General features: G+C 56.7%; 52 protein-coding genes and 1 tRNA gene (1 of these 53 running past the window's edge). 29 read left to right on the forward strand and 24 right to left on the reverse strand.

Going from position 1 to position 57,671, the window contains the following annotated elements:
• The 15 genes from VFU50_13255 to VFU50_13325 all read left to right on the forward strand — a co-directional run.
• A partial coding sequence (locus VFU50_13255) for a cytochrome c3 family protein (GenBank protein ID HEU5233825.1) occupies positions 1-473 on the forward strand: 473 nt, incomplete at its 5' end.
• A gap of 37 nt (positions 474-510) precedes the next feature.
• Positions 511-3,774, forward strand: coding sequence for a TAT-variant-translocated molybdopterin oxidoreductase (locus VFU50_13260; protein HEU5233826.1), 3,264 nt, complete (start codon positions 511-513; stop codon positions 3,772-3,774).
• Positions 3,774-5,189, forward strand: a complete 1,416-nt coding sequence (gene nrfD, locus VFU50_13265) for an NrfD/PsrC family molybdoenzyme membrane anchor subunit (GenBank protein HEU5233827.1) — start codon at positions 3,774-3,776, stop codon at positions 5,187-5,189. The genes VFU50_13260 and nrfD overlap by 1 nt, the downstream gene beginning before the upstream one ends.
• Positions 5,186-5,722, forward strand: a complete 537-nt coding sequence (locus tag VFU50_13270; GenBank protein HEU5233828.1) for a DUF3341 domain-containing protein — start codon at positions 5,186-5,188, stop codon at positions 5,720-5,722. The genes nrfD and VFU50_13270 overlap by 4 nt, the downstream gene beginning before the upstream one ends.
• Before the next feature lie 29 nt (positions 5,723-5,751).
• The gene (locus VFU50_13275; protein HEU5233829.1) at positions 5,752-6,516 is read left to right on the forward strand and encodes a cytochrome c; all 765 of its coding nucleotides are present in this window, start codon (positions 5,752-5,754) and stop codon (positions 6,514-6,516) included.
• A 2-nt stretch (positions 6,517-6,518) separates the two neighbouring features.
• Positions 6,519-7,760, forward strand: a complete 1,242-nt coding sequence (locus tag VFU50_13280; GenBank protein ID HEU5233830.1) for a hypothetical protein — start codon at positions 6,519-6,521, stop codon at positions 7,758-7,760.
• Positions 7,747-8,376 (forward strand): hypothetical protein, encoded by a 630-nt coding sequence (locus VFU50_13285; protein ID HEU5233831.1) that lies wholly within the window; start codon positions 7,747-7,749, stop codon positions 8,374-8,376. The genes VFU50_13280 and VFU50_13285 overlap by 14 nt, the downstream gene beginning before the upstream one ends.
• A 237-nt stretch (positions 8,377-8,613) precedes the next feature.
• The gene (locus VFU50_13290; GenBank protein HEU5233832.1) at positions 8,614-9,498 is read left to right on the forward strand and encodes an SCO family protein; all 885 of its coding nucleotides are present in this window, start codon (positions 8,614-8,616) and stop codon (positions 9,496-9,498) included.
• Between the two features lie 3 nt (positions 9,499-9,501).
• Complete coding sequence (coxB, locus tag VFU50_13295) at positions 9,502-10,698, forward strand: cytochrome c oxidase subunit II (GenBank protein ID HEU5233833.1); 1,197 nt, start codon at positions 9,502-9,504, stop codon at positions 10,696-10,698.
• Positions 10,695-12,338, forward strand: a complete 1,644-nt coding sequence (gene ctaD / locus VFU50_13300; GenBank protein HEU5233834.1) for a cytochrome c oxidase subunit I — start codon at positions 10,695-10,697, stop codon at positions 12,336-12,338. The genes coxB and ctaD overlap by 4 nt, the downstream gene beginning before the upstream one ends.
• Complete coding sequence (locus VFU50_13305) at positions 12,328-13,050, forward strand: cytochrome c oxidase subunit 3 family protein (GenBank protein ID HEU5233835.1); 723 nt, start codon at positions 12,328-12,330, stop codon at positions 13,048-13,050. The genes ctaD and VFU50_13305 overlap by 11 nt, the downstream gene beginning before the upstream one ends.
• A 152-nt stretch (positions 13,051-13,202) precedes the next feature.
• Positions 13,203-13,499 carry a cytochrome C oxidase subunit IV family protein gene (locus VFU50_13310; protein ID HEU5233836.1) on the forward strand — a complete coding sequence of 99 codons (297 nt, stop codon included), beginning with the start codon at positions 13,203-13,205 and terminating at the stop codon, positions 13,497-13,499.
• A 360-nt stretch (positions 13,500-13,859) separates the two neighbouring features.
• Positions 13,860-17,387, forward strand: a complete 3,528-nt coding sequence (locus VFU50_13315; GenBank protein ID HEU5233837.1) for a carboxypeptidase-like regulatory domain-containing protein — start codon at positions 13,860-13,862, stop codon at positions 17,385-17,387.
• Between the two features lie 312 nt (positions 17,388-17,699).
• A complete protein-coding gene (locus VFU50_13320) occupies positions 17,700-21,056 on the forward strand; it encodes a carboxypeptidase regulatory-like domain-containing protein (GenBank protein ID HEU5233838.1) in 3,357 nt (1,118 codons plus the stop codon).
• 540 nt (positions 21,057-21,596) lie between these two features.
• A complete protein-coding gene (locus tag VFU50_13325; GenBank protein HEU5233839.1) occupies positions 21,597-22,103 on the forward strand; it encodes a hypothetical protein in 507 nt (168 codons plus the stop codon).
• Between the two features lie 248 nt (positions 22,104-22,351).
• Here VFU50_13325 and VFU50_13330 read toward each other — a convergent pair whose 3' ends face one another.
• The 3 genes from VFU50_13330 to VFU50_13340 form a co-directional block, all read right to left on the reverse strand.
• Positions 22,352-22,993 (reverse strand): YceH family protein, encoded by a 642-nt coding sequence (locus VFU50_13330; GenBank protein ID HEU5233840.1) that lies wholly within the window; start codon positions 22,991-22,993, stop codon positions 22,352-22,354.
• Positions 22,994-23,140: 147 nt separating this feature from the next.
• The gene (locus tag VFU50_13335; GenBank protein ID HEU5233841.1) at positions 23,141-25,081 is read right to left on the reverse strand and encodes a PAS domain S-box protein; all 1,941 of its coding nucleotides are present in this window, start codon (positions 25,079-25,081) and stop codon (positions 23,141-23,143) included.
• Between the two features lie 126 nt (positions 25,082-25,207).
• Positions 25,208-26,635 (reverse strand): M20/M25/M40 family metallo-hydrolase, encoded by a 1,428-nt coding sequence (locus VFU50_13340; protein HEU5233842.1) that lies wholly within the window; start codon positions 26,633-26,635, stop codon positions 25,208-25,210.
• 317 nt (positions 26,636-26,952) lie between these two features.
• Between VFU50_13340 and VFU50_13345 the strand changes: the two genes are divergently transcribed.
• Together VFU50_13345 and VFU50_13350 are read left to right on the forward strand one after the other, a co-directional pair.
• Complete coding sequence (locus tag VFU50_13345) at positions 26,953-27,990, forward strand: hypothetical protein (GenBank protein ID HEU5233843.1); 1,038 nt, start codon at positions 26,953-26,955, stop codon at positions 27,988-27,990.
• 93 nt (positions 27,991-28,083) lie between these two features.
• Positions 28,084-28,683, forward strand: coding sequence for a Maf family protein (locus VFU50_13350; GenBank protein HEU5233844.1), 600 nt, complete (start codon positions 28,084-28,086; stop codon positions 28,681-28,683).
• A gap of 24 nt (positions 28,684-28,707) precedes the next feature.
• On the opposite strand, the gene tatA is transcribed toward VFU50_13350, so the two are convergent.
• Positions 28,708-28,887 carry a twin-arginine translocase TatA/TatE family subunit gene (tatA, locus tag VFU50_13355; protein HEU5233845.1) on the reverse strand — a complete coding sequence of 60 codons (180 nt, stop codon included), beginning with the start codon at positions 28,885-28,887 and terminating at the stop codon, positions 28,708-28,710.
• Positions 28,888-29,175: 288 nt separating this feature from the next.
• On the reverse strand, positions 29,176-30,306 hold the full coding sequence (locus tag VFU50_13360) for a M20 family metallopeptidase (GenBank protein HEU5233846.1): 1,131 nt from the start codon (positions 30,304-30,306) through the stop codon (positions 29,176-29,178).
• Positions 30,307-30,526: 220 nt separating this feature from the next.
• Here VFU50_13360 and fabZ point away from each other — a divergent pair, with 220 nt between their 5' ends.
• The 3 genes from fabZ to lpxI all read left to right on the forward strand — a co-directional run bounded on the left by fabZ (position 30,527) and on the right by lpxI (position 32,857).
• Positions 30,527-31,030 (forward strand): 3-hydroxyacyl-ACP dehydratase FabZ, encoded by a 504-nt coding sequence (gene fabZ / locus VFU50_13365; GenBank protein HEU5233847.1) that lies wholly within the window; start codon positions 30,527-30,529, stop codon positions 31,028-31,030.
• A complete protein-coding gene (gene lpxA, locus VFU50_13370; protein HEU5233848.1) occupies positions 31,027-31,809 on the forward strand; it encodes an acyl-ACP--UDP-N-acetylglucosamine O-acyltransferase in 783 nt (260 codons plus the stop codon). The genes fabZ and lpxA overlap by 4 nt, the downstream gene beginning before the upstream one ends.
• Before the next feature lie 139 nt (positions 31,810-31,948).
• The gene (gene lpxI, locus VFU50_13375; protein HEU5233849.1) at positions 31,949-32,857 is read left to right on the forward strand and encodes a UDP-2,3-diacylglucosamine diphosphatase LpxI; all 909 of its coding nucleotides are present in this window, start codon (positions 31,949-31,951) and stop codon (positions 32,855-32,857) included.
• Between the two features lie 151 nt (positions 32,858-33,008).
• On the opposite strand, the gene VFU50_13380 is transcribed toward lpxI, so the two are convergent.
• The 9 genes from VFU50_13380 to VFU50_13420 all read right to left on the reverse strand — a co-directional run bounded on the left by VFU50_13380 (position 33,009) and on the right by VFU50_13420 (position 39,362).
• On the reverse strand, positions 33,009-33,422 hold the full coding sequence (locus tag VFU50_13380) for a hypothetical protein (protein ID HEU5233850.1): 414 nt from the start codon (positions 33,420-33,422) through the stop codon (positions 33,009-33,011).
• A gap of 216 nt (positions 33,423-33,638) precedes the next feature.
• Positions 33,639-34,100 carry a 50S ribosomal protein L9 gene (rplI, locus tag VFU50_13385; protein HEU5233851.1) on the reverse strand — a complete coding sequence of 154 codons (462 nt, stop codon included), beginning with the start codon at positions 34,098-34,100 and terminating at the stop codon, positions 33,639-33,641.
• A gap of 177 nt (positions 34,101-34,277) precedes the next feature.
• On the reverse strand, positions 34,278-34,598 hold the full coding sequence (rpsR, locus tag VFU50_13390) for a 30S ribosomal protein S18 (protein HEU5233852.1): 321 nt from the start codon (positions 34,596-34,598) through the stop codon (positions 34,278-34,280).
• A gap of 182 nt (positions 34,599-34,780) precedes the next feature.
• A complete protein-coding gene (rpsF, locus tag VFU50_13395) occupies positions 34,781-35,185 on the reverse strand; it encodes a 30S ribosomal protein S6 (GenBank protein HEU5233853.1) in 405 nt (134 codons plus the stop codon).
• Positions 35,186-35,437: 252 nt separating this feature from the next.
• Positions 35,438-36,010, reverse strand: coding sequence for an aminoacyl-tRNA hydrolase (pth, locus tag VFU50_13400; protein ID HEU5233854.1), 573 nt, complete (start codon positions 36,008-36,010; stop codon positions 35,438-35,440).
• A gap of 2 nt (positions 36,011-36,012) precedes the next feature.
• Positions 36,013-36,738: a 50S ribosomal protein L25 gene (locus VFU50_13405; protein ID HEU5233855.1), complete on the reverse strand. Its 726-nt coding sequence runs from the start codon at positions 36,736-36,738 to the stop codon at positions 36,013-36,015.
• Positions 36,739-36,854: 116 nt separating this feature from the next.
• The gene (locus tag VFU50_13410; protein ID HEU5233856.1) at positions 36,855-37,904 is read right to left on the reverse strand and encodes a ribose-phosphate pyrophosphokinase; all 1,050 of its coding nucleotides are present in this window, start codon (positions 37,902-37,904) and stop codon (positions 36,855-36,857) included.
• A 213-nt stretch (positions 37,905-38,117) separates the two neighbouring features.
• A tRNA-Gln gene (locus VFU50_13415) sits at positions 38,118-38,191 on the reverse strand.
• A 136-nt stretch (positions 38,192-38,327) separates the two neighbouring features.
• Positions 38,328-39,362, reverse strand: coding sequence for a 4-(cytidine 5'-diphospho)-2-C-methyl-D-erythritol kinase (locus VFU50_13420; protein ID HEU5233857.1), 1,035 nt, complete (start codon positions 39,360-39,362; stop codon positions 38,328-38,330).
• Between the two features lie 300 nt (positions 39,363-39,662).
• Here VFU50_13420 and VFU50_13425 point away from each other — a divergent pair, with 300 nt between their 5' ends.
• Complete coding sequence (locus tag VFU50_13425) at positions 39,663-40,109, forward strand: hypothetical protein (GenBank protein HEU5233858.1); 447 nt, start codon at positions 39,663-39,665, stop codon at positions 40,107-40,109.
• Between the two features lie 93 nt (positions 40,110-40,202).
• Positions 40,203-40,586, forward strand: coding sequence for a hypothetical protein (locus VFU50_13430; GenBank protein HEU5233859.1), 384 nt, complete (start codon positions 40,203-40,205; stop codon positions 40,584-40,586).
• A gap of 67 nt (positions 40,587-40,653) precedes the next feature.
• Here VFU50_13430 and VFU50_13435 read toward each other — a convergent pair whose 3' ends face one another.
• A complete protein-coding gene (locus tag VFU50_13435; protein ID HEU5233860.1) occupies positions 40,654-42,879 on the reverse strand; it encodes a bifunctional (p)ppGpp synthetase/guanosine-3',5'-bis(diphosphate) 3'-pyrophosphohydrolase in 2,226 nt (741 codons plus the stop codon).
• Between the two features lie 206 nt (positions 42,880-43,085).
• On the opposite strand from VFU50_13435, the gene VFU50_13440 reads away from it, so the two are divergent.
• The gene (locus VFU50_13440) at positions 43,086-43,613 is read left to right on the forward strand and encodes a hypothetical protein (GenBank protein ID HEU5233861.1); all 528 of its coding nucleotides are present in this window, start codon (positions 43,086-43,088) and stop codon (positions 43,611-43,613) included.
• Positions 43,614-43,674: 61 nt separating this feature from the next.
• Here the strand turns inward: VFU50_13440 and VFU50_13445 are convergent, their stop codons facing one another.
• Complete coding sequence (locus tag VFU50_13445) at positions 43,675-44,361, reverse strand: PEP-CTERM sorting domain-containing protein (GenBank protein HEU5233862.1); 687 nt, start codon at positions 44,359-44,361, stop codon at positions 43,675-43,677.
• A gap of 283 nt (positions 44,362-44,644) precedes the next feature.
• Between VFU50_13445 and VFU50_13450 the strand changes: the two genes are divergently transcribed.
• Positions 44,645-45,616: a response regulator gene (locus VFU50_13450; protein ID HEU5233863.1), complete on the forward strand. Its 972-nt coding sequence runs from the start codon at positions 44,645-44,647 to the stop codon at positions 45,614-45,616.
• Between the two features lie 270 nt (positions 45,617-45,886).
• Positions 45,887-46,555 carry a PEP-CTERM sorting domain-containing protein gene (locus tag VFU50_13455; GenBank protein HEU5233864.1) on the forward strand — a complete coding sequence of 223 codons (669 nt, stop codon included), beginning with the start codon at positions 45,887-45,889 and terminating at the stop codon, positions 46,553-46,555.
• Between the two features lie 53 nt (positions 46,556-46,608).
• Here VFU50_13455 and VFU50_13460 read toward each other — a convergent pair whose 3' ends face one another.
• Positions 46,609-47,466, reverse strand: a complete 858-nt coding sequence (locus tag VFU50_13460; protein ID HEU5233865.1) for a purine-nucleoside phosphorylase — start codon at positions 47,464-47,466, stop codon at positions 46,609-46,611.
• 115 nt (positions 47,467-47,581) lie between these two features.
• Between VFU50_13460 and VFU50_13465 the strand changes: the two genes are divergently transcribed.
• The 3 genes from VFU50_13465 to VFU50_13475 are packed head-to-tail and all read left to right on the forward strand — an operon-like array spanning position 47,582 to position 50,464.
• Positions 47,582-47,866: an antibiotic biosynthesis monooxygenase family protein gene (locus VFU50_13465; GenBank protein HEU5233866.1), complete on the forward strand. Its 285-nt coding sequence runs from the start codon at positions 47,582-47,584 to the stop codon at positions 47,864-47,866.
• Positions 47,863-49,107 (forward strand): tyrosine--tRNA ligase, encoded by a 1,245-nt coding sequence (gene tyrS / locus VFU50_13470; GenBank protein ID HEU5233867.1) that lies wholly within the window; start codon positions 47,863-47,865, stop codon positions 49,105-49,107. Before VFU50_13465 ends, tyrS begins: the two co-directional genes overlap by 4 nt.
• A gap of 13 nt (positions 49,108-49,120) precedes the next feature.
• Positions 49,121-50,464, forward strand: coding sequence for an alpha-L-fucosidase (locus VFU50_13475; GenBank protein HEU5233868.1), 1,344 nt, complete (start codon positions 49,121-49,123; stop codon positions 50,462-50,464).
• A 67-nt stretch (positions 50,465-50,531) separates the two neighbouring features.
• Here the strand turns inward: VFU50_13475 and VFU50_13480 are convergent, their stop codons facing one another.
• From VFU50_13480 to VFU50_13510, 7 genes are all read right to left on the reverse strand, one after another.
• The gene (locus tag VFU50_13480; protein ID HEU5233869.1) at positions 50,532-51,533 is read right to left on the reverse strand and encodes a radical SAM protein; all 1,002 of its coding nucleotides are present in this window, start codon (positions 51,531-51,533) and stop codon (positions 50,532-50,534) included.
• Between the two features lie 456 nt (positions 51,534-51,989).
• Complete coding sequence (gene fabF / locus VFU50_13485) at positions 51,990-53,234, reverse strand: beta-ketoacyl-ACP synthase II (GenBank protein ID HEU5233870.1); 1,245 nt, start codon at positions 53,232-53,234, stop codon at positions 51,990-51,992.
• 3 nt (positions 53,235-53,237) lie between these two features.
• Entirely contained in the window at positions 53,238-53,483 is a 246-nt protein-coding gene (acpP, locus tag VFU50_13490; protein ID HEU5233871.1) for an acyl carrier protein, read from the reverse strand.
• 94 nt (positions 53,484-53,577) lie between these two features.
• Positions 53,578-53,826 carry an acyl carrier protein gene (gene acpP / locus VFU50_13495; GenBank protein ID HEU5233872.1) on the reverse strand — a complete coding sequence of 83 codons (249 nt, stop codon included), beginning with the start codon at positions 53,824-53,826 and terminating at the stop codon, positions 53,578-53,580.
• A 141-nt stretch (positions 53,827-53,967) separates the two neighbouring features.
• Complete coding sequence (locus VFU50_13500) at positions 53,968-54,378, reverse strand: GxxExxY protein (GenBank protein ID HEU5233873.1); 411 nt, start codon at positions 54,376-54,378, stop codon at positions 53,968-53,970.
• 53 nt (positions 54,379-54,431) lie between these two features.
• Entirely contained in the window at positions 54,432-55,808 is a 1,377-nt protein-coding gene (locus VFU50_13505) for an amidohydrolase family protein (GenBank protein ID HEU5233874.1), read from the reverse strand.
• Positions 55,808-57,175, reverse strand: coding sequence for an amidohydrolase family protein (locus tag VFU50_13510; protein HEU5233875.1), 1,368 nt, complete (start codon positions 57,173-57,175; stop codon positions 55,808-55,810). Before VFU50_13510 ends, VFU50_13505 begins: the two co-directional genes overlap by 1 nt.
• 266 nt (positions 57,176-57,441) lie before the next feature.
• Between VFU50_13510 and dtd the strand changes: the two genes are divergently transcribed.
• Positions 57,442-57,671, forward strand: partial view of a D-aminoacyl-tRNA deacylase gene (gene dtd / locus VFU50_13515; protein ID HEU5233876.1) — the 5' portion only. Its footprint extends 220 nt past the window's final position; the window shows 230 of its 450 coding nt (coding positions 1-230); its start codon is at positions 57,442-57,444; the stop codon falls past the right edge of the window.

A 57,671-nucleotide genomic window follows, 5' to 3' on the forward strand; every position in this document is an offset into this window, starting at 1 on the left:
ACATCCTCGAACCTGTGCGCGCCAGCTATCGCAACGGCACTCCGATCTGGTGGACGAAGCTGCACGATTTGCCCGATTACGTTTATTTCAATCACGAGATTCACATCAATAAGGGAATCGGCTGCGCCTCGTGCCATGGCCCGATCGACGAGATGCCGCTCACCTATCAGCATGCCAGTTTGCAGATGGAGTGGTGCCTCGATTGCCATCGCAATCCGGCGAAGAACATTCGTCCGGTAGGCGATCCGATTTTCAATATGGGCTGGAAGGGGCCGAGCACAGCGAGTCCGGTGTACTGCGAGGACGGCACAGGGAATTGTTCCCTGAATGGTCCTTATTACCAGACCACCGGCCAGCCAATGCAGCACTGGAAGAAGTTTGAAGATCAGATGTCGATGGGCAAATACCTGGTGGCGCAGTATCACGTGCGCACTCCAAACGAAATTCAAAGTTGCGATACCTGCCACAGATAACAGAACCGCCTGCGGTAGCGGGCGGCGCAGTTGAGACGTGAGATCAGAACCACCTGCGGCAGCGGTGGAGCAGTTGGACGACGACAGCACGACGAGCATGACGGCCTATGGGCTGGAAATTGGTTTAGAGAGAGACATGGAGAATCACCCCGAGTTGGTGCAGATCAAAACCTCACCAGCGCATAAAACCAAGTTGACGCTCCAGCAGGTGCGCGAGCGGCTCTCCGCCGCAACCGGCAAGGCATATTGGCGGAGCCTCGAAGAGCTGATCGATGAACCTGGCTTTGAAGAGCTCCTCGAAAACGAGTTTCCCGAGGGCGTTGCCGAGCTGAATCGAGCAGAGGACGGCGTCTCGCGGCGCAACTTCCTGAAGCTCGCCGGCGCGTCGATGGCGCTCGCCGGACTTTCGGCCTGCACGCGGCAGCCAGCCGAAGCGATCGTTCCTTACATTCGCCAGCCCGAAGATCTGATTCCGGGAATCCCGAAATTTTTCGCCACAACGATGCCATTCCCGACCGGCGGCATTCCGCTGCTGGTAAAAAGCAACGAATTTCGCCCGACGAAGATCGAAGGCAATCCGCAGCATCCCGCATCGAACGGCGCGACCGACGTTTTCGCCCAGGCTTCCGTTCTCGATCTTTATGATCCAGATCGTTCGACGAGTTCGAGCTATCGCGGCGAGCAGCGCAACTGGGGAGATTTTGCCGGGGCAGTCGATGTCTACAAGACCAAAGCCGCCGCTTCGGGCGGCGCGGGCTTGCGCTTTCTGAGCGAGACGGTTGTATCGCCGACGCTCGCATCGCAGATTCAGACGGTTCTGAAGAAGTTCCCCAATGCGAAGTGGTATCAGTGGGATCCAGTCAATCGCGATGCGGCGCGAGCGGCTTCGCAGACGCTCTTTGGGCAATACGCGGAGCCGATTTACAAATTCGAAGCCGCGAATGTCGTGCTCTCGCTCGATGCCGATTTCCTGAACACGTCGGCGTTCCCCGGATTCATTCCTTACTCGCGCGCGTTTACCAGCCGTCGCAAGCTCGCGGAAGATGCGCCGATGAGCCGGTTGTACTCGGTTGAGAGCTTCCACACCACCGCAGGCGCGCTCTCGGATAATCGTCTGCCGCTGCGCGCATCTGACATCGTGCCTTTCGCTGCCGCTCTTGCCAGCGCTCTTGGGGCGGGCGGCGTCTCAGCTCCAGCACAGGAGTGGACGCAGGATCAGCAGAAATTCCTTACCGCGCTCGCGAAAGATCTGAAGGCGAACTCCGGTGCATCCATCGTGCTGCCGGGAGAGCAGCAGCCGCCTGCACTGCACGTTCTTGCTGCGCAAATCAATCAGGCACTCGGGAATGTCGGTAAGACGATCGTCTACACCGATCCAGTCGAACTCGTGCCGACCGACCAACTCGGCGGACTCAAGCAGCTTGTCGCCGACATGAACGCCGGCAAGGTGGATTTGCTGGTCATCCTCGAGGGCAATCCGGCGTACAACACGCCAGTTGATCTCGGCTTCGAGCTGGCGATGCCGAAAGTCAAAGAGATCGCCCACCTCTGCAACTACCGCAATGAAACCACGCGGATGGCGCAGTGGCACATTCACAGCGCGCATTATCTGGAAATGTGGAGCGATGCGCGCGCCTACGACGGGACGTGCTCGATCGTTCAGCCGCTGATCGCTCCTCTTTACGGTGGGCGCAGCGCGCATGAAGTCGTCGCGCTGTTTACCGACACGCCCGAGTTGACGCCCTACGACGCCGTCCGCGCCTATTGGAAGCAAAACGGGAAAGCTGCCGGCGACTTCGAGACCAACTGGCGCAAGTGGCTGCACGACGGCATCATTCCCAATACGGCATCGCCGGTGAAATCTTTGGCTCCGCGCGGCGGAGCGCCACAGGTCAAGACGCTCGACAAGAGCGCCATGGAAGTTGTCTTCCGTCCCGATCCGACGATTTACGACGGACGCTACAACAACAATGCGTGGCTGCAGGAATGTCCCAAGCCGCTGATTCGTCTGGAGTGGGACAACGCCGCGATGATGAGTATCGATACTGCGGCGAAGCACGGCTGGAATCAGGAAGACATCCTGCGCATCACCGTCGATGGCCGCACCATCGAAGCGCCGGTGCTCGTCGTCTACGGCATGCCCGACAACAGCATCACGCTGCATCTGGGCTACGGGCGCTCGTTCTCCGGACGCGTCGGCAATGGATTCGGATTCAACGCCTACGAAATTCGCGGCATGAATGCTCCGCTGATCGCAACCGCGGAAAAAGTCGAGAACAGCGGCGGCACTTACAAGCTGGCGGTGGTGCAGAACTTTACCTTGATCGATCCGCACGGCGACTCCAAGCTGATGAATCGCTCGGTGCAGGGCGCCGAAGCGGTACGACGCGACATTATCCGCGTAGGCTCCTACGACGAGTACAAGAAGAACCCCGACTTCGCCCACGGCGACAGGTTCGAGGAAGCGCCGGAAGAAAACGATTCGCTGTACCCCGGCTACGACTACACCAAGGGATACCAGTGGGGCATGGCGGTCGACATGAACTCCTGTGTTGGCTGCAACTCGTGCGTGATCGCCTGCCAGGCGGAGAATAATTCTCCCGTTGTGGGAAAGGAGCAGGTGAAGATCGGTCGCGACATGAAGTGGCTGCGCATCGACGCCTACTACGCCGGCGATCTGCTCAATCCGCGCGCATTTATGCAGCCGATGATGTGCCAGCACTGCGAGAACGCGCCCTGCGAGCCGGTATGCCCGGTGGGCGCAACTGTGCACTCGCCCGAAGGTCTCAATGTCATGGTTTATAACCGCTGCGTGGGCACTCGCTATTGCTCGAACAACTGCCCATATAAGGTGAGGCGGTTCAATTTCATGCTGTTCGCCGACTACACCACGCCAAGTCTCAAGCCGCTGCGCAATCCCGACGTTACCGTTCGCAGCCGCGGCGTGATGGAGAAGTGCACCTACTGCCTGCAGCGCATCAATGCTGCGCGCATTCAGGCAGAGGTTGAAGAAACGCGGCTGCAGGAGACAGATCCCAAAGCGGAACGCAAGATTCGCGATGGCGAAGTAGTGACGGCATGCCAGCAGGCCTGCCCGACCGATGCCATCGTTTTCGGCAACATCAACGATCCTAATAGCCGCGTGACCAAGATCAAGGCGCAGCCCCGTAATTACGGCGTACTGACGCAGATCAACACGCGGCCGCGAACGTCTTATATCGCGAATGTGGTGAATCCCAATATGGAAATCGGCGATCGTACCGACATGCCGGGCAAGACTTATATCGGAGCCGAATCGTAATGGCAACCAAAGGCCTTACAGATCTGCCTCCATCACAGCGGCCATACCTGGTCGATCCTCCTGTGATTGCGCCGGGGCACACTTTCACCTCGGTGACCGAGAAGGTGATGCGCACCGTGCTCACGCCGCATACGCCGATCGGCTGGATCTTCGGAATTCTGGTGACCTTCGGCATCGTGCAGATTCTGATGGTCGCCGCCGGATACCTCTTCTATCAGGGTGTGGGCATTTGGGGCATCACGATCCCGTCCGCATGGGGATTCGCCATCGTCAACTTCGTGTGGTGGATCGGTATCGGCCACGCCGGAACGCTGATCTCCGCCATTCTGCTATTGCTCAAGCAGAGCTGGCGCACGTCTATCAATCGCGCTGCTGAAGCCATGACGCTCTTCGCCGTCATGTGCGCGGGCATGTTCCCGATTCTGCACACCGGTCGTCCCTGGCTCGCTGCTTACTGGCTCTTCCCGCTGCCGTTGACGATGGGAGTGTGGCCGCAGTTCCGCAGCCCGCTTATCTGGGACGTTTTCGCCGTCTCGACGTACTTCACTGTCTCGCTGCTGTTCTGGTTTACCGGACTTATCCCGGATATCGCCACGCTGCGCGACAACGCCAAGCATCGCGTGACGCGAATCATCTACGGTGTGCTTTGCATGGGGTGGCGCGGATCGGCGCGGCACTGGTCGCGCTATGAGACCGCATACTTGTTGCTGGCTGGTCTTTCCACGCCGCTGGTGCTCTCAGTCCATACGGTGGTGAGCTGGGATTTCGCGATCGCCGTTCTGCCCGGCTGGCACACGACGATCTTCCCGCCATACTTCGTCGCTGGCGCGATCTATTCCGGCTTCGCGATGGTGCTCACGCTGCTGATTCCGATCCGCGCGGCCTACGGCATGAAGGACTTCATCACCACGCGTCACCTGCAGAACATGGCCAAGGTGATGCTCGCGACGGGATTGATCGTCGCCTACGGCTACTTCTTTGAAGCGTTCATGTCGTGGTACAGCGGAGACGTCTTCGAGATGTTCCAGTTCAAGAATCGCGCGACCGGTCCGCTGGGCGCGTTCTACTGGATGCTGATCACGTGCAACATCGTCCTGCCGCAATCGCTATGGTTCCGTAAAGTGCGCAGCTCGCCGGTGCTGCTGTGGATCGTCTCCATCATCGTCAACATCGGCATGTGGCTGGAGCGCTTCGTGATCGTCGTGATCAGTCTCCACCGTGACTTCCTGCCGTCATCGTGGGGAACTTATAAAGCCACGCGCTGGGACTATGCGACTTTCCTCGGCACGCTCGGATTCTTTACCTTTGCATTCCTGATGTTCATTCGCGTGTTGCCGATGATTTCCATTTTTGAACTGCGAGCCTTGCTCCCGCAATCAAGGCTGCAGCCGCTGCTCGAGGAGAACCTGCAATGATCCGCGAGGGCATCTACGGACTAATGGCCGAGTACGACACCGTTCCCGATTTGGTAAATGCCGCCGAGAAGGCCCACGAAATCGGCTATCGGCGCATGGATACGTATTCGCCATTCCCGATCGAACCCGCCGCTGAAGCGATCGGCTTCCATAAGAACCGCGTTGCGCTGGTGGTGTTGATCGGCGGGTTGTTGGGCGGCACTGGAGGATACTCGCTCGCTTACTGGATTTCCGTACTGGCATATCCGATCAACACCGGCGGAAAGCCGTGGCACTCATGGCCGGCCTTCATTCCTCCGACGTTTGAATGCACGGTGTTGGGAGCATCGCTGGCTGCTTTCATCGGCATGCTGGCAATGAACGGATTGCCGATGCCCTATCATCCGGTCTTTAACGCGCCGAATTTCGCGCTGGCCAGCAAGGACAAATTCTTCCTGTGCATCGAAGCCGCAGATCCGCAATTCGATCTTACGAAGACTCGGCAATTCCTGGAGCAAACCAATCCGCGCGTAGTCACGGAGGTGCCGAATTGAACGGCGGCTCCCAGATGCGGAATAAAGACATGCGTACGAAGCTGAAGCTTGCCTCGCGGCTGGCGATCCTGACTGGCGTGGCCCTGGCCACCGGCGCGTGCCGCCAGGACATGCACAATCAGCCTAAGTACATTACCTATCGCAGCAGCGAGTTCTTCCGCGATGGCCTCTCCGAGCGTATGCCCGTTTCGGGAACCGTGGCGCGCGGCGACCTCCACGCCGATACGTACTTCTACACTGGCAAGATGGGCGCCAAGGAAGGCGACCAGTTCCCCTTCCCCATTACGCAGCAGGTCATGGAAAGGGGGCGCGAGCGCTATGACATCTACTGCTCGCCCTGCCACTCGCGTGTAGGTGATGGTAACGGCATGATCGTCAAGCGGGGATATCGCCAGGCGGCCAACTTCCACCTGCCGCGCTATCTCGCGGAGCCGGTCGGACACTACTATGACGTGATCAGCCACGGCTGGGGCGCGATGCCCGATTATGCCGCGCAAATCGAGCCCGCGGACCGCTGGGCGATCGCGGCTTACATTCGCGCTTTGCAGTACTCCCAGGCGGGGACGATGGCCGATGTGCCTGCCGATCAGCGGGGGAATCTGCAGGATGCCTCGCAGATCAGCGTCGAAGGCGTGCCGCTCAACCAGGCGCTGGCTTCAGGAGGAAAAGGCAGCAGCGAAGAGATCTCTCCCGCGGGAGCGAACCCCATTCCGGCAATGAATAAGGAGATCGGAGGCGCGTCGCGTCCCGAGCAGCAAGCTCCGCCGAAGGAAGAAGGGACACAGAAGAAGTGAGTATGGAAGCTCACCTGAAAACAATTCCCCAGGACCGCATGGCGCCGGCGTGGCTGCTCGATCGCTATCAGGCGCGCGCGCTCGTGGTCGGCGCAATCGGCTACATCGCGCTGATCATCGGCAGCTTCATCGGTCCCGACGCGCTCGATCACGCGCTACGCGCATATTTGGCGGGGATCGTCCTGTGGGTTGGCGCCAGCCTGGGATGCATGGCGCTGCTGATGACCAACCATCTCTCGGCGGGAAAGTGGGGACTGATCATCCGGCGCGCGCTCGAAGCCGGCGCAGGACAGTTCCCTCTGCTGTGGATACTCTCCATTCCTATCGTTCTGGGAATGCATCATCTCTTTCCCTGGACGGAGCCGCGTTTCTCGCAGCTTTCCTGGGACGCGCAGAAGATCATCATCCACAAGCACCACCTGATGATGAACGAGCCGTTCTTCGTCATCCGTTGGGCTCTGTACTTCATTATCTGGTGGTGGTTCTCGGCGACGCTGCGTCGCTGGTCGATCCAGCGCGATGAAAATCCTTTAGCTCGCGACTGGCAGCGCATTCTTGAAAATGTGAGCGGTCTGGGCATCGTAGTGTATTCGCTCAGCATGAGCTTCGCCGTGATCGATTGGATCATGTCGCTCGATGCGACCTGGTTCTCGACGATCTTCGGCTTGATCTTCCTCGCCGGTCAGGGACTGACGTCGCTCTCGATCTGCCTGATCACCGTGTTGCTGTTGTCGCAAGAAGAGCCCATGCGCTCCATGTTGCGCAAGACCGAGCTGCACGACCTGGGCAAGCTGATGCTCGCCTTCACCATGCTCTATGCATATCTATCGTTCTCGCAGTGGCTGATTACCTGGTCTGGAAATCTGCCGCAGGAGATCAGCTTCTATCTGAACCGCATGAATGGCGGCTGGCTGAATCTGTCACGCTTCTTGATCTTGTTTGAGTTTGCCGTGCCCTTCGCGCTGCTGCTGTCGCGCCGCCTCAAGAAGCAGCCGGGATTCATGGTACCGCTCTGCGCAGGATTCATCGTGATCCGCATGATCGACCTTTACTGGCACGTTGAGCCGAACTTCCAGGCTCGCCAGTCGCAGTGGACATTTAACTGGATGTACCTGGCGGCGACCGCCGGTATTGGTGGCATCTGGACGTTCTTCTTTATTCGCAGCCTGAAGTCGCGGCCGATTCTGGTCGGTTACGATCCGCAGATGGAAGAGCTATTGGAGCATGAACATGCAACCGCCTAAGCCGATGCAGCCGCAAGGCGTGGAGCGGCACCTCGATGATCCGCGCATTCGTCACGAACGCACCGACATCAGCGTGACCGGCGTGGTGGCATTCATCATTACGCTCATGTTCTCCGGCGCGGTGATCTTCACCGTGCTCTGGGCGGTCTTCCACTTCGCCAATAACTACGCGCAAAATCAGGATCAAAAGGATCTGCGCGATCCCTGGGTGCGCAGCGAAGAAACGCAGGTGGATGCCGCAGCGGCAAAGTTGAGGACGCGCCAGAGCCACTCGCAGGAGCCCGGCTCGATGGAGATGGGCGACTCGGAGTCGCGTGTTCGTATATCCCGCATGCCGCAGCCGCGCCTGCAGACCGATGACGTTCGCGATCTGGCTGTCATGCGCGAAGCTGAAGACGTTTATTTGAACGAGTATTTCGTGATCGACAAGAACTCCGGCAAAGTGAACATTCCGATTCAGGCGGCGATGAACGCCGTCGTGCAAAAGGGATTGCCTGCGATGCAGGCGCAGCCGGGAGTGCCGTTGCCTCCAACTGCGGAGAGTACAGGTATCGTAAGGCCCTCGATTGGCAGCTCGCACGCGAAGCAGCGCGGGTCACCGATTCGGGAACGATAAAGTTTAGAAGGGATGTGGGTTGTGAGTAGTGCAGTCGTTAATTCGGACGAGAAAGGGACGAACGTTTTGAGATCTGTCATCCTGAAGCGCTTCTTTTGCGCGAAGGATCTCCGGGAATTTTTCGGACTGAAACGCCGTGTCTTGGCTCCTTCACGAGGACTCTCGCTGAAGAGCCTGGCTAGTGCATTCAAGTCCGAGACATCGCGGGAGATTCTTCGGCCAAAAGCTGGCCTCAGAATGACAGATCTTAGAGTTGCATTCGAGACAATTGGCATCGCTTTGGCATTTGCCTTCGTCTGCACCCTTCCCCTGCACGCCCAAGGCGCGAACGCCGGATTAGAGCAGTCCGCCGGCCCGACTTCAACCCAGCAACCCTCGATCCTTTCCAAAGTGGGAATCGATCAGCACTTAAACGATCAGCTTCCGCTCGACCTCCGCTTCCGCGATGAGACCGGCAAGGACGTTCGCCTTGGCGACTACTTCGGCAAGCGCCCGGTGATTCTCTCGCTCGTTTATTACACCTGCCCCATGCTGTGCGGCCAGGTGCTGAACGGCATGACCAGCGCGCTCAGTATCGTCAGTTTCGATTTGGGAAAAGACTACGACATCGTTACCGTCAGCATCAACCCGAGCGAGACGCCTGCCGATGCTTCCAAGATCAAGGAGGTTTATCTACGCCGCTATAACCGGCATTCGCCGACCGCGGCGCAGGGATGGCATTTCCTCACCGGGCAGGAAGACCAGATCGAGAAGCTTGCGGCTGCCGTCGGCTTCCGCTACGTTTACGATCCGCGCATCAAGCAGTATGCGCACGCCAGCGGGATTCAGGTCGTCACGCCCGAGGGCAAGCTGTCGCAGTACTACTACGGAATTGAGTACTCCCCCAAAGATCTTCGTCTCGGATTAATTCAGGCTTCACAGAACCATATTGGCACTGTCGTGGACGCCCTGGTTCTCTACTGCTATCACTACGATCCGGCGACGGGCCACTACGGCGCGATCGTGATGCGCATCGTGCGGCTCTCCGGCATCGCGACCGTGCTTTTGCTCGGAGGATTCATTTTCATTATGGTGAGACGCGACGTGCGCGCCGGGAAAATTGACTCAGGAAGGGCCGCCTAGCTCATGCTGCCTCGCTACTTTCCGTTGTTCCCGGAATCGGCATCAACGCTGTCAACGCGGGTAGATCTGCTCTACTTCTTCATCCTCGCCGTGACCATCTTCTTTACTACGCTGGTCGCGCTGCTGATCTGCGTCTTCGCCGTCAAATATCGCAAAGACAAGCACCCGGTTCCGGTACAGATCCATGGCTCCATTCCGCTGGAAATTTTCTGGACGCTCGTGCCACTGGGAATCGCCATGATCATCTTCGCCTGGGGCGCGGTGCTCTTCTTCCAACAGCGACGTCCGCCTAAGGCGGCGATGACCATCTACGGCGTGGGCAAGCAGTGGATGTGGAAGTTCGAGCATCCCGGCGGACAGCGCGAGATCAACAACCTGCATGTGCCCGTCGGCTATCCCGTGCGCATGACGTTGATCTCGCAGGACGTGGTCCATGACTTCTACGTGCCCGTTTTCCGCACGCAAATGGACGTGCTGCCCGGGCGCTACACGCAAGTCTGGTTCCAGGCGACCAAGCCGGGCACCTATCATCTATTCTGCAATCAATATTGCGGGACCAACCACTCGCAGATGGTGGGCGAAGTGACCGCCATGCCCTACGACGATTATCAGCAATGGCTGCGCGGCTCCGGAGCTTTCGGGTCACTTGCAACCGAAGGCCAGAAAGTCTTTGCTTCCATGGGATGCCCCACGTGCCACACCGGCGCGGACAACGCGCGCGGTCCGAACCTCTACAACCTCTACGGACACCTTGCGCGCCTCTCTGACGGCAGCGCAGTCTCGGTCGACGAAGCCTATATTCGCGAGTCGGTGCTGAATCCCAGCGCGAAGATCGTTTACGGATTCCAGAACATCATGCCCACGTTCCAGGGGCAGTTGAACGAAGATGAGATGATTCAGCTCATCGAGTACATAAAGTCGCTGACTTATAACGGACAATTACTACAGCTACAAACCAACACGCAGCAGGAGCCGCCGGTAAACCTCGACAAGATTCAGAAGGGTATCGACGTTACTAAACCCGGAACCAACACGATTCAAATGCCGCGCACCAGCGCTGTGCCACCCGCCGAACCGGCCGTTGAGCCGAGTCCGACAGAGCCGGCGCCGCGAGGCGCAGTCGTGCCCGGACGCAAGAACGCTCCGGCGAAGCCAAATGCCGCAGGTAAGGGTGCGGCGCCCCAAGGGGAGCAGCAATGAGTACCGCAACCGTAGCACCGGCAGCGCTGGAGATGCCGGCCGATACTTATCTAAATTCCAGCTTCGGCATTAAGTCATGGTTTCTGACCAAGGACCACAAGCGTATTGCCATGCTGTACCTGGTGTCGATCACCCTGTTCTTCCTCTTCGGAGGAACCATGGCAATTCTCATGCGTCTCGAATTGCTCACGCCCGCCGGTGACCTGTTCCAGTCTGACACTTACAACAAGCTGTTCAGTATGCACGGCATCGTCATGGTGTTCTTCTTCCTGGTGCCGTCGATTCCGGCGACGATTGGCAATTTCGTATTGCCCATGATGATCGGCGCGCGCGACCTGGCCTTCCCCAAGATCAACCTGGCGAGCTGGTACATCTTCATGATCGGCGCCTGCTTCACCTTCTCCGCGATCATCAGCGGCGGCGTCGATACCGGCTGGACTTTCTATACTCCCCTCAGCACGCAGTACCTGAACACGCATGTGATAGCTGCGGCGCTCGGCATTATGATCGCGGGCTTCGCCTCGATCTTTACCGGGCTGAACTTCATCGTCACTACGCACCGGATGCGCGCGCCGGGCATGACGTGGTTCCGTCTCCCGCTGTTCGTCTGGTCGCAATACGCCGTCAGCGTGGTGATGGTCCTGGCGACTCCGGTGCTGGCGATCACGCTCCTTCTCGTCGCGGTGGAGCGCGGGTTCCATATCGGGATCTTCAATCCGCAGCTTGGCGGAGATCCCGTGCTCTTCCAGCACATGTTCTGGTTCTACTCGCACCCGGCGGTGTACATCATGATCCTGCCCGGGTTCGGCGTGATCAGCGAGATCATCCCCTGCTTCTCGCGCAAGCGCATCTTCGGATACAGCGCAGTGGCCTTCTCCAGCATGGCCATCGGAGTCTTCGGCTTCCTGGTATGGGCGCACCACATGTTCGTCGCTGGAATCTCGACCTACTCCGCTCTGGTCTTCTCGCTGCTCAGCTTTATCGTCGCCATTCCATCGGCCATCAAGGTTTTCAACTGGACCGCTACGATGTACAAAGGATCGATCCACTTTGATACGCCGATGCTCTACGCTATCGCCTTCATCGGCCTGTTCACGATCGGTGGACTCACTGGGCTCTTCCTCGCCAGCCTCGGCGTCGATGTACACGTGACCGCGACTTACTTTGTCGTCGCGCACTTCCATTACGTGATGGTCGGAGGCATGCTTGTTGCGTATCTTGCGGGACTGCATTTCTGGTGGCCGAAGATGACTGGCCGCATGTATCCGGAACCGCCGGCGAAGCTCTCGGCGCTGATCACCTTCATCGGCTTCAATCTGACGTTTTTCCCGCAGTTCGTGCTCGGCTACATGGGCATGCCGCGGCGCTATCACGTCTATCCGCCGGAGTTCCAGGTGTTGAACGTGCTCTCAACCGCAGGGGCGTCGGTGCTCGCCGTCGGTCTGCTGATGCCGATGTTCTACATGCTGTGGTCGCTCAAATATGGCGAGATCGCGGGCAATAATCCGTATCGCGCGACCGGACTCGAGTGGCAGACGACGTCGCCCCCACCGACACACAACTTCCACGAGACGCCGATCGTCACGCAGGAAGCCTACGACTATGAAAGCCTGACCGAGGAGGTCGAAGTTGTCGGATAGCACAATCGCCGCCGACCAGCTCCATCATCATCACGAACCTGAGCTGGTGGAACAGTTCGATACCCTGGAGCAGCAGAAGGACGCTTCCCAATTCGGGATGTGGGTCTTCCTCATCACCGAAATCATGTTCTTCGGCGGACTGTTCGCCGCTTACCTGATCTATCGCAACCTGTACAACCCTGCCTTCGTCATCGCGAGCTCGTCAATCGATGTCACGCTGGGCGCCATCAACACGGCGGTCCTGATCTGCTCCAGCTTGACTATGGCGATGTCGGTCCACAGCGCCGCGGTGGGCGCGCGCAAGCTGCTGATCTTTTTCCTGGTGTTCACGCTGGCGCTGGGCTGCGTGTTCCTGAGCATCAAAGGCGTCGAGTACCACCAGAAGTGGGTGGAGCACCACGTCCCCGGCTCCCATTTTGATTTTAACTATGAGCGCGCGGACAAGGGCGAAGTCCTCGCTCCGCCGGACGTCGCATCGCAGACGTCGATTTTCTTTTCGCTCTATTTCCTGATGACCGGCATGCACGCGCTGCACATGGTAATCGGAGCCGGAATTCTGATCGCGCTCATCTGGAAGTCGTATCGCGGCGCATATCCGCCGCATCATTACACGATGGTCGAAAACTTCGGACTGTACTGGCACTTCGTGGACATCATCTGGATATTCCTGTTCCCGTTGTTGTACCTGATCAGTCGAAGTCCGGTGCATTAGGGAAAAAGCGTTTCAGGTTTCAGGAGAGGCGTTTCAGAGAAACAGATCAGTCAGTACCGTTCGCGGTAGCGAATGGGTGCTTCTTTAGATATCAGATGAACCCATCCGCTACCGCGGACGGTACTGACCTTTTAATCGAAGAGGAATAAGGAATGGCAGAGCACGGCGGCGAGCATATCGTTTCACCCACGATTTACGTCATCATCTGGATTACCCTCCTCTTCTTCACCGGGCTCACCACTTGGGTCGCATTTTACGACTTCGGCATCTGGAACCCTGTCATCGCCCTGCTGATCGCCTTTACCAAAGCCAGCCTGGTCGTGCTCTTCTTTATGCACGTCAAATACTCGAACCGCATGATCGCTCTCGTGGTGGGTTGTGGGTTGTTTTTTCTATCGATTCTCATAACTCTCAGTTGCTCGGACTACATTACGCGACGGTTTAGCTGAAGAATTCGCATCCCACATCGGAACGCGTTTGCCGATTTCGATTCCTCCCCTCTGTTCATCCCTAAAACGGTCCTGACAATCCCAGCCTTTTTGATCTTCAAACGATCAGGCTATGCACTCCGCCCCGCCAGTCTGTGAAAAACCTGGGATGAAGATACAGAATCCCGGTGAATTCTACGGATATTCATAACCGATTGGGCCAAAAGATATGTTATCGCGGATAGAGTGGTGTATCCCATGGATGAACACCCGACTTTTCAGCAGATTACGATGGGACAAACAACGGACACATAGTTGCAAAATGACTCTGTTTTGCAACGAGTCGTTAAGAATTGTTTTTGAGAGGTGAACAGAGTGTTGATGCAAAAGAAGAATCTGTGGGTCGTTCTGACAATCGGCCTGATGATCGCAAGTTTCAGTGCATCGATCTGGGCCGCCGACGTAACTGCGCGCATTCGTGGAACGGTTACAGACCCAAGCGGGGCAGTTGTGCCGGGAGCCGAGTTAACCGCGACCAACGTACAGACTGGAGTCGCGTACACCGCCAAGGCGCAAAGCAATGGAAATTATGAGCTTCTCAATCTCCCGGTTGGAACCTATAACCTCGCCGCGACCGCTCCTGGGTTTCAGGCCTTCTCCGCAAGCGGCATCAAGCTGAATATCGATCAACAGTACGTTCAGGATGTGAAGCTCGCGGTCGGCAGCACCGGTGAGAAAGTCGAAGTTGTTGCCAACCAGGTACAGGTCGACACCACAAGCATCCAGCTGAGTAACGTCGTCGAATCCAAGCAAATCGTCGATCTTCCGCTCATCGGCCGCAATTGGACGCAGCTCGAACTCATCTCACCTGGAGTGCAGGCCGCAAGCGACCGCTTTGGCACCTTCTCGGCAAATGGAAGTCAGGCGCAGCAATCGAGCTATCTGATCAATGGCACCGACACAAACGACCTACCTCTGAATACTGCACTTTACATTCCCAGTCCGGACGCGCTTTCTCAATTTAATCTGGTCAGCAGTTCGCTAAATCCGGAGTATGCGCGCAATTCGGGAGCGATCGTCAGCGCCTCAATCAAGAATGGAACGAACCAATACCACGGCGATGTGTTTGAGTTCTATCGAGACACATTCCTGAACAATCACAATTTCTTTCAATTGACCGCTCCCAAATTCCACCAGAACCTGTTTGGCGGAACCTTTGGTGGCCCCGTTCTCCACGATAAGCTGTTCTTTTTCCTGTCGTACCAGGGCAATCGAGCGTCACAGCCGCAGACGGTCGCTAATAACACCGTGTTCACATCCGCAGAGCTCGCCGGCAATTGGGCATTATCACCTACTGGGTCAGCCGTTAACTTCTGGAACAAGCCTGATCCCAAGACTCCGACTGATTTGAAATCTGGTAAGAGCAATCCAATTCCGGGGAGTTTAGTCGCCAAGGTCGGTTGCGCGCCTGGTTCAACTTGGGGAGATTGCTTTCAGCCCGGAGGCTTCGGAACTCCGATCGTAGCTTCTATTCCGACCTCAGCGTTTAATCCCATCGCAACTGCGCTAGTCCAGAAGTACGTACCGCTCGCCAACGCAGCGAACAATCAGTTCCTGTTCAATCCGACGCAGCAAACGATTCAGGATCAGGGCATCGCGAGAGTGGATGCTAATGTGACCGCGAGCGATCAGCTTCTGGGAATCATGGTCTTCCAGCATGCGCCATCGAGCCGCACTCTTCCCTTTACAGGAGCGACTTTGCCGGGCTTCGGAGACCAGAATAAGTCAGAGGTGCGCCAATACACTGCCTCCTGGACCCATCTGTTCGGTTCGGCAACGCTGAACGAACTCCGCCTGGGATATTCGCGGTTGAATTTTGATGCTGTCGAGCCTCAAAATCCTGTGCTTCCGTCTTCCGTTGGCTTCCAGATCAATCCGCAGAACTCCAAGTCGGCGGGTCTGCCGCTGATGAGCGTGACTGGCATGTTCACGTTGGGATTCAGCAATAACGGGCCTCAACCTCGTGTGGATCAGACCTATCAGGTGACGGACAACTTCTCCAAGATCGTCGGCAATCACTCCTACAAATTCGGATACGAAGGGCGGCGATTCAACGTTGACAATCCTTTCTTCGGCAATAACAACGGGAACTATTCCTTCGGCGGAACGGGCGGATTCAGCACGCTAAACGCAGGGCTCGATTTTCTTCTGGGGAATCCCGATACTTATGGCCAGGGAGCAGGAGGCGTAATCAACGCTAACGCTTACGAGCATTACCTCTATGCTCAGGACCAATGGAAGTTCCGCGACAATTTGACCATAACTTACGGAGCGGGATGGCAGGTCGATACTCCGTTCCACAACCGGCAGTTCAAAGGTGAAGGCACCAACTGCTTTATTCCGGGCCAGACCTCAACCATATTCCCGACTGCTCCCACCGGCCTGAACTATCCCGGAGATAAAGGGTGCAACGATGCCAGCGGAGCAACGACCGCTTGGAAGGACATCGGACCCCGCGTTGGCTTCGCCTATGCTCCGAATTTCGGATTCCTTTCCGGTGGCGACTCGCGAAAGCTCTCAATTCGCGGCGGTTATGGGATCTACTTCAATCGTACGGAAGAGGAAACTTCACTGCAGAACCTGGGAGCTCCTCCTTTCGGATTGGGATCGGCAGGCGCTGCTGACTTCACCGTCGCGCCGAATGTTTCGGGAACGCCATCGTTTGCGAATCCGTACGTGGACATCGACACTGGCCAATCATTTACAAACAAATTCCCATTTACTTTCCCATCACCCGGACAGCCGGTCGATTTCACTCCCTTTGAACCGATCAGTATCAGCCTCTACAGCCCACACTTCCGAATCCCGTATTCGGAAAACTTCAATTTGACCATTGAGCGGCAGTTACCAAGCAACATCGTGGCAAGAATGAGCTATGTTGGTGCGCTTGGTCGTCACGAACAGATCACGTACGAAGGCAATCCGATCACGCAGGCCGGGCACGACGCTTGCCTCGCGAGTTCGACTTGCTCCTCGGCTAAGAACCGCATCAATCAATCGGTCTTGTTCCCGACGCATACGGCTTTTGCCCCCGGGGACCAGATAGCCAGTGTTGGCACTATCGACACGATCGGATCTTCCAATTACCATTCGCTGCAATTGAGCGCCACCAAGGGCTATACACATGGACTGCTGTTCCAGGCAAGCTACACCTGGAGCCACGCAATCGACAACGGATCCAGCTTTGAAAACTCCGGATTCGGTGGCGCAAATCGTGGATACAACCAGTTCGTGCCCGGCTTGAACATCGGTGACTCGGGATTTGACGTTCGTCATCGATTCGTCATTAGCCCGGTATACGACATCCCGAGCTGGAAGAGTCTCCCCGGACTGCACTGGCTCCCCGATGTGGTCGGGAAAGGCTGGGAAATTAGTGGAATCATGACCTTTGCCACTGGCTTCCCGGTGGACATCCGCACAAGCTCTGGATCGCTGTCGTTGTTCTGCACGTCCAACTTCCAGTTCTACGCTTGCCCCGATGTTCCGAACCAGGTCGCGCCGATCCGGTTCGAGGATCCGCGCGTGGGAAAGAATTTCTGGTTCGATCCTACGAGCTTCCAGACCGAAGCAATTGGTACCTTCGGGAACACGCATCGAAATCCGCTGCATGGACCGGGTATCAACAGCACAGATGCAGCGATCTTTAAGAATATTTACTTCTGGCCTGGAAATGAGAGCAGGTACATCCAGCTCCGGTTAGAGAGCTACAACGTGTTTAACCATACCAACTTCTACAATCCTGCTTCGGTAAACAACATCTCGAACTCGATCACGAGCGGAACGTTCGGGCGCGTCACCTCTGCGGCTCCCGGACGCCAAACTCAGCTCGCGGCGAAGATTTACTTCTAGACAGTTCAGTACTCGCTACAAAGGCACCGCTTCGGCGGTGCCTTTTGTTTTGCGCCACAAAGTCACTACCTGTTTTGAGCGAGATTGCTTGAGCAACAACGGAATCGGGCCTGAAAACGCAAATCGCGGGCTGAACCGCGATAATACTGGGACCAACATACAGATTTCTGAATTTATTTGGCGCAACAATCCGCTTTTCTGTACCAACTTCCGAGTTGTTGCTCGTAACATGTTGAAAATCCGAGTGAAAGGGATGGAATTCCAGATGCACTTCACTATCGTTTGGTCTTGAATATGGAGAATTCAAAAGAAATGAAGAGTGTATTGAAGTCGATCATTTTTGCTTTTGCGGTCTCGGCCATGGTGTGGCTTGTTCCGCAATCCGGGGTTGCGCAGGTCACGAGCGGCGATATCGTTGGCGTCGTAACTGACACGACCGGCGCTGTTGTTCCCAATGCCGACGTTCTAACGACGAATATTGATACCGGCGTGCAGGCCAGCACGAAGACAAACGCAAACGGCGAATATCGTCTGCCTAATCTTCTTCCAGGCCGCTACAGAATCAGCGTCAACGGCCAGGGATTAAAGGGCGAAGTTGCGCAGGTGATGGTGCGCCTGAACCAGACGATTACGGCCAACGTGACTGCCGCCGCGGAAGCCACCTCGACGACCGTTGAGGTCTCAGCACAAGCCGCGCCGATTGACACCACGACACCTCAGATCCAGAGCACCTTTGAAGCGAAGCAGATGGCAGACTTGCCGGAGGCAGCCACCGGATCGGGAGTATTGAACCTGTCGCTCCTCAACGCAGGCGTGGCGTCGGCTGGCGGCATTGGTGTTGGTACCGGACCGTCGGTTTCAGGGCAGCGCCCGCGCAACAACAACTTCATGATTGAAGGCGTGGACAACAACTCCAAGTCGGTAACCGGACCTGTTGTGCAGGTTCCCAATGATGCCGTCGAAAACTTCACGGTTCTTCAAAACCAGTTCAATCCGGAATTTGGACATTCCTCCGGTGCGCAGTTCAACCAGACGATTAAGAGCGGCACCAATCACTTCCACGGCATGGCATATGAGTTTTTCCAAAACAGGAATCTCAACGCCATTGACGCGAACGACGCACGCACGCAGCAGCCGGGTCCGTTCATAAATCCGCGCTACGACAACAATCGGTTCGGAGGCAACCTCGGCGGCCCGATCGTAAAAGACAAGCTCTTCTTCTTCACCAACACCGAGTACAACAACATCGGCCACGATACTCGCTATTTTGCATGCGCCCCGACCTCACAGGGCTATGCGGAGATCGCGGCGCTCGGTGGCGGCGCAATCAATGCCAACAACCTGCAGCAGTACCAGAAATACGTTGGCAGCGCTGCCTCTCCTACCGGACCTGATTGCGGATTTTCGGATTCCAGTCTGAATACGCCGTCAAATGAGCTGAACGACTTTTTCGATGCCAGCGGGACTCTCACCGGCACCTATCACGTCGGCGAAATCCCGGTAGGTGCTTCCAACTTCACCAACACACTTACGACTGTAAATAGTGTTGATTTCAATCCTGGCCAGTCTGACCAGATTCGCTTCCGCTACATCTATCAAAAGCAGGACACGCAGGACACCGCCGCGAACATTCCGACCTTCTGGACTCCGATTCCAGTTCGCAACCACATTTTTACCCTAGGCGAATTTCACACATTCTCACCAACTGTGACCAACGAATTTCGGCTGGGATATAACCGGAACTCGCAATTCTTTCCTGTGGGCCCGCAGCAGTTCCCCGGCCTCGACAGCTTCCCGAATTTGAACTTCGATGACCTCGCAACCCAGGTTGGACCCGATCCGAACGCTCCCCAGTTCGGCATCCAGAACGTTTATCAGGCGACCGAGAACATTTCCTGGGTGAAAGGCGCACACAATCTGAAGTTCGGAATCGAAGGTCGAAAGTACATCTCGCCTCAGGGCTTCACGCAGCGTTCGCGGGGCGACTACGAGTGGAGCAACTTCAGCCAGTATCTGCTCGACGTTGTGCCCGATGTATTTGCGCAGCGCTCCACCGGCAATAACACCTACTACGGCGATCAAAGCGCGATTTACGTTTACGGCGCCGACTCGTATCGGGTCAGCCAGAACCTCACCCTCGATCTCGGTCTCCGGTACGAATTTACTTCCGTACCCTTCACCGAGCGTCTGCAGACGCTGAATTCGATCGCCAGCGCGCCTGGAGTCCTCACCTTTAGCGAGCCACAGCCGCAGTACAAGAATTTCGCACCCCGCGTGGGCTTCGCTTACTCGCCCGGAAATTCGGGAACGACCTCTATTCGCGGCGGCTTCGGCATGGCCTATGACGTCCTCTTCGATAACTTCGGACTGCTGACGGTTCCGCCAGAGTTCGGCGGCACCTGCGATGTTCAGCAAAGTGTGAATGGGACTTCCGGTTGCGCCTGGAGCGATACGGGATTCCTTTCCAAGGGCGGATTGCCTCCTGGAAGCGGTAGCGGCTTGAAGACCTTCGCAAGCGCTGCTAAAGCTCGCGCGGCTACCACTGGCTATGTTCCCAACCAGACGCTACCCTACACCGAAACTTGGGACTTCGGTGTTCAGCATAGCTTCGGTGGAAAGTACACTGCCGAGATCCGGTATGTGGGGACACGTGGTATTCACCTGCCGGCACAGATTCAGCTGAACAAGCAGCCAAAGGTGACTCCCACCAATTTCCTGCCCACTTATCTGAGCGCTCCCACGCCAGCGCAACTCGATGCACTCACCACCACCCTCGCGAGCATTCAGGCTCTGAGCAGTACCTTGCCCGCGTACGCTGCGGCAGGATTTACTTCCGGAATCACCTCTTATCAGCCGTTTGGTGCGTCGGTCTACCATGGCCTGCAGACGCAGCTGAATCGGTCATTCACCAATGGTCTTCAATTCCAGGCAGCATGGACGTGGAGCCACGCAGAAGACAACTCAACTGCCGAGGTGTTCAGCACTCAGTTGACGCCGCGTCGAGCTCAGAACTCGCAGAACCTTGCGGCCGATTGGGGCACGTCTGCCCTGGACCGCCGTCATCGCGTGAGCCTCGAACTGATCTACGATCTGCCGTTCTTCAAGAACGCCAATTGGTTTGCGAAGAACCTGGTGGGTAATTGGGAGATTGCTCCCGTTTGGCAGTTCCAAACGCCGGAGTACTTCACTGCTCAGAGTATTACCGATAGCAACCAGAATGGTGATTCCGCTCCCGATCGTACCATCTTCAACCCTGCGGGCGTTCCCGGAACGGGATCAAACGTTACAGCGTTGACGAACTCGGCCGGAGCAACGGTTGCCTATCTGGCTACAAATCCCAGCGCTCAGTACATCAAGGCGGGACTCGGCGCGTTCGCCACCGCGCAGCGAAACACCATTCCGTTGCCTCGAACCAACAACTGGGATCTCACTCTTCTGAAGCGCTTCAACATCACCGAAAGTACTGCGTTCGAGTTCCAGGCCCAGGCCTTCAACGTATTCAATCACTCGCAATACATTCCCGGATACGTGAACGATGTTGCGCCGCTTGGGTACACCTCCATTACCAGCTTCGTCAACGCGGCGAATCCGACTCAGTTCAATCGTCCCGATTTGACGTTCCACAACAACGCCCGAACCATGCAGCTCGTTGCGAAATTCTCGTTCTAAAGATGTAGATAGTGTTGGCGGGAGCTCTGCTCTCGCCAACGCTATCGATATGTTTCTATTGAAAGTCGTTGCTGGTTTAGGGAAACGCAATCCATCACCGATGTTTGTAGCTTGCCCAAGATAATCCGAGGCGGCCCAGGCACACCGTACTAACTCGCCGGGGTAACAGATTCCCCAAAATTTGAGAGCGACGGATAAAATTCCGTCGCTCTTAACTCCTATTGCCGGAAGATGATTTGAGCGCCTTGGGAATGTATTTCCCGTCTCCTGCCTGGGTTTGGCTGCTTACCTGCTCACGATTCCCGAAATGAAACTATACCTGCACCTCTACATTCCTATTGACTTTTCTTTGCTTTCGTCATAGCACAGAAGTAGAGAGTAAGTGAGGAACGAACTGTTATGACGTCAGCAGAACATTCGCAATTGAACTCCGAAATAAGACGCTCTGAGGAAACGGCAATCCAGACTGCCGAAGTTGTTGCGGTAGCTCCCATGTCCGCTCAGCTGCTTCTGCGACAAAGAATCAAGGAGTTAAACGAATTGAACGACAGGCTTGCGCAGCTCGATCCGGACTATGCATCGCGAAGAGGCTCCCGGCGGGCGCTTGCGAAAGCGACCAGGACGTTGCTCCCGATCGAGGACATATGCCAGGGGTTAACGGACGTTGCCGACACCACCGAACAACTCGATCAGCAGGTTATGTTGCTCGAGGAAGGTCGCAAGATGGAACGTAAGGCCAGAAGGCTTGAAGCTCTGCGCGCAGCGCGCCTGGCGCCGCGCTGTGAGCACATCAAGTCCAATGCACAGCGATGTGGATCGCCGGCGGTCGGAGGGCAGAAGTTTTGTTTCTTTCACAACCTCGCGCGCAGTGGAGCGGTCGAGTTTCCAGTGCTGGAAGATCGGCGAGCCTTGCAGATCGCCATTCTGCGCGTTTGTGAGCGCCTGGCCAACGGCACGATCGCTCCGGCGAATGCCAAGGTTCTGCTGGAAGGGCTGACCATGGCTGAGAAGAATGCCGAGCGCATGGCATGTGAGCAAGAAGCATGAGATCGGATGGGATCTCAGGAGATTAAATGAGATCGCGCGATGGGATATCTCGTCGGGGATCGACGAGATATCTGATGGGATTTGACGAGATCAGATGAGATCGGACGAGACCAAACGAACCGCCGGCGGTAGCCGGTGGGGCAGCCGCGGGTTTTGCGGCTGCGCTTCTTCTGGCACTCAGGTTCACTCTTGCTCGGTGCTGGGCGAAGCGCCCAGCACCGACCCACCGCCTATCGGCGGTGGTTCCGTCACTGCTTCTTGAGGTCACTGAACTCCTGACGCAGACTGTGCACTTCCCGCCGGAGTTCCGCTAATTCAGCTTCGAGTCTGCCGATGCGATCGCCATCGACCGAAGTTGCCGCTGGACTGGCAGACGTGATGGCATCCTGCTGAGGTTCGCCCGAGAGCAGATGCGCGTAGCGTGCTTCTTTGGTCCCCGGCTGGCGCTGCAAGATCTTTGCCAGGGGAGGCTCGCGTTCGATGAGGCGATGCAGCGCGGCTTCGACGTCGTCGAGGTGTTCGAAGCGGAACATGCGTTCGGTACGTCCGCGCAGCTCGCCGGGAGTTTGTGGACCGCGCAGCAACAGGACGCACAGTAACGCGGTTTCACCGCGCGTGAGATTAAACACCTCCTGCAGGCGGTGTTCGTACTTGATCACGCGGCTATCGGCGCCACGGGCAGGACCAGCCAGACGCTGATCCTGCAAGCCGGCGAGGGCGTCGCGTACAGCGTTCTCGCCAAGATTCATGACCGGCTCGCGATTGTTCTTCTGGTTGCATGCGTTCACCAGCGCGTTCAGCGACAGCGGATAGTAGTCGGGCGTGGTGATGTCTTTCTCGATCAGCGAGCCGAGAACGCGAGCTTCAACTGGAGTGAGATGAATCTCCATGTAGTCAGACTAAAGCATTCCGCAATCACGAACAGAACCGCCGCCGGTAGACAGTGGGGCAGCCGCGTGTTTTGCGGCTGCGTTAATCGACAGTTCGCGCTTCAACGAGTCTCGGAGCTGGCCATCCGGCCATCTCCGACCCACCGGCTACCGGCGGCGGTTCTGTTCGTGATTGGGCTGATCGAGAATCTGTCGAATACGTTCAGCGAGGTCGCGGAAGCGATAGGGCTTCTGCAGGAACGAAGCGTTCTCGATGGCTTCGACGATTGAGGTAGCGGCATAGCCAGAAGTGAAAAGAACGCGGACTTCCGGATGGAGTTCCTTAACTCGGCGCGCGAGATCGTCGCCGCGCATTTTAGGCATGACTACGTCGGTAATCATGAGGTCGATGGGTCTGGAATGACTCTGGCACAGAGCGAGCGCCTCATTCCCATTTGGGGCTTCGAGCACGTCGTAGCCGCGGGCGACAAGGGCCTCGCGAGTAAGTTCGCGCAAAGCTGCTTCATCCTCCACCAGCAGGATGGTACCGTGGTGCGTTTTTTCGCGCGTTGCCGCATGTTCGTCATGCGTAGACGGCTGCGCAATTCCGGAAGCCTGGGGGAGATACACCTCGAACGTGCTGCCCTGGCCCACTTCGCTTTGCACGGTGATGAAGCCTCCGCTTTGCTGCACGATGCCATAGACGATGGAAAGGCCAAGCCCAGTGCCCTTGCCGAATTCTTTGGTGGTGAAGAATGGTTCAAAAATTCGTTGCTGCGTATTGGCGTCCATTCCCATTCCGGAATCACGGATGGAGAGCAACACATACTCTCCCGCCTGTACGCGATGCGCGCGCGCGGCCGAGTTCTGCGTATCGATAGTTGCATTCGCCGTGCGGATCTCCAGCACGCCGCCTTGAGGCATGGCGTCGCGAGCATTCACCACGATGTTCATGATCAGGTGCTCGAGCTCACCTCGATCCACTTTGATCGGCCGCAGCTGCGAATCGAAGGACGTGTTGAACTCAATCGTCGGACCAATCACGCGCCGGAGCATCTCAGACATTTCTTCAACTACCTGATTCAGGTTCAGCACCGTCGCCTCGAGCAGTTGCTGGCGGCTGAATGCAAGCAGGTGGCGCGTAAGCGAGCCTCCACGCTCCACCGCTTGGCGGATGCCTTGCAGATAGCGGGCGATGGGATCGTCAGCATGGATCCGCATCAGCGAAAGCTCGCCGTAGCCGCCAATCACGTTGAGGAGATTGTTGAAATCATGAGCGATACCGCCGGCGAGACGTCCGACTGCGTCCATCTTCTGCGCATGGCGGAATTGGCGCTCCATCTCGCGGCGCTCGGTCAGATCCTCGCAAATGCTGACCACGCCCAGCACACGGTTCTGAGAATCGCGAATGGGATCACGAGTCACGTAAAACACCTTGGTGCGGCCCGGCTTTGTGCGCAGCGCGACTTCTCCGTGCCACGAAGCGCCGGCTCGATCGGCTGCGCGGATCTGCAGCTGAAGAGCTGGATCGATGATCAAAGCGGGAATACCGCCGATGGGCTTAATGCTTTCTATGTCGTATCCAGTGAGCTTGATGAAAGCAGGATTATGGTAGAGCGAATTTCCCGGCGGATCGGCGATCACGATGCCATCACTCGAGTGTTCGACGGCCGTACTGATTCGCGTGAGATTCTCTTCGGCGCGCTTGCGTTCCGTGATGTCGAGCATCAGCCCGCGCAGCACAGGACGCTCCCCAGGATCGTTGACTACAGTGACGACATCGCGGAGCCACACGACGCGATTATCGGGTCCAACCATTCGGTACTCGAAAACATGATCGACGCCGCGCGCTGTGCAATCGCGGCAAAAGGCTGCGCACCATTCGACGTCGTCGGGATGCGTGTGCTTGCGCCAGAAATCAGGTTCGCTGATCCACTGCTCCGGACGAAACCCGAGGATGCGCTCGGCTTGCGGACTTACGAATCGAAATTGAAAAGTTTTGGCGTCGGCTTCCCAGATGATGGCATCGAGCGAGTTAATGAGCCGCGAGCAGAAGTTCGCGTCGAACGAATCTTCGCGAGGAGGCTCGATGTTCGGCTGACTGCTCATGGCGCCGCACCTCAGCGCGGGGGCCGGTCATACGCTGCTGCGCTGCGTAGGATGCGCGATGCGCCCGTTTCGTTGCGCGCGCAGAATACATTCCAGCGGCACTGGCCGAGTACAAAATTGGAACTGTTATTTGTAGTCCTCCGAAGTAACTTGTTTCAAGTAGCGATAGTAGAAATCCACGCCGTCGTAAAACGACTTGATCGGCAGGCGCTCATCTTTGCCATGCGCACGAATATCGTTGTTTTCCAGCGCCAGGCCGGAGACGCCATAGGTCGGCAGCCCGGCCGGAATCGTGTACACCGCGTCAGAAGCTCCGGTCGCCATCGAGGGCACAACCGGTGTGCCCGGCCACATCTGTTGCGTGATCTGCTCGAGCGGTTTCATAACCTGCGGCAGCAACGGAGGCGGCGGAAACGATTTTCGCTGGGACGGTCCGGTTTCGATCTCACCGTTATTGGCTACGTCATTTACTGTGACCTTTGGATCGTTGAAAACTTTGATCAGCGTCGCGCGCGTCTCGTCGATTCCGTGGCCAGGAAGAATGCGACAGTTCACATTCGCGTGAGCGGTCTGGGGAAGTGCATTGTTGGCATGGCCACCATCGATGCGTGTCGCAACGCAAGTCGTGTGCATCAGTGCGTGGTTGATTGGATCCTGCGAGAGCCGCGCAAGTGCTTGCTGGTCCGGAGGATTGGAGAGGATGGCTTTCATGTCTGCCGCTCGCTGCCCGCTCTCTATCTTCGACATCTCCGCGAAGTACGCGCGCGTGACGTTGTTCAGTTCGAAGGGAAATTGAAATTTCTCGAGTTGCGAGAGCGCGTCAGTGATGTGATAGATGGCGTTGTCGGGAACCGGAAGAGAGCTGTGTCCGCCAGGATTGGTCGCGGTGAGGCGATAGTCGGAATAGAGCTTCTCCGTGGCGTCCATTTCCATCATCAGCGGCTTACCGCCTTCCAGCTGCACTCCGCCGGCATCGGGATTGAGCACGAACTCCGCATCGATCAAGTCGCGATGGTTTTTCACCAGCCATTCGACTCCGTTGGAGCTTCCGCCTTCTTCGTCGGCGGTCAAGGCGAGAATGATGTCGCGATCGGGACGATACCCTTCTTTCTTGAAGCGGATCATCGTGGTGACAAGGACGGCGTCGGCGCCTTTCATGTCCTGCGTGCCGCGTCCGTAGAAATAGCCGTCTTTCTCGACGAACTGAAACGGATCAGTGGTCCAGTCGCTCCGCTTGGCTTCGACGACATCGAGATGTCCGATCAGCAGTACAGGTTTATGTTTGCCGCTTCCGTGCAGACGTGCCACCATGTTTTTCTTGCGATCATTTGGACCGATTACCTGAATGTCCGAATCGGGAAAACCAGCGTCGCGCAGCCGCTGCGCCATGGCTTCAGCGGCCGTGGTCACGTTCCCGACAGAATCGGTTGTGTTGATCTCGATCAGTTGCTTGAAGATGTCGCGTGAGAGTTCGCGAGTAGAGCTATCGATCTGCGCGGTTGAAAGGCTCACCGCAAGCAGCACGAACAGGACTGCGCGTTTTGCGAAGTTCAATCGGCTCTCCTGAAGGAAATTGGGAGTTCAGTGTAAATGAGGCTGGTTCGGAAAACCGCCACGGATCGCACGGATGCTACGGACGATCTCAGGATCAAAGACGAGCTTTGAGCGTGGCCGAATCATTCTCGTGGCCGAATCGTTTTCCCTATCTGATCCGCGCAATCCGTAAAATCCGTGTGATCCGTGGCGGTTTTTGAGTCGGTTACTCCCAAGTACATACCTGGTAATCGACTTTGATCCAAAGCCGCAGGCACTTTCGTTATGCTCGCTTTACGAGATTTCGGCATCAAACTTGGGTTGGATTCAGAGTAGCTATGAAGTCTCTTTTCCTGGTTTTCAATTTGCTGGTCGGATGTGCTCTGTGCGCGCAAGTCTCACCCGAATCAAGCACGAGCGCGCGCAGCGAAAATGATGCGCGCCCGCTAACTTGGCGCGAAGGAGCCGCGATCGTAGAGAATGCGCGGCAGAATAGTTCCCAAATCGATCCGGAAGAGGACTGCTCGCATTTGGTGCACGATATCTACGATCTTGCGGGATTGCACTATACGTACGCGCCTTCCATGGATCTTTATCGTGGCGTGGACACCTTCGAGCGAGTACGGACACCGCAGCCCGGCGATCTGATCGTGTGGCGCGGTCACGTCGGTCTCGTCGTGGATCCCAGCGAGCATTCCTTCTACAGCGCTCTCAGCACTGGGCCCAAAGTGGACATGTACGATTCTCCGGTATGGCGCAGACGGGGCCCGGTGCGGTTCTTTCGTTATCTGCTGCATGCGGGCGAGCGCGTTCGCGCGTTCAGTGCCAATACGTTGCGAGCCGCGGCCGACGAGTCATCCTCTGCGACGCCGGAACTCGATTCGGATGAGCCAAAGTCAGCGGCGAAGGCAGTGCAGGCGCCTCTAAAACCGGAGTACACAGAAGTCATTTTCCTGAATCGGGAACGGCCGACAAAGGCTGCATTCGAGCAAGCCGTTTTGCAGCTCTGGAGCAACCCTTCAGACGAGCGGCAGGATCGATGGGAGGAAGCAAGCGACCTGGTCATCGTCGAGTCGCTCAAAATCGAGCGGCTACATCTGCAGGGAAGCTCAGGAACAGTCGATGCAAAGATTCGAGTAGCCGGTCATCTTACGGCCGATGCCGCGGATGGAAAGTCGTCAACCCAGGCTGTCCGTTTTCATCTGATTCGCTACAAAAACGGATGGCGCATCGATGATCCGTCGGCACGGATGTATTTGAGCGGGAACGCCGCAGTGATTGCCGTCTCCGATCACCTGTCGGGAATCGCGCGAGAAAATGCTTCGCGGAACGAGCAGATACAAACAGCAAATCTGCTGAGAACGATCTTGCGGTGAAGACATTTCCCAACATGTGATTTGAATCACGAAATCGCGAAATCAGGAAAGCGCGAAATATCAGATCTTGCCGCGCCCAATTTAGAGTAGGTCATGCTCATTCTCGCATCTGCGTCTCCGCGTCGACAGCAGCTTTTGCGAAACGCGCTGATTCCTTTTTCGGTACAACCATCCAATGCGCCGGAAGAACATCGGCCAGGGGAGACGCCGGAAGCGTGTGTGCGTCGGCTAGCACGCGAGAAGGCGAGCGCAGTCGCTCAGCATTCGAATGACGATAATGCCATTCTTGCTGCAGACACCGAAGTCGTACTCGATCTCAAAACGGGAACTCCGCTGGGAAAACCGCGCGACGCCGACGATGCCGCACGTATGCTGCAGATGCTGAGCGGCGGCAGTCACTATGTGATTACGGGCGTGTGTCTGATGTGGAAGCAGGGCAGCACATGGCAATCGCACGACGCTGCCGAAATCACAACCGTATTCATGCAGCCGATCAGTAAAGAGGAGATCTACACATACGTCGCGACAACCGAGCCGATGGACAAGGCAGGCGCATACGCGATCCAAGGCATCGCATCGCGATGGATCTCGCGCATCGAAGGTTGCTACTTCAATGTAGTGGGATTGCCGGTGCCGCTGGTGTATCGCATGCTCCGCGAGCATGCACCGGAAGCGCTTGGAGCGCAGCAGTAGAGCGTCAGGAGGGAAAGAGTACGACTAGCTCTTCTTCTCTTCCGTCGTGGTGCTGTGCTCGCCTTCTTTTACCGCGCTCTTGAAATTCTTGATGCCTTCGCCGAGACCTTTGCCGAAGTCGGCCAGCTTGCCCGGTCCAAAAATCAGGAGGGCAATGCCGAGCAGAAGCAGAAGCTCAGGAATGCCTAATTTGCCGCCAAACATGAACTACCCCCAAATGAATGCTGTATAGCTGATGATAGGCGGTTTATGCCGCCTGCGTCAAAGTAAACCCGGGTTCGTCGGAAAAGATGCGAGCAATTGAACGCGGCCCGGAGGCTCTGTTTTGTTATTCCGAACCGCTGGTCTTAGGGTGAGGAATCCCTTTTGACGAGCTATGTGTCCTCATTTAGCTAGCTCAAAGAGACTACCGGAAGCGGTGCCAATTTCCTCAACCTCACGGCTGTGCATAGAGATTCCTCCGCCAAAATCAGGCGTTCGGAATGACAGAGCTTATAGCGAAGCGATCAGTCCCGCCAGCAATGCCGTTCGCGGGGCGATCTGGTCCAGCAGGATCGACTCGTTGGTCGCATGGGCCCCTTCGCCGACTGCTCCGAGCCCGTCTAAGGTAGGGACTCCCAAAGCGGCCGTGAAATTCCCGTCCGAACCGCCTCCAGTCGATTGTTCATCGACTTTGAAGCCGAGCGACTGGGCTACCTGGGCCGCTTTGCGATACAGAGCTACTCCTCTTTCCGTGCGTTCCATGGGCGGTCGGTTGATTTGTCCTGTGACTTCGATCTTGCAGCGCGAGTCTCGTGGACGTAAGGCCTTCATTTTCTGGTCGATGTCTTTGCCGTCGGCGGCGGTCTTGACGCGAACATCGATCTCGGCCCAGGCCTCGGCTGCGATCACATTGCTGCGGGTGCCACCCCGGATCAGGCCTACATTGGCGGTCATTCCACGCTTGATGTCAGTAAACGTAGAGATGGTTTGAATTTGATGAGCGAGTTCGTGAATGGCACTGGCGCCCTGTCCGGGATCAACTCCGGCGTGCGCCGCTTCTCCCGTGACTTTGATCTCGTACACGCCTACACCTTTGCGCGAAGTCTTGAGTGCGCCTTCGAGTCCCTGCCCGGGCTCGAGCACGAGCACGGCTTGAGACTCCAGCGCGAGCCTCTGAGTGATCGTGCGAGACACGTGGCTGCCGATTTCCTCGTCGGAAACAAACAACATGCGAACGGGAGGATGAGGGCTGTGGTGCTCCCGCAGCAGGGCCATCGCATGCAGAGCGATGGCAACGCCGCCTTTCATGTCGAGTACGCCTGGTCCCCAGACACGTCCGTTACTGACTCGAAACGGCATCTGCTTGAGCGTGCCCAAGTCCCACACAGTATCGATGTGACCCAGCAGCAGCACGGGCTTGCCATCCGTCACTCCGGGAAAGTCGGCTTGAACGTGATTGCCGGTTTCGACAGCGGAGTGGATCTGGGCATGGCCTCCATAATGTTCGAGTCTGGAAGCTAGGAATTCAGCGAGATGATCGAGCGCGGCCTTATCGCTGCTGGGAGATTCCATCTCGACCATTGCTTTCAGGTCGGAGAGGAGCTGCTCCTGGCGCGCGCGTGCGTGGGCAAGCGAAATCATGCGCTGTTGAGCTTACCATCCAGCGTCGATTCGCCAACTAGTCCGGCGAGAAACTATAATTCCCCGCTTAGGAAAAGAGCGAACACGGAGGGCACAGAGGAGACGAAGGTTTTCTCTCTGTTCGTGAACTGCCTCGCCGATTCTCAGCTCGACGGGAGCGATTCGGAAACCAGAAGAAGAAGCCTCTGTGTCCTCCGTGACCTCGTGTTCAATCCGTACCATGAATGCAGAAGAACAAGATAGCGTCTCGACGATAGAAGCTGAAGCTCCCGCGATCGAAAAGAAGACGCTCGACATCACGGAAATTCAGGCGATTCTGCCGCATCGCTACCCGTTTCTGCTCATCGATCGCGTGATCGAGATCGAGCGCAAGAAGCGGATTGTCGCCATCAAGAATGTCACGGCGAACGAGCCGCACTTCATGGGACACTTCCCCGGTTATCCCATCATGCCTGGCGTGCTCATCGTCGAAGCGATCGCACAGGCTGGAGGCGCTCTGCTGCTCACCGAGATTCCCGATCGCGATCAGAAGCTGATGGTCTTCACCGGCATTGAGCGTGCGAAGTTCCGCAGGCCGGTTACACCTGGTGATCAGCTTCGCGTCGAAGTTGATGTACTCGCATGGCGTTCCACTGCAGTAAAGATGCAGGGCAACGTTTACGTTGGCGACAAGCTCGCCTGCGAGGCGACGGTCACATGTCAATTGGTGAGCCGGCCTGCGTGAGCGCCAGAATTCATCCGACTGCAATCGTCGATCCCGCTGCGCGCATTCCTGAGAGCTGCACGATTGGCCCCTTCTGCATTGTGGGCGACGATGTCGAGATCGGCGAAAACTGCGAACTACTCTCCCACGTTGTGCTGAAAGGTCCGACTCGCATCGGGCACTCCAATCGCGTGTTCCCGTTCACCACGCTTGGTCTTGAACCGCAGGATTTGAAATTCAAAGGCGAGAAGACCCGCCTTGAAATCGGCGACAACAACACCATTCGTGAGAGTGTGACCATCCATCGCGGCACGCCGGCAGGTGGAGGAGTGACCCGCGTCGGCAGCAATTGTCTGATCATGGCCTATACGCACATTGCGCACGATTGCACGATTGCCGATAACGTGATCATGGCCAACGCAGCAACACTCGCCGGACATGTGACGGTGGAGGAGTACGCGGTAGTCGGCGCGCTCTGCCCGGTGCACCAGTTCGTCCGCATTGGCGCTTACTCGTACATCGGTGGTGGCACGACCATTACTCAAGACGTGCTTCCTTTTTCCCTGACCAGCGCCAAGCGCGATGTTCATGCCTTTGGCATGAACTCAGTGGGACTGCAACGGAAAGGGTTTACAAAAGAGCGTTTGCGCAAGATCCATTCCGCATATCGACACCTGCTCAGTTCCAAAATGAATATCGGTGAGGCCGTGGCAAAACTGAAAGCCGAAGGCGATTTGGGCGAAGATGTTGAGCGGCTGGTGAAATTCGTCGAGGCTTCTGAGCGGGGAATCCTGAAGTGAAATCGGGCAGTCGGCATTCGGCAATCGGCATTCGGCCAACGGCGCCTTTGCGTGAACGAAGCGAGAGTGACACTGCGGTCGCTGGCCGAACGCCGACAGCCGAACGCCAAGAGCCCGATTTCGATGACCCGATCACCCGATGACCCGATCACCCGATTCCTCGACCCGATCACCCGATGCTCCCGGCCCGCTTGGCCTGATTGCCGGCAACGGCCGCTTTCCCTTTTTGGTTCTCGATGCTGCCCGCGCCAGAGGCGAGCGAGTAATCGTTGCGGCAATCAAGGAAGAAACGGAACCGGAGATCAAGGACCGCGCTGCGCATGATTCAGAAATTCGTCTGCACTGGCTTTCGCTTGGGGAGCTATCGAAACTGATTGAGACGTTTCACAAGGAGGGCGTGGCTCGCGCCATCATGGCGGGCCAAGTGAAGCACAAACAGATATTCTCCAGCATTCGTCCTGATTGGAGGCTGGCGAAGTTGCTGCTGTCACTCGGAACTCGCAATACCGATTCGCTGCTCGGGGCCGTGACCAAGGTTCTCGCTGACGAAGGCATTACCATGCTGAGTTCGACTTCTTATCTCGATCCGCTTCTGGCGAGAGAAGGTGTTCTCACGCGTCGCGCACCGAATGAAGCCGAGCAGAGAAATATCGAGTATGGCCGGAAAGTGGCGCGCGAGCTGGCGCAGCACGACATCGGGCAAACCGTAGTGATTGCGGAATCAGCGTGTGTGGCTGTCGAAGCAATGGAGGGAACCGACGCAACTATTCATCGTGCCGGCGAGATCATGCGCACGCTGCACCATGATGAAACTCCGGAATCGTTTTTGAGCCGCGCGCTGACAGTCGTGAAGGTCGCCAAGCCGAATCAGGATTTGCGCTTCGATGTTCCGGTGATTGGAGTGGCAACGATCGATTCGATGCGACAAGCAGGAGCCACATGTCTCGCCGTCGATGCACAACGCTGCCTTTTTCTCGATGGTGACCGCATCATCGAGGCCGCCGATTCGGGAAGCATCGCCATCCTGAGTTCCCCGACTGCAAATTAGGTTAGGGCCTGTTCTCGCCGTGTTTGATGAATGGAATTGCCGAGCCGCACCTCTTCTCGTGGTCGGTCTGAAGGCCTGCACCTGTTTCGACGCAAGGCATCCCAGTCATCAAATCACGTTGAGTGGCCCACCGAATTCGAAAGGTCCAGAGTTAAGCGGCTTCAAGAATTTCCTCTTCGTGTTGTTGGGCAGCTTTGGATTTCAAGCCTGCTAGTGTCGCTAGGGTAAAAGCTTCGAGCGCCATGTTAAGGTCGCGTGCGGCGACATCGAGGTGCTCTGGCTTTGTTAGCAGATTGCCGGTAATGCCTAGTAACCACGCGGAGCACACATATCCTGCTGGCCTTTCATATCCCAGCAACATGCCCGCTCCCACCGCCATTTCGATCACGCCGACGATACGCATGAATGCGCCTGGGCTCATCGGCAGACGCTCCGCTACCATCGGAGACAGATACTTCTCCCAATCGGTAAGCAGGTTAAAAAATTTATCGGCACCGGCGGCGCAGGCAGTCGCTCCCAGGGTGAAGCGTAGAGCTTTGGTTAATCTTTCGAGATCTTCGTGCATGGCTATCGAGTCTCCCCGATAGTGCGATGCGAGATCAGCGGTGCTGGTGGGATGCTGCGACAGCGCTGGAGGAAGGTTCTGTGGGACCGTCGTCCACGGAGGCTCCGGTCCCGAGTTCCTGCTGTTCCGACGATTCGGAGAAAGCTTCGATCTTTTTTAGAGCTTCGAGGCGATGCACTTCGGCTCGCCTCTCCAACTCGTGCAGCGACTGCATCACTAGGCCCCCGCTTCGCCGCCCTCGCGATTCACTGTGACCTTCACATGGGCGGTGACTTCGCGATGCAGCTTAATCGGCACGTGGAATTCGCCCAAGCTCTTAAGCGGATCATCGAGGTGAATCTTGCGACGATCGACGGTGAAGCCCTTAGTCTCGAGGGCAGACGCGACATCCGCCGATGTTACAGAGCCGAAGAGGTGATCCTTCTCGCCGACTTTGCGCTGGAAGGTGAGCTGCACGTCGTTGAGCTGCTGAGCCAGAGCCTCGGCGCCGGTCTTCTCCTTCGCTGATTTGCGGACAGCAGCAGCTTTCATCTGCTCGATGACCGCCTTGTTGGCGCGGCTCGCTTCAATCGCAAGCTTGCGCGGTAGAAGGAAGTTACGGCCATATCCTTCAGCGACTTTGACGATCTCGCCGCGATGGCCGAGCTTTTCGACATCTTCTTTGAGAATGACTTCCATGAAAACTCCTAGGGCTGCTGGCTGTTGGCCACTGGCCACCGGCTAACTTCGCGCAGTTCCAAGCCTCTCATTTGCGCAGCAGCAGATTGGTTTCGAATAGTCACGCAGCCAGCAACGAGTTGGCAAAACTTCCAGACCTAAGCCGGAAGCCAGCAGCCAGTGGCCAGCAGCCTCTTCTCACCTCGCCGCGAACGGCAGCAAGGCGATGTTGCGCGCCTGCTTAATGGCGGCGCTCAATCTGCGCTGATGCGGCGTGCAAACGCCGGTCAACCTGCGAGGGACGATCTTGCCGCGTTCGGCTACGAAGCCCGAGAGCAGGCGAACGTCTTTGTAGTTGATGGCGTCGATCTTTTCGACGCAGAACTTGCAGACTTTTTTGCGGCGGAAGAATTTGCGTCCGCCCTCGCGTCCGCCAGGTCCGCCTGGACGTCCTTCACGACGAGGTCCGCGATCTTGACTTGGGCCGGCTGTGCCGGCTGGTGTTGGTGTGTCTGACATAGATCTCCTAAGAGCTACTAGCGGCTAGCTACTAGCCTCTAGCTCGCTCGGTAAATTCAACGGTGCGCCGGTGGTTATGCTTCTCCTTCGACGCCGAGAACTGCACAACTGCGAATTCGACGCAGCGGTTTGCAACTTGAATGCGCAGGCTAGAAGCTAGCAGCTAGTAGCCAGCAGCTTGTTCACGCCGTTGCCGCCGGTGCCGGTGTCGCTTCCGCCGGTGCTGGCGCTGGTTCTGACGCCGAGCGCTTTACTTTCGTCGCGCGGATTTTAGCGATCTTCTCCAGCCGCTTTTGCTCTTCGTCCACGCGGACGCTGATGAACTTGATCACCGGTTCCGAGACGCGCAGACGGCGCTCAATCTCATGGATCGCTTTGCCATCGGCTTCGACGGTGAGAAGCACGTAAAAACCATCCGTGAACTTGCGCACCAGATACGCGAGGCGTCTTTTGCCCATGCGTTCCACGTTTTTTACAGTTGCTCCAGCGTTAGTCGCCTGCGATTCGAGGTTGGAGATCAGCTTGTCGAGATCTTCCTCCTGCAGGTCGGGCCGGATAATAAACATCACTTCGTATGTACGTTGCATTCTGTTTCGGTCGGTGCCGTCCTGGCTAGCCGGAGTGGGTGATCAACCCTCATCGGCTGACCCATCCGCTACCGCGGACGGTACTGACTCTTCCTTCCTCTCTTTCGAAACTCGTCTACAGAACCGTCGGCGGTAGCCGATGGGGCAGCCGCTTGTTTTGCGGCTGCGCTTCACCTGGATTGCGTGAGCATCGCGTCTCCCGGAGCTGGCCTCCGGCCATGTCCGGCCCACTGGCTACCGCCAGCGGTTCCGTTACTTCAGGCGTTGGTTGAAGCGATTCATCGCTGCAGCCACCCCATCTTTCAAAATCGCTTCAACGGCATCGGCTCCGCGATCGACTAAGTCGCTCGCCGCTTCGAGCTGCGATTTCTTGAACTGACCGAGCACAAACTTCGCGCCGTCGCGCACCGGATGATCGGGCTGAATTCCCAATCTGACCCTGATGAACTCATCAGTTCCCAGCGAGCCGACCAGCGATTCGACGCCGTTATGCCCTGCCGTTCCGCCGCGCTGCTTAATGCGCAGCGTACCGAAAGGCAGATCAAGCTCGTCGTAAACCACGATCAATCCATTTGCCGGCTCGATCTCGAACTCATCGACCAGCTTGCGCACCGAGAGACCGCTCAGGTTCATGAACGTCTCTGGTTTGGCCAGCATGACCTCGTGTCCGGCGATCTTCGTTCGTGCGGTTGCCGCCTGACATCTGCGGCTCGCGACATCGACGTTCGCCCCTTCCGCAAGGCGATCGATAGTCAGAAATCCGAGATTGTGCGGCGTGAACTGGTACTCGATACCCGGATTGCCGAGACCGACAACCAGCTTCACTCCTATTTCTTGCCCTCGGTCTTCTTACCGCCTTCGGCCTTGGCGCCCGCTTCAGGCGCAGCTTCCTCGGTCTCCTGCTTGCCCTTCTTGATGACTTCAGGCTCAGCCGGAGCTGCAGCCGCCGCTTCTGCACCAGCCTCAGCCGGAGCTGCCTCGACGACTTCTTTCACCGAGGTAATGTGCGCAACAGGCTGCGTCTCGTCAGTCACGAACTTGATCTTGTCGCTGTGCGGCAGATCGGAGACGCGCAGCACCTGTCCGAAGACGAGTGCTGTGACATCCAGATCGATCTGATCCGGAATGTCTCCGGGCAGGCACTCGATTTCCACTTCGCGCAGCATCTGCTCGAGGATTCCACCCTGTGTCTTCACGCCTTCAGGAACGCCGGTCAACTGCACGGGCACGCCCACCCGCAAGGCTTGGTCCATGGCGATGCGCTTCAAGTCGATGTGCATGAGCGTTCCCTTAATGGGTTCGTACTGCCAATCGACGATCATGGCCTTGGTCTGCTCGCCGCCGACCTTCAGGTCGAATACGGTGTTGTGTCCGCTGTCGGAGTGGAGGATGCGGCCGATCTGCTTGGGATCGACCGTCACAGGAACCGAGTCCTTCTTGGCGCCATAGACAATGGCGGGAATACGTCCGCTGGCCCGCACACGACGCGCCGCGTTCTTCGTCCGCGCCTGCTCCGGCCGCGGTTGCGTTTCTACTAGTTCTTGAGTTGCCATAAAGTCCTTCTAAGTTCGAAACTGCTTAGGAATTTCGTGATTTCGCGATTTCGTGATTGCGTGATTTTCAATCGCGAAATCACGAAATCACCCAATCGCGAAATCCTCCGAACTTTCTAACTGAAAAGACTACTTACCGACGTCTCTTCGTGAATGCTCTCAATCGCCCTGGCCAGCAGGCCGGCGATGGATCGCACTTTAATTTTTGGCTCGGCTTTCGCCGCTTCGCCGAGCGGGATCGTGTCGGTCACGACCACCTGTTCCAGTCGCGACTTGTGGATTCGCTCCACTGCCTGGCCCGACAGCACTGGATGTGACGCGCACGCGAGAACTCTGCTCGCGCCGGCATCGAGCAGCGCATCGACGGTTTTCACCAGCGTGCCTGCCGTGTCGATAATGTCGTCGAGAATCAGTGCAGTGCGCCCCTTCACGTCGCCGATCACGTGCATCACTTCGGTCACGTTGATGTCTGTGCGGCGCTTATCGACGATGGCCAGCGCTGCGTCCATTTTTTTGGCGAAGAAGCGCGCGCGCTCCACGCCGCCCGCATCCGGTGATACCACCGTGAGGTCGGGTAAATTCAATTCCTTCACCGCCGACACCAGCACCGGCGAGGCAAACAGGTGATCCACCGGGATGTTGAAGAATCCCTGGATCTGCGGCGCGTGAAGATCAACTACCAGCGCGCGATGCGCGCCGGCGGTAGTCAGCAAATCCGCTACCAACTTTGCCGAGACTGCTACGCGCGGCTTGTCTTTGCGATCCTGCCGCGAGTATCCGTAATACGGAATCACCGTCGTGATACGCCGCGCCGAAGCTCGCTTGAGCGCGTCGATCATCAGCAGCAACTCCATCAGGTGCTGATCGACCGGATAACACGTGGGCTGCACGACGAACACGTCTGCGCCGCGCACGTTCTCCAGCAACTGAAAATAAACTTCGCCGTCGGAGAAGCGCTGCAAATGCGCCTGTCCGCGGGGGATCTCGAGAAACTTGCAGATATCGTCTGCCAGTTTCTCATTGGCCGAACCACAGAAGATCTTGAAACGATCATTATCACGATGCCGCTGCGGCTTGCGCTCCACCTTGGGCGCCGGCGGCGTCTGCACGTTCGTCTGACCCTTCTGCTGCTGTTGCTTCTCTACTGCAATTGCGGTCGTCGTCATTCCTCAAGCCTCGTGAAAGCTGGTTTTCTTTCCGATGGGGAACTACCAACTACCCTTGGATTGAACACGGAGGACACGGAGGAAACGAAGGTGGGTTCCGTCTTAATCTTGAATTTCTCGCTAATCCAAAAATGATGGCAGGAACCCCAATGCACATTTCGTTCTGCTTTTCCTCTGTGTCCTCTGTGCCCTCCGTGTTCAATCCGGTTTTCCTGGCTGGGCGGCTAGGATTCGAACCTAGACAAAGTGCTCCAAAGGCACTTGACCTACCATTAGTCGACCGCCCAAGAATTCCTACGCTGACTAAAACTTGTTTTCGGTTACCTGCGTTTGACTGGAACAATGAGTCTTCAATCAAGCTTCAGCTATTCATCGAGGTTCTGCTGATTGCCGAATGCCGACTGCTGAGTGCCACCGCGAGCGTCAGCGGCTAACTAACATTGTCTCCCAGTATTGGTTTCTTGTCAGCGTAGTTGTTACATGCGCGGCGTGGCCCATGGCCTGCACTCTTTCCGCTGCAGCCTCGGCCTTCTGCTTCGAGTCAAACAATCCGTAGACCGCCGAGCCCGAGCCAGAGAGCGAAGCATAACGCGCTCCATCTCCGGCTTGGCCGTAGAGCACACGCTTAACGTCACGCAATTCGGGATGTTGAGGGAATACGACGCGTTCGAAGTCGTTCTCAATCCCGGTACGGACGAGGTCGAGAAGCTGTGTCTCGGCTCGGTCCCCGCCTCGTGCGGGAACACCGGATACTGGAGTCTTGTAACCGCTACTCAGCCACGAATACACAGCGCGGCTGAACGATACGATTTTAGCGGATTGCGGAACAACGGTCAAAGTAGCTGTCCGCGACGAAGATGCCCGCGAGCCCGTGATTTCCATGGTCTCGCGCTCCGCCAGCGCATCCCAATCCGCGAATGCCTGCGGTGTGGCAACCCCGATCTCGGGCGTAACCACCACGCAATCCACGCTGGGGAGACCTTCGATAGGAAGTACCTGCTCTCCGCGTCCTTGGCCGTAAATGGTGCCGCCGATCAAGAAGAGAGGGAGGTCGGAGCCAACTTCTTCGCAAATCCGCAGCCGATCCTCTGCATCGAGTGCTCGCTGAGCTTCTCGCTCCAAAGCCAGCAAGCTTGCAACCGCGTTCGATGAAGCTGCGCCCAATCCGCCCTGCAAAGGCAGGTTCTTCTCGATCGTGATCGCCACTTTCCCACGCTGCCCGATGGACTTCATGAACCGATCTGCAATGCGATAGCAGGTGTTCGTTTCGTCGGTAGGAACGCGCGGGTTCTTGCAGCGAATCTCGATGCCGGTCCCCCGCCCTATCTCCACTTTCACCAAATCGTGGAGCGATATGATCTGATACACCGTCCGCAGTTCATGAAATCTATCTTCCCGCAATGGGCCAATCGCCAATCCAAGGTTGATCTTCGCGTATGAGCGGACGGTGACCGGCATTGTGACATTGTAAAGTCGCGGCTGAGAGACTAACCCTGGCATCTCTGAAAGAATTTGTTTGACACTGGCGCAATGCGGGTCTAGGCTACGTGCCGCTACTCACCTAAGCACTTCACACTCCTGGCGAGCACGCCATCGCTGCCGCACCCCCGCAGCGACGAATACGGTCCTTGGGTCCTGGGACGAACTCTCGGAACAAATCTAAATACGCTCATTTGCGTATCAAGGCACGTCCTGTGTCGCAGCAATGCCGTGACACAGGCTGTGCCATGAACTCATGTGAGCGACAAGGAGGAAAACATGGATCGAGAGAGCTTTGGCGCATCGCCAAAACGGTGGCTGAGCCGACGCAATCTCCTGCGCGGAGCTGGCCTGACATTCGGCATCGGTTTGGCAAGCCCGAAATGGATTCATGCCGATGATGATGATCACGACAGAGAGCATGGCGCCTGCATTGGTCCGAATCCAATTCCCGGCGGGTTCACGGCTCTCAAACCTTTCGGGATCTTCGTTCACCACAATCCACTCAATCCGGCAACGCCGCTGGCTAACATCAATGATCCTTCGCAGATCACCGATTTCGACGGCTTCGTTGGGCTCACCCACATTCGCGGAGGGGGGACCGGAACCAACACGATGACCGGCGCAACCATGCCGCTTGCCTATCAGGCCGACATGGGCTTCAGTCAGGGCAAGTTCATAGGAACCGACGGACGGCAGCATCACCGAACCTTCGCTTTCGTTTGACTTGACCTGTACACCGGTCCGGCTGGATCGGCCAGTCTCCCGCAACAGATTCACGACTATAACGTTCACGTCGATAGCAACGACGTGTTCTGGATGATTCCGGTAAATCACGATGCTGTTGAAGTCGATTTTGACAGCGCCCAAGCCAGGCTGCGCGTGCGCGATATGGTGGTCTTCGACGATCACGATCTCGCCAACTCGCTCACCCAGGGGCTCGGCATTCCAACACCGCCGATTCCGGGAGTGTTCCCCGTGAAGGCGCGTGTGTCGTTCGATATCCGTTGGAATGGCGCGCTGCAAACCGCAACCATTAACAATCCGGCTCAAAGCTTCAAAGGAACGTTCTCAGCGACACAGACCACCATCGAATGGAGCTCGGAGCAGGAAGGCTTTGCCTTCAAATCCGAACCGCCGGATCCCACCCGCAACCTGATTTCCGTTTTGGGACGTGAGCAGAACGGTGTGTTCTTTACATAGGCCTATCTCGGCACAGCCGCGCAGCTAATTTCAGTGCCGGCTGTGTCGATAAACACAGCTCTTGCGCTCACATCTTGTTCTGACGCTGCACGTCGATGATGCCTGGAATCTTGCGGATTCCCGAAACGATTCTCTCCAGGTGCTTTACGTCTTCGATGTCGATGGTGATATCGATGGAGGCACGGCTGTCGCCGGTGCGGACATCCATGTTGCGGATGTTTGTGTGGTCGTCGCTGATGATCGCCGTTACTTGCTTCAGCATTCCCTGGCGATCATCGCACATGACGGTGAGTTTAACGGGATAAGTGGCCTTAGTTGGGCCTGATTTTGCGGCGCCTGGACGTCCCCAGGTGACGTTGATGCGGCGATCGGGTTCGTACATCAGATTGGTGACATTCGGGCAGGATTTCGCATGCACCGCGACGCCTTTTCCGCGTGTCACGTATCCGACGATTTCCTCACCGCGAATTGGATTGCAGCAGCGCGCGCGATAGACGAGTAACTCGTCGTGTCCCTGCACCTTCAGCGATCCGCTGTCGTCACCGAAGACCTTGCGGATCATGCCGCCGATCAGGCTCTTGTCATCGTCTTCGTGATCCGGTTCGGCCGAGGTCACTCCCGGTGCAAGTCTCTTGAGCACGGCGCGGGCGGAGAACTTGCCGTAGCCGACTGCAGCGAGAAGATCTTGTTCCGTTGAGCCGATGCCGTACTCGGTTGCGACCGCCTGATAATTCTCCGGCTTCACATCTTTGAGGCTGACTTTGTACTTGCGTGCTTCCTTCTCCAGAACCTTTCGGCCAATTTCGACCGCGCGCTCCCGCTGATGCACCAGGAGCCAATGCTTGATCTTGTTGCGCGCTCGCGAGGACTTTACGAAGCCGAGCCAATCACGGCTGGGCTGGTGACCGGTCTGCGTGATGATCTCGACAATGTCGCCATTTCGCAGCTTGTAGCGCAGCGGAACGATGCGCCCGTTGACTTTCGCTCCTACGCACGTGTTTCCCACTTCGGTATGGATGGAATAAGCGAAGTCAATGCAGCAGGCATCTCGCGGCAAGATGACAACTTTCCCTTTTGGGGAAAAGGTATAGACCTCTTCAGGGTACAGATCGATTTTGAGGGTGGAGAGGAACTCGTTGGGATCGGAGACATCGCGCTGCCACTCAACCACCTGGCGCAGCCATGAGAGTCGCTGCTCGTCTTTGGCCGTAACCGGAGTGCCGTCTTTGTACTTCCAGTGGGCCGCGATGCCGTCCTCGGCCATCTTGTGCATCTCTTCGGTGCGAATCTGCACTTCGAACTGCATACCGCCTTCCGCCATGACCGTGGTGTGCAGAGACTGATAAAGATTCGGCCTCGGCATGGCGATGAAGTCTTTGATTCGCCCCGGCACCGGGCGCCAGATACTGTGAATCGCACCCAGGGCTGTGTAACAATCTTTTACCGATTTGGTAATGATGCGAATCGCCAGCAGGTCATAGACCTGATCGACGGAGATGCGCTGCCGCTGAAGCTTTTGCGCGATGCTGTAAAGGCGCTTGATGCGGTGATCGACACGGGCGTCGACCCCGTTTTCTTTCAGCTTTTCCTGAATGAATGCGACAGTCTTGGCCAGAAAAGCCTCGCCGGATTTTCTTCGTGCGTCGACTTGTTCTTTGATCTGCTGATAGCCGATCGGATCGACATACTGGAAAGCAAGGTCTTCAAGCTCGCCGCGAACCTTTCCCATTCCGAGACGGTGGGCAAGCGGCGCGTAGATGTCGAGCGTCTCCTGCGCAATGTGCAGTTGACGATCGGGCGGCAGATGCTCGAGCGTACGCATGTTGTGCAGCCGGTCGGCGAGCTTGATGAGGACGACGCGAATGTCGTCGGTCATCGCCAGTACCATCTTGCGGACGTTCTCCGCCTGGCGCTCCTCGCGGCTGGCGAGATTGATCTTGGCGATCTTCGTTACGCCATCAACGATGTGCGCGACTGAATCGCCGAACTTTTCGGAGATCTGCTTGTTGGTGACATCGGTGTCTTCAACCGCGTCGTGCAGCAAACCTGCGGCAATTGCCGTTGAATCGAGCTTCATTTCGGCAAGTACGAGGGCTACTTCGAGAGGATGGACGAGATAAGGCTCGCCCGAGGCGCGACTCTGACCTTCATGATGCTGAAGGGAAAACTCATAAGCCCGCCGAATAATTTCGAGGTCATCATTCGGGCGGTTCTCGCGAACTAACTTCAACAGCTCACGAAACTTCGTGGCTGTAAGCACATTGGTCGCGATCTGCTGGCGCAAGGTCGCCATGATTGATTATAGCTGGCGAAAAAAGCGGCTCTCCGGGGTACGCGCTTAGCATTCCTTCGCTGAATTATCGAAGAATCAGTGTGAGTCCAAGTACGCCGACAACTGGAAGCGATTTTCCTTAGGCAGGCATCACGGAGAATCCAGAGCACATCGCAGTTTCAGAGTGGCTGGGTGTGGCCACACTTTCTCCGCCTCTCTATATGCCTATGGCTGCACGCACGACCTTGTTGCTCTGCCTTCTTACGAGTTGGGCGATTGCCCAAACCCCGATTCCAGCTGCCCATGGCGGTACGGGTGACGAATATTCTTATCTTGTTTCCGCCACTTACATGCACGTTCATACCGATTCCAGTTTTGGACGACCTCTGGGCCTCAACGGATTTGCAGGATCGTTCTCGCGCGCGATGTGGCCATCTACGCGTCTGACGGGTGAAGTGGGACATTACACGAAGAATGGAGTTTCCCTGACGTCGTTTCTTGCCGGGCCGCAAGCTGGGTTGCGTATCTGGCGCATTCAGCCGTACGTCAGCATTTTGGGTGGACTGTCACACATTAACCGCGGCAGCAGTAACGAATTCACCGTGGCCGCTGGGGGCGGAATCGATGTGCCGTGGACGAATCACATCCGCATTCGTGCTCTGCAGTGCGACTACTACCGGCTATTCGGCGGCACTTATCCATCTGCCGATTACCTGCGCATTGGATTCGGCGTTGCCTATGCCTTTGGTGAGTAAAGTTCTGTCTAAAACATAACGACCGATTGCACCTGCAATCGGTCGTATGTTTCCCGAGCTGCTAAGGATTAGCTCGTTTCTTTTTGATGCGGAAGATGCACGCGGCCAGTCCACTACCCAATAAAGCCAATGATGACGGCTCCGGCGCGGAAACGATCGTGATGTACTCCTGGGGCGATGTGCTGTCTGTCCATGGCGTTCCGTTGGTGTGCGCGACCGGAGTCAGAATCCGCACGTTCGAATAGTAGGAAAGATCATTCGGGGCATATTTCTGTGCCTGCGCAACAAGGCCTTGTGCCGTGCTATCCATCGTGAGCGACGGGTCGAAGAGGCTCCAGATCGCCCAGTTGTACTCGCCGACCATCGAAGGAGACTGCTGCGTTCCTCCCCAAAGCCCAGTCTGCATCGCGAGCCATCCGGCTTCTTCATACAGTCGCTGGGCATTGGGCATGGAATCGAAGCGCGTTTGCGTGAGTCCCGAAGTAGTGAGGTCGTTGATTTGTGCGATCCACCCTTCGCCTAAAGTAACGTCGTGGGTGTAGTCGTCGCAGATGACCGTCAGTGTGCCTGATTGGATCCCTTGCGCCGGATCGCCGCCGGAAACGTTGAGATAATACGGGGCGACATAGACATTATTTTGTACCGTTCCACCCGTGCCTGTGATCGTGACGCTGACACTGTCGGCCCACGATGTTGACGAAATGAATAACCCAGCTACAACCACCCAGCGAATGATCGACTTATGCATGCAGTTTGTTCCGCGGGTTTATTCAGCAACTCTGCTTCCAATTACTCCGGTTATTTTTCAATAACATACAAGCCAAATATTCAAGCAGTGTGCACCGCTATGCACCCGATTCGGGGAAAGTTCCTTGCATCCGGCGCCTACTTGAAAAATAGACTGCAAAGGATTGCGAGATCTCGGGATTGTGCGGACTTGGGAATAAGTCCGAAAATCGCGTGTCCGTAACTGACTAGTTACCTTTGTAATCCTGCCCGAGTCCCCCGACGTGAGGTACCCTCGGCCAGGCATGGAACTGCGTCGAGAGGAGCGTGATGGGACGCGGCATCAGGTGTCGGTTTGGAGCCTTGATGCTGAAGGGAAGATCTATGTCCAGGAAGCGCATACCATTGACGTGTCCGGAACAGGAGCATGCCTCGCAGGACTGAATCGCCGCATCGAGCCGGGCTCGCTTATCGGAGTTCAGAATGGCAGCCGGCGGGGCCGATTCAAAGTCGTATGGACTGAGCGTGACGGCCAGCGCGCTCACCAGGTTGGAATCGAACGCGCCGCCAGCGACACCGACGGTCCCACCCGCGTTTTGCTAGTCGACGATAGCCGAGAATCCATCGAGATTCGCAAGCCCATCTTGCAAGCGCTCGGGTACGAGTGCTCAGTCGCGTCATCGACTTCGTCACTCTTCGACAGCCTGCAAAATTCCGATTTCAAAGCTGTGGTGCTTGTGCATCCTTTGCGCGATGTCGACTCAATTGAACTGCTGGTAGGCATCCGCCGGAGCGGCAGCAAGGCCAAGGTAGTGGTGGTATCGGCGCACCCGCACGTCCACGAGTCATTGCGCTCGGTGACCGACGCCTTTGTTTACGCCCGCGAGCCGCAGAGTGCGTTTGTGGGCGCGGTGGAAAAGGCCCTGGATCACATCCCCTCAAAGCTGCTTACTACCCGCACCATTCATCGCCATGCCGTACGCGTGCCGCTGGTGATCGAAGTCCTTCGCTCCGGCGTGAAGACGAACCTGTATGGCGCTTCGGCTGATTTGAGTGAGCGTGGCATTGGAGGCAGCATCAAAGCACCCCTCATTCCCGGCGAAATGGTGAAAGTGATGTTTCCTCTGCCGAATGCCCACAGCGATCTGCAGGCATATGCAATCGTGAGACATCGAAGAAGCGAATTTTATGGCTTCGAGTTTGTCTCGATTGATGACAGGACCCTTGAGATTATCCGGGCGCTTTGCGCGGTACTACCTCCACTGCGGAATTCCTGATCGCGCCCAGTTACAACTCCAGACCGACTGAGCCCAAGAGGATGCAAGTTGCCGACCCGAAAATGCAAGTTGCTGCAACTGCGTCCAGGCAGGTTTTCCACAGCCTTGCATTTATTGTTGAAAATAGGCGAGTTGGTAGCAAGTGTCGCCGCTAAAGTTTGGTCTTCGGCGTGCCAATTGCCACTGCAGCTTGGCATGTACTCGAGGAGTGTCTTCCAGTTAAGAGGAAGGGGCGAATCGAGCATCTCCAAGCTAAGAAAGAGCAAGACCGTGACCAAGACCAGTTTGCGACTTTCGCTGTTTGCACTCTCGGTCGCGTTTCTCTGCCTCTCGACTTCGGCTCGCGCCGACGCGATCTATCAGGTCGGAGGCGCATTTACGTGCCCAAACAATAGCTGTCTTGGGGGAGCGTACACATTGAACTTTGTGGGCGCGAACTCAGGAACAACCTTCGATGTGACACTTACTGCTACAACTCCGACGAGCGGGGCTGCTTTTGGCGATTACATCAGCAGTGTTGAGTTTGGCGATGGCAAGGCTATCGATTCAGCCAACCTCACGAACGCACCAGGCGGGGTAGGTAGTTGGGGGAATACCGTCTTCGGGAATCTGAACGATGCTGGTTGCCAGGCGGGCAACGCTCCGAACGCCTGCGACAATCAGGCGCTTGTGAACGGCGTGTACACGCTGGCAAACGCGAACGGTAACATGTACTCGTGGACTTGGCATGTTGTTTTCAAAACGGCCGGCCTGGATCTAAACGAGAGTGACATGCACATCGGACTGCAGTATTCCAATGTCAACAACACCAGCAACGGCTTGATTGTTTCTGAGAGCGGCGCTTCCACACGAGCTCCGGAGCCCTCCGCTCTAGTTCTCCTGGCCACTGGATTCGTTGCTGCTGGTTTCTGGCGGCGACGCACAGGTGCTGTTCTGTAGCAATTCCGACTTCGGTTTTTAGAAAGGCGCACATTTGTGCGCCTTTCTTTTTCTTACTCCGCCAGTCGCGGCAGTATGGCTGTTAACAGGCGGGAAAACTCGCCTCTCACGCGAACTCCGATCGCAAGGACCTCAGCATGATTGATTGGCTGATTAAGAATTCCCGCAGCCATGTTTGTCACAACTGAGATCGCCAGCACCTTCATTCCGCAGTGCCGAGCCACAATGACTTCTGCAACTGTTGACATTCCCACAACGTCAGCACCAATTGTTCGGAGAAACCGGATTTCTGCCGGAGTTTCGTAGCTCGGTCCTGGAACGGCGGCGTAAACTCCTTCGAAGATATTGAGCCCCTGCGTTCGTCCTTCCTCTAGGGCAGCCACGCGCCAGTCCTTTGCGTAGGCTTCAGTCATGTCGGGGAAACGCGGTCCAAAGCGCTCCTCATTGGGCCCAATCAGGGCATTCGTGCCCTGCAGATTGATGTGATCGCTCAACACAACCAGGCTTCCTGGCGTGAGCTGCGCTCCGATTCCCCCCGCCGCATTGGTGAGCAGCACGCCTTTGATTCCCATGCGGCAGAAGACGCGCATAGGAAACGTGACGCGCAGCATGCTGTGGCCTTCGTAGTAGTGAACGCGCCCTTGCATTACGGCCACAGGAGTTTTGTCGACGCTGCCGATCACCAGATTGCCCGCATGCCCTTCGGCAGCCGAAACGGGAAAATGCGGAATGGAGGCATAAGGAAAGACTGTGCGGGCTTCCAGTTCGTCAGCAAATGCTCCGAGCCCGGAACCCAGCACCAGAGCGAGCTTTGGCTGGAGAGACGTTTTGCTGCGGATGTAATTGGCCGCTTCTCCTGCTAGCGTCCATTGATCTGCAATTGCCTTACTGTCGTTTGCCGGCGTGCTCATCTGATTCTTGCTCTTGAATCTGATTGTTTGCCTAACGCGTGGAGATTCTCCAGTAAACCACAGCAGCGGTCCGTCGCCTCGTGTACTAGCCCTCGTGATTAAATAAAGTCTCGCTATGATCTGCCTGACTGTTCATCTCACCGTGAAGGCCGGCCGGGAGCAGGAGACGGCCGATATGTTCCGTTCCTATGTGAAACTCGTCCAAACAGAGCCTGGATGCATGCGCTTTGACGTACATCAATCACGCAAAGACCCGCGGCGCTTCATGCTGTACGAGCTGTATCGCGACGACGCTGCGCTCGATGCCCATCGCCGCACTCCGCATTTCCTCGACTACTCGCCGAAAATGCAGGACTTGACCGAGCAGCGCGAGTCTGAGCTGTACAACCACATCGCATGAACTTTCCTCCTGTCGAAGAACAGCTCGCATACATAAAGAAAGGCGCGGTGGAGATCATCCGCGAACCGGATCTGCGCGAGCGTCTGGAAGACTCACGCAAGACGGGCAAGCCGCTGCGAGTCAAGATCGGGCTCGATCCCACCGCTCCCGATCTTCATCTCGGCCACACGGTCGTGCTGCGCAAGCTGAAACATTTTCAGGACATGGGTCACACGGTGATCTTCCTGATCGGGGACTTCACCGGCATGATCGGCGATCCCACCGGACGCTCGGCAACTCGCCCGCCGCTCTCGCGCGAACAGATTCAGCGAAACGCGAGTACATACCTCGAGCAGTGCTACCGCATCCTCGATCGCAGTAAGACCGAGATTCGCTACAACAGCGAATGGCTCGACAAGCTCGGCTCAGAAGGGCTGATTCGTCTTGCTGCCAAGTACACGGTTTCGCAGATGTTGGAACGCGAAGATTTCCATAAGCGCTTCCAGGAGGAAAAACCTATAGCGGTGCATGAGCTCCTCTATCCATTAGCCCAAGGTTATGACTCCGTCGCTCTGGAAGCGGACGTTGAACTCGGCGGTACCGATCAGAAATTCAACCTTCTAGTAGGTCGCGAGTTGCAGCGCCAATACGGTCAGAGCTCGCAGATTGTGTTAACGACGCCGCTCCTGGAAGGACTCGACGGCGTGCAGAAGATGTCGAAGTCGCTGGGAAACGCCATCGGCATTCAAGATCCGCCAGTGGAGATGTACGGGAAACTCATGTCGCTTTCGGATGAGTTGATGTGGCGTTATTACACGCTGCTGACTGATCTGCAACTCGGCCAGATCGAGGAGATGAAATCGAAGGTCCAATCGGGCACGCTGCATCCGATGCAGGCCAAGAAGGAGCTTGCGCGGCGCATCGTCGCGGACTTTCATTCCGAGCAGGCGGCGCGCGAAGCCGAGGAGAACTGGGCAAAACAATTCCAGAGGCACGAAACGCCAGATTCGGTTCCGGAATGTAACGTGCAGCTATCGGAAATTTCCAGCGCAGCGGCCGGCGAGAATATCGTGCGAATCGACAAGCTCCTGGTAGCTTGTGGGCTCAGTCCTTCCGGAACGGACGCTCAGCGCAAGATCAAGGAAAAGGCGGTTCACATCGACGACCGCGTGGTAGAAACGCCGGCGTATCGTGAGAAGCTTCCGAATCCATTCCTGCTCAGACTGGGCCGAAGAATGTTACGGGTTCATCTGAGCGCGTAGTCAGAACACAACCATGACCTCCTTACGAAGGCTCGCTCTTCTGCTTACAAGTGTCGCACTGTTTTTGCCCACTCTGTCGGCTGCGCAGACGGCTCATAGCAACTACCAACCCTCTGCTGAAAATCTCAAAGCTCGCCGGCAATTCCAGGACGACAAGTTTGGAATGTTCATCCATTGGGGCGTATACAGCGTGCTCGGCGATGGCGAATGGGTCTTTCATAACCGCAAGCTCACCGTCCACGAGTACGATCGGCTGCCTGCGTTCTTCGATCCGGAGAAGTTCGACGCCAGGGCCTGGGTTGCGCTGGCGAAGTCGGCAGGAATGAAGTACATCACCATCACTTCGCGCCATCACGACGGTTTCGCGATGTTCGATTCCAAAGTTTCAGATTGGAACATCGTAAAGCGCACGCCTTACGGCAAAGACCCACTCAAGATGCTGGCCGACGAATGTCATCGCGAGGGCATCAAGCTGTTCTTCTATTACTCGCAACTGGACTGGCACAATCCCGATTATTATCCGCGTGGGAGAACGGCGATCGATTGGGACAACGGTCGTCCGAATCACGGCGATTGGAACGCGTACATCAACGATTACATGGACGGCCAGCTTCGTGAGCTGCTCACCAACTATGGACCAATCGGCGGCATCTGGTTCGACGGCATGTGGGACAAGCCCGATGCCGACTGGCAACTCGAAAAGACGTACGCGCTCATTCATCAGCTTCAACCCGCGGCGCTCATCATCCCCAATCACCATGAGGCGCCGAAGCCCGGTGAAGATGTTCAGACCTTCGAGCGCGATCTTCCCGGCAGAAATACTGCGGGATTCAACACCACGGTAGTAGACACGGCGTTGCCCCTCGAGAGCAGTAACACTTTGAACAACTCATGGGGATTCAATATCGGCGACAGCAAATACAAAAGCCCAGAGACCGTGGAAGAAATGCTGGTGCGCGCAGCGGGCAACAACTCCAATTTGCTGCTCAACATCGGTCCAATGCCGAATGGCGAGATCCAGCAGGAGTTTGTTGATCGTTTACATGCGGTAGGCGAATGGCTTACGCGTTACGGCGATTCGATCTACGGCACACGCGGTGGTCCGATCGCGCCGGCAGACTGGGGCGTTACCACGCAGAAGGCTGACAAGATCTTCGTCCACGTGCTCAATTGGAATGCTCCGCTTCTGGCATTGCCGCCCATTCCGGGAACCATCAGCAGCGCTCAACTTCTTGTAAATGGCATGCGCGTGCCCTTTACTCAGCGTGACAACGGAATCGTTCTGAATCTACCTGCTGCGACGAAGGACGAAGTAGATCGTGTGGTGGTGCTGGTAATCTCTGGCGCACACAATTAGGAACCGTGGATCTATCAGTGCCGTTCTATCTGCTGCGGCAGACGGTGCTGACCAATCGAAACTGCACCTATGCGGCTTGCTTCACCGTTCCCTTGCGTTTTGAACGGAGCTTGCGCAGTCTCGTTCCGATTCGATTCGAGATCGTGAACAGCTGCCCGGCGGTAACACCAAACGCCACGTGATGGTGTCCTACGGCAGCCATGCCCATCGAAGCCACGCACCCACACTGGGAGCAGTCGGGTCGGCCCCCGAGCTGGCAGGGAACTACCTGCGTTTTCAAATCGGCAGAGATGATCGTAGTGGTCTGAGCGAATATGCAGTCCTCCGGAGATTCCGGGGGATTCGCGAACTCCTGAATCTGGGCGTCGTACATATCGAGCTTTGGGTAGAGCATGCGTAAGCGACGGAGTTCGGCGATGCACTGTGCGCGCTGCGACGGCGACAGTATCTCCTCAGCCTGCTCGCCAATCTGCGGCGTAAAGATGCTCATCCAGACCTTCCGCACCTCGGGCCTTTCCGTCCAAAACTGGAGAAAGCGCTCCAGATAAGTCGGATCACGCATCATCTGCGAGGTGATCGTGCAATGGACGGTCACTCGGTGGCCGGCAATGTTTTTCAAAATTCGTTCATACGTTGCCGGCTTGCGCCGTGCATCGTGCTCCGGCTGCAAGCCATCGATGGAAACAACGATTCCAACTTTGGAATACCGCGCCCACTCTCGGGGAATTGTTCGGAAGGCGCTGGTCACAATCTGGAGGAAAATACCTCGTTTGTGCAGTTCAGGAACAATCAGGCTGAGTTCCCGAAAGCGGACCAAAGGATCGCCCCCCACGATCGACACGTGCAACGGCCGGTAACTGTCCACGAGCTTGATGACCTTATCTACGAGCTCATTGGTTTTGTAATCGCTGAGGTCGCGCAAGTTGGTGCCTTCACCCACATGGCCATCAGCAAAGGCGTAACATCCCGGACAGCGCAGCGGGCATTCCTTCGTAATCTCAATCGACAGCGATGGCTTCTGCCCTGTCAGAATCTTTCCCCATGCCTGAAAAACTTCTTTCGTCTGCATAACGCTCCTTTGTGTGGATGCGCGAATGTCATGCGCGTGCCGACAGCTTGTATTCCGTGTGTCTCGAACTTGAGAAAAGGAGAGTGGAAGGATTAACAGATCCGGGTGCAGAGAAGCGATCGGTCGAGCGGCGACCCACTCTCTAGCTGCTTACCGAACAAAACCGGGGCGAAGGGAGCGATGGTAAAGGTGAAAAACGGAAATAGCCACAGAACATAGCAGAAGCAAGACTGACTGGAACTCGTGGCCGCCATTTCCGGCAGCGGCGAAATGAGAACATACAAAACAGCTACTGCAACCACAACAACCACGACCGCCTTGGCTCGAGATGACACTATCTTTAACGATACGCCGCGAACAGTCGCTTTGTCATGCGCCCAACCGGCGGACGGTCGAAGCCATGTCCAGGTTTTGCCGCTGAATGAGAATAGAACGTTAGGAGATGGCTCCCGCCCGTTATTCCGTCCAGCGCCTGAAAATCAATGAGCCGTTGGTTCCGCCAAATCCAAATGAATTGGAAAGCGCGATCTCAATCTTGGTTTGCCGTGACTTATTCGGCACGTAGTCAAGGTCACATTCGGGATCTGGTTTGTCGAGGTTGATTGTCGGCGGGAGACACTGATCGCGCAGTGCCAAAACGGTAATGCCGGCCTCGAGACCGCCAGCGCCGCCGAGCAGATGGCCGGTCATAGATTTCGTCGAGCTGACGGCGAGACCGTTTTTTGCGTGCTCACCGAAGGCCCGTTTGATGGCTTTGGTTTCGAGAACGTCGCCCAGCGGAGTCGATGTGCCATGGACGTTGATGTAGTCGATCTGTTCCGGTTTGACGCCTGCATCCGCCATGGCCGCCACCATCACGCGGTATCCGCCTTCCCCTTCTTCTGCGGGCTGCGTGATGTGGTACGCATCGGCGCTCATCCCATACCCGATGATCTCGGCAAAGATCGGAGCTCCTCGACGACGTGCAAAATCCAGCTCTTCGAGAATCAGGATGCCGGCGCCTTCGCCGATCACAAACCCATCGCGATCGACATCGAATGGGCGACTTGCTTTTTCCGGAGCATCGTTACGCGTGGAGAGCGCGCGCATGGCGGCAAATCCGCCGACGCCCATCGGCGTAATCGCCGCTTCTGTTCCCCCCGCGATCATTACGTCCGCAGCACCGCGCGCGATAATCTTGAACGCATCGCCGATCGAGTGCGCGCTGGTTGTGCAGGCCGTCGCCGTCGCCTCATTCGGACCTTTCGCGCCGTAGCGAATGCTCACGTGGCCGGCTGCAAGATTGATAATTGCGGCAGGGATGAAGAATGGTGAAATCTTGCGCGGGCCGCCCTGAATCAGATTCGAGTGCTCGCGCTCAATGATGTCGAATCCGCCGATGCCTGAGCCGATGTGAACGCCCACGCGCTCGGCGATGTCCGGCGTGATGCTCAGCCCTGCCATCTTGACCGCTTCATCGGTTGCGGCCATGCAGACATGAATGAAGCGGCCCATCTTGCGGGCTTCTTTTTTCTCGATGAAGTTGAGCGGATCGAAGTTCTTGACTTCGGCGGCGATGGTGCACGCAAAGCCAGTCGTGTCGAAGCCGGTAATCTGCGCAACGCCGCTCTTGCCGGCCAGCAGATTCGTCCAGACCTCCGGGCTGGTGTTGCCCACCCCGCAAATGAGGCCTATTCCAGTAACGACGACTCTACGGCTCAAGTGCTACTTGCCGCCTTTCGCGTGTGCGTTGATGTAGTCGACGGCGTTCTTGACCGTCTTGATCTTCTCAGCTTCTTCGTCGGGAATCTCGATGTCGAAAGCCTCTTCGAAGGCCATGACGAGTTCGACGGTGTCGAGGGAGTCTGCGCCGAGGTCGTCCACGAACGACGCATTAGGAGTAACTTCGCCTTCATCCACGCCAAGTTGTTCCACGATGATCTGCTTTACCTTCTCATCTACAGCGGCCATTCGCGTTCCTCTCTCTGTTGGAGATGTGACTGCCACGACTTCAAAATAGCCTACTCCGCTACGGGCGGGCAGGTTCGGAGATTGCTTTGGGATTCTACTGCTTCGCTATCTTGGAGTTCTTCTCGATGTAGCTGACCGCGTCCTGCACGGTCTTGATCTTCTCGGCTTCTTCGTCGGGGATTTCGAGATCGAAGGCCTCCTCGAATGCCATGATGAGCTCGACACGATCGAGAGAATCGGCGCCGAGATCGTCCACAAACGATGCGCTGGGCGAGACCTCGCTCTCTTCCACGCTGAGCTGGTCCACGATGATCTGTTTGACTTTATCTTCAACCCCGGGCATCGAGGGTCCTCCTGTTTGCGCCAATTGCGCGCAACAAACCTCTCAGTCTATATGGGGCTGGGAAATACTGGCAAGGACCGGGGAACGGCGAACACGAAGGTCACGAAGTTAACTGAGAGAGGTCACGACGAGTGGGGGAATTTATCTCCAGCTATACCCATTTACGACTCGCCGGATACCGTCTTTCAGGCGTTCAACATGGAAGTTGATTAGAAGGCCGAGCGGCTTGCCGTTTAGCCGGAGGTAAGAGAGAAGCTGCGCTTTGTGAACTGGAAGAATGGCTTCGACGCACTTCAGCTCAACGATGACCATGTTCTCAACTAGCAGATCGACTCGATAACCCAGTTCCAGCCGAACTCCCTCGTAAACTGCTGGAAATCCAACTTGCGACCGAACACTCAATCCCGACCGTTGCAGCTCGAACGAGAGAAACGCCTCGTACGCACTCTCCAATAAGCCCGGGCCGACGGCGGTATGTACTTTCATAGCGGCACGAATGATCTCTCGACTGATTGAGTCTGGAGTTCTTATCGCTCGTGCCGCAGTCCCCATTCGTCGTGACCTCTCTAAGTTGACTTCGTGGCCTTCGTGTTCGCCGTTCCCGGTTATTTTCCTGGCACTGGAGGAACGCCGCCATACTCATCACGCAGCCGCGTCTGTCGGTTCTCCATGGGAATCTTGCGGCCTTCGATGAACACCTGCTTCACATCGGTTTTCACATCCAGTGGATCGCCGTTTGCGATCACGACGTTGGCGGTTTTGCCGACATCTAGTGAGCCGAGTTTGTCGGCTACTCCCCACATTTCGGCGGGATTGATGGTCACGGCTTTCAGTGCCTCTTCGTAGGGAAGTCCGAACGCAACTGCGTAGCCGGCAGCATACGGCAGGTTTCGGTTGTTCTCTACGTGATACGAGGCGAAGGCAATCTTCACGCCGCGTTTGTACAGCTCTGCTGGCAGCGAATACACGGCATCGTAGCGCTCGTCGCCTCGCGGAAAGTCGTAGATGGGGCCGACGATCACTGGTACCTTCCACGAAGCGATTTCATCCAGGACGTCCTGCGAATGCGTCACGTGGTTCAAAATGACTTTGAGATTGAACTCGTGCGCAAGACGCATTGCGTTTTCCACGTCGTAGCCATCTTTTGCTCCGATCACAACAGGCTTTTGACCATGCAGGTAGGGAAGCAACGCCTCAAGCTTCAGGTCGCGCTTCTGCCCTCCTGCCTTGCTCGAAGCGCTGCTGGACGAATCGGAAGTGCGGCCTGCACCGCTCTTCTGCCGGGCTTCGTAGTCCTGCGCATCGAGGAATGCCTGACGCAGCTGCGATGCCAATCCCATGCGTGTGGATGGAAAGCGGCTGCTGATCCCTCCACCCTCGCCGCGTCCACCACGGCGTCGCTGCTCGGCAGAGAAATTCAAGGGCATAGCGATGTCGCGCACAAGAATCATGTCGTCACGATCCTTGCCGTCGAGCTGAATGAAGATGTCCTGGCCGGGCAGGCTGTCTTCCGTGCCTGGCGCTACAATCGCATTGGTGATGCCATTGACGCGTACGACAGGAATGCGCTGCGTCTCTGCATGAAACGCATCGTACACGTGCATCTGCGGCATGATCTCGTCACTGGGTTCGACAAGGTCGTTGCTCATCTGATCGGCTTCCACTTCTACGAGCCCAATGTTCGTTTCTGAATCGATCAGACCCGGATAGACCGTCATTCCTGTCGCATCCACAACTGTCGCATTGCGTGGGATCGCTGTGCCTGACCCACCCACAGCGGTAATCTTGCCCCCGTCCATGATGACAACGCCGTTCTCAATCACGCCATGAGTAATCGTGAGCAGCTTGCCTCCGCGAATCGCGATCGGACCAGCCTCTTCAACCTTTGAAGTCGCCATGCGCGTTTTCTGCCTGGAGCTTTGCGCCGGCGAGATGGCAACGAGAACCGAGAGAAAGCTGATCGCGAGTCGTCTGGTTTTCATTAGTGCATCTCCCCGATTCCCATTTCGTCTTCGAGACTGCCATCGAAGTCGCTGCCCGACATGGGAGCGTTCTTCCAGTGCGTGAGTCCCAAACCAGGAAGTGAGCTGTCGAAGTAAACTTCGCCGTCGATAATCGTCTTCTCTACTTTGGCGTAGCTGGAGAGCGGGTCTGTGTTCCAGATGGAGATATCCGCATCCTTTCCTACTTCGAGCGAGCCGACCCGATTATCGACGCCGATGATCCATGCCGGATTTAGCGTGATCATCTTCAATGCTTCTTCCTGCGTCGCGGCGCCATAACGAATGACTTTGCCGGCATCTTGATTCAGGCGCCGAACCACATCATTGGAATCGCTCTTAAGAGCAACTCGAACTCCGTGGCGGGAGGTCATCACGGCATTCCAGGGCTGTGCGTCCCAAGCTTCGTCTTTGAAGCCCCACCAGTCGGGCCAGGTCGCCACGGCGATGCCCTCGGCGGCGATTTTGTCTGCCACTTTGTAAGCTTCCAGCGCGTGATGGAATGCGCGGATGTGATATCCGAACTCGCGCGCCATTGCCATCTCGGTGAGGAACTCGTCGGCGCGATAGCAGTGAATCTGAACGTAAAGCTTGCCCCGAAGAACATCGGCGAGAGCGTCGAGCTTCAGATCGCGCTTGGGAGCGCGTATATCTTTTTCCCCTTTTTGCACTTTAGCGTTGTAATCATCCCAATCGCGCATATACTCGCGAGCCTGCTGCAGGGCCTCGCGCTGCACCTCAAAGTTGCCCATGCGGGTTGATGGGAGCTGATTGCGCGAGCCATAAACGCGCTTCGGATTTTCGCCGGTTGCGAACTTGATTGAGCGCGGCGCATTGGGGAAGAGCATTTGCTCGCGGCTCAGGCCGAACTTGTTCTTAATCACCACGGCCTGGCCGCCAATCACGTTCGCTGAGCCGTGCAAAAGCAGAAGCGACGTGACGCCGCCGGCGAGCGCCTGATACAGGCCCTTGTCGGTATTCACGAATGCATCGAGCATGTTCATCGACGGCGTGATCGGGTTGGTAGCTTCGTTCACATCGCTGTCAAGGGCCAGATGCGAGTGGCAATCGACAATGCCGGGCATGACGAATTTGCCGTTGGCGTCGATCACCGTAGCTCCGGCAGGTGCAGAGATATTGGTTCCAATCTGCGCGATTTTGCCGTTGTGGACCAGCACGCTCCCGTTCTGAATCACGCCGTGAGTGACCGTCAGGATTGTGCCGTTGCGGATGAGCAGATCGGGCACGGCAGCTGGACCAGTCTGGGAAGTTGCAGTCTGAGCTGCAACCGAAGCCGTGATTGACAGCGCGACCAGGCCTGCACACCAGAGCCAGCGGAAGATCCCCATTAGATTTCTCCTGATTGATGCGATAAAGACAGAGCAGAGTAAATGGAGAACTTGCAATAGGCAATAAGCAGTAGCGATGGGAGTGTACCGGGGACGGCGAACACGAAGGTCACGAAGGCAACGTCGAGAGGTCACGAAGTGAAAAGCTGCAACCTGCATCGTGGGTGATTTCTTTGTGACCTCTCGAAGGGACACTTCGTGACCTTCGTCTTCGCCTCTCTCGCCGCCTATTGCTTATTGCTGTACCCTCATTCATTCTTCCAGTCATGCGCGCCGTCGTTCAGCGAGTCAGCGAAGCGAGCGTCACCGTCGACGGACGAATCGTGGGACGGATCGGGAACGGACTGCTCGTGCTCCTCGGAGTCAGCAAAACTGACAATCAAACTTCCGCCGATTACATGATCGACAAGCTGCTTGGCTTGCGCGTTTTTCCTGACGCGGAAGGCAAGATGAATTTGAACGTGCGCGAGGCCGGTGGCGCTGTGCTGGTGGTGTC

The organism is Terriglobales bacterium, assembly GCA_035764005.1.
GTDB lineage: Bacteria > Acidobacteriota > Terriglobia > Terriglobales > Acidobacteriaceae > Gp1-AA112.

Coding starts and splice junctions, on each gene's coding strand:
- acpP (HEU5233872.1), bottom strand. CDS start 53,826: ATGCCCGGGGTTGAAGATAAAGTCAAACAGATCATCGTGGACCAGCTC.
- VFU50_13430 (HEU5233859.1), top strand. CDS start 40,203: ATGATTCCGGTAAATCACGATGCTGTTGAAGTCGATTTTGACAGCGCC.
- VFU50_13500 (HEU5233873.1), bottom strand. CDS start 54,378: ATGGGGACTGCGGCACGAGCGATAAGAACTCCAGACTCAATCAGTCGA.
- tatA (HEU5233845.1), bottom strand. CDS start 28,887: ATGTTTGGCGGCAAATTAGGCATTCCTGAGCTTCTGCTTCTGCTCGGC.
- VFU50_13480 (HEU5233869.1), bottom strand. CDS start 51,533: ATGCAGACGAAAGAAGTTTTTCAGGCATGGGGAAAGATTCTGACAGGG.
- rpsR (HEU5233852.1), bottom strand. CDS start 34,598: ATGTCAGACACACCAACACCAGCCGGCACAGCCGGCCCAAGTCAAGAT.
- VFU50_13445 (HEU5233862.1), bottom strand. CDS start 44,361: ATGCATAAGTCGATCATTCGCTGGGTGGTTGTAGCTGGGTTATTCATT.
- VFU50_13510 (HEU5233875.1), bottom strand. CDS start 57,175: ATGGGGATCTTCCGCTGGCTCTGGTGTGCAGGCCTGGTCGCGCTGTCA.
- VFU50_13280 (HEU5233830.1), top strand. CDS start 6,519: ATGGAAGCTCACCTGAAAACAATTCCCCAGGACCGCATGGCGCCGGCG.
- VFU50_13345 (HEU5233843.1), top strand. CDS start 26,953: ATGAAGTCTCTTTTCCTGGTTTTCAATTTGCTGGTCGGATGTGCTCTG.
- VFU50_13275 (HEU5233829.1), top strand. CDS start 5,752: ATGCGTACGAAGCTGAAGCTTGCCTCGCGGCTGGCGATCCTGACTGGC.
- VFU50_13405 (HEU5233855.1), bottom strand. CDS start 36,738: ATGGCAACTCAAGAACTAGTAGAAACGCAACCGCGGCCGGAGCAGGCG.
- VFU50_13380 (HEU5233850.1), bottom strand. CDS start 33,422: ATGCACGAAGATCTCGAAAGATTAACCAAAGCTCTACGCTTCACCCTG.
- ctaD (HEU5233834.1), top strand. CDS start 10,695: ATGAGTACCGCAACCGTAGCACCGGCAGCGCTGGAGATGCCGGCCGAT.
- VFU50_13435 (HEU5233860.1), bottom strand. CDS start 42,879: ATGGCGACCTTGCGCCAGCAGATCGCGACCAATGTGCTTACAGCCACG.
- VFU50_13335 (HEU5233841.1), bottom strand. CDS start 25,081: ATGAGCAGTCAGCCGAACATCGAGCCTCCTCGCGAAGATTCGTTCGAC.
- VFU50_13425 (HEU5233858.1), top strand. CDS start 39,663: ATGGATCGAGAGAGCTTTGGCGCATCGCCAAAACGGTGGCTGAGCCGA.
- VFU50_13410 (HEU5233856.1), bottom strand. CDS start 37,904: ATGACGACGACCGCAATTGCAGTAGAGAAGCAACAGCAGCAGAAGGGT.
- VFU50_13460 (HEU5233865.1), bottom strand. CDS start 47,466: ATGAGCACGCCGGCAAACGACAGTAAGGCAATTGCAGATCAATGGACG.
- fabZ (HEU5233847.1), top strand. CDS start 30,527: ATGAATGCAGAAGAACAAGATAGCGTCTCGACGATAGAAGCTGAAGCT.
- VFU50_13310 (HEU5233836.1), top strand. CDS start 13,203: ATGGCAGAGCACGGCGGCGAGCATATCGTTTCACCCACGATTTACGTC.
- VFU50_13315 (HEU5233837.1), top strand. CDS start 13,860: ATGCAAAAGAAGAATCTGTGGGTCGTTCTGACAATCGGCCTGATGATC.
- VFU50_13465 (HEU5233866.1), top strand. CDS start 47,582: ATGATCTGCCTGACTGTTCATCTCACCGTGAAGGCCGGCCGGGAGCAG.
- VFU50_13290 (HEU5233832.1), top strand. CDS start 8,614: ATGACAGATCTTAGAGTTGCATTCGAGACAATTGGCATCGCTTTGGCA.
- nrfD (HEU5233827.1), top strand. CDS start 3,774: ATGGCAACCAAAGGCCTTACAGATCTGCCTCCATCACAGCGGCCATAC.
- VFU50_13440 (HEU5233861.1), top strand. CDS start 43,086: ATGGCTGCACGCACGACCTTGTTGCTCTGCCTTCTTACGAGTTGGGCG.
- coxB (HEU5233833.1), top strand. CDS start 9,502: ATGCTGCCTCGCTACTTTCCGTTGTTCCCGGAATCGGCATCAACGCTG.
- VFU50_13420 (HEU5233857.1), bottom strand. CDS start 39,362: ATGCCGGTCACCGTCCGCTCATACGCGAAGATCAACCTTGGATTGGCG.
- VFU50_13320 (HEU5233838.1), top strand. CDS start 17,700: ATGAAGAGTGTATTGAAGTCGATCATTTTTGCTTTTGCGGTCTCGGCC.
- rplI (HEU5233851.1), bottom strand. CDS start 34,100: ATGGAAGTCATTCTCAAAGAAGATGTCGAAAAGCTCGGCCATCGCGGC.
- VFU50_13285 (HEU5233831.1), top strand. CDS start 7,747: ATGCAACCGCCTAAGCCGATGCAGCCGCAAGGCGTGGAGCGGCACCTC.
- lpxI (HEU5233849.1), top strand. CDS start 31,949: ATGACCCGATCACCCGATTCCTCGACCCGATCACCCGATGCTCCCGGC.
- rpsF (HEU5233853.1), bottom strand. CDS start 35,185: ATGCAACGTACATACGAAGTGATGTTTATTATCCGGCCCGACCTGCAG.
- acpP (HEU5233871.1), bottom strand. CDS start 53,483: ATGGCCGCTGTAGATGAGAAGGTAAAGCAGATCATCGTGGAACAACTT.
- VFU50_13330 (HEU5233840.1), bottom strand. CDS start 22,993: ATGGAGATTCATCTCACTCCAGTTGAAGCTCGCGTTCTCGGCTCGCTG.
- VFU50_13450 (HEU5233863.1), top strand. CDS start 44,645: ATGGAACTGCGTCGAGAGGAGCGTGATGGGACGCGGCATCAGGTGTCG.
- VFU50_13475 (HEU5233868.1), top strand. CDS start 49,121: ATGACCTCCTTACGAAGGCTCGCTCTTCTGCTTACAAGTGTCGCACTG.
- VFU50_13505 (HEU5233874.1), bottom strand. CDS start 55,808: ATGAAAACCAGACGACTCGCGATCAGCTTTCTCTCGGTTCTCGTTGCC.
- tyrS (HEU5233867.1), top strand. CDS start 47,863: ATGAACTTTCCTCCTGTCGAAGAACAGCTCGCATACATAAAGAAAGGC.
- VFU50_13360 (HEU5233846.1), bottom strand. CDS start 30,306: ATGATTTCGCTTGCCCACGCACGCGCGCGCCAGGAGCAGCTCCTCTCC.
- VFU50_13350 (HEU5233844.1), top strand. CDS start 28,084: ATGCTCATTCTCGCATCTGCGTCTCCGCGTCGACAGCAGCTTTTGCGA.
- VFU50_13270 (HEU5233828.1), top strand. CDS start 5,186: ATGATCCGCGAGGGCATCTACGGACTAATGGCCGAGTACGACACCGTT.